The sequence below is a fragment of the Methylobacterium sp. E-041 genome (assembly GCF_022829665.1).
Taxonomy (GTDB): domain Bacteria; phylum Pseudomonadota; class Alphaproteobacteria; order Rhizobiales; family Beijerinckiaceae; genus Methylobacterium.
Window position 1 is genome coordinate 1 of the sequence record NZ_JAKSYQ010000090.1, and the last position, 43,098, is coordinate 43,098.

The 43,098-nt window shown below is 68.4% G+C and carries 47 protein-coding genes and 3 pseudogenes; 22 read left to right on the top strand and 28 right to left on the bottom strand.

Features of this window, described 5'->3' with window-relative positions; all coding sequences use genetic code 11:
- From MKK70_RS09245 to MKK70_RS09270, 6 genes and pseudogenes are all read right to left on the bottom strand, one after another.
- Positions 1 to 183: pseudogene (locus MKK70_RS09245) on the bottom strand (amidase); the annotation flags it as partial.
- Positions 184 to 197: 14 nt separating this feature from the next.
- Complete coding sequence (locus MKK70_RS09250) at positions 198 to 908, bottom strand: ATP-binding cassette domain-containing protein (RefSeq protein WP_243947126.1); 711 nt, start codon at positions 906 to 908, stop codon at positions 198 to 200.
- Positions 909 to 910: 2 nt separating this feature from the next.
- Positions 911 to 1,621 (bottom strand): ATP-binding cassette domain-containing protein, encoded by a 711-nt coding sequence (locus MKK70_RS09255; RefSeq protein WP_147858518.1) that lies wholly within the window; start codon positions 1,619 to 1,621, stop codon positions 911 to 913.
- Positions 1,618 to 2,733 carry an urea ABC transporter permease subunit UrtC gene (gene urtC, locus MKK70_RS09260; protein ID WP_147841486.1) on the bottom strand — a complete coding sequence of 372 codons (1,116 nt, stop codon included), beginning with the start codon at positions 2,731 to 2,733 and terminating at the stop codon, positions 1,618 to 1,620. The genes MKK70_RS09255 and urtC overlap by 4 nt, the downstream gene beginning before the upstream one ends.
- Positions 2,730 to 4,367, bottom strand: coding sequence for an urea ABC transporter permease subunit UrtB (urtB, locus tag MKK70_RS09265; protein WP_243947128.1), 1,638 nt, complete (start codon positions 4,365 to 4,367; stop codon positions 2,730 to 2,732). The genes urtC and urtB overlap by 4 nt, the downstream gene beginning before the upstream one ends.
- 13 nt (positions 4,368 to 4,380) lie before the next feature.
- On the bottom strand, positions 4,381 to 5,607 hold the full coding sequence (locus tag MKK70_RS09270; RefSeq protein WP_279603575.1) for a transporter substrate-binding protein: 1,227 nt from the start codon (positions 5,605 to 5,607) through the stop codon (positions 4,381 to 4,383).
- A gap of 266 nt (positions 5,608 to 5,873) precedes the next feature.
- On the opposite strand from MKK70_RS09270, the gene MKK70_RS09275 reads away from it, so the two are divergent.
- On the top strand, positions 5,874 to 6,242 hold the full coding sequence (locus MKK70_RS09275; protein WP_187275388.1) for a transposase: 369 nt from the start codon (positions 5,874 to 5,876) through the stop codon (positions 6,240 to 6,242).
- Positions 6,243 to 6,441: 199 nt separating this feature from the next.
- On the opposite strand, the gene MKK70_RS09280 is transcribed toward MKK70_RS09275, so the two are convergent.
- From MKK70_RS09280 to MKK70_RS09305, 6 genes are all read right to left on the bottom strand, one after another.
- On the bottom strand, positions 6,442 to 6,582 hold the full coding sequence (locus MKK70_RS09280; RefSeq protein ID WP_243947133.1) for a hypothetical protein: 141 nt from the start codon (positions 6,580 to 6,582) through the stop codon (positions 6,442 to 6,444).
- Between the two features lie 478 nt (positions 6,583 to 7,060).
- On the bottom strand, positions 7,061 to 7,282 hold the full coding sequence (locus tag MKK70_RS09285) for a hypothetical protein (protein WP_243947135.1): 222 nt from the start codon (positions 7,280 to 7,282) through the stop codon (positions 7,061 to 7,063).
- A 556-nt stretch (positions 7,283 to 7,838) separates the two neighbouring features.
- Complete coding sequence (locus MKK70_RS09290) at positions 7,839 to 8,078, bottom strand: hypothetical protein (RefSeq protein WP_147728921.1); 240 nt, start codon at positions 8,076 to 8,078, stop codon at positions 7,839 to 7,841.
- 51 nt (positions 8,079 to 8,129) lie between these two features.
- Complete coding sequence (locus tag MKK70_RS09295) at positions 8,130 to 8,699, bottom strand: hypothetical protein (protein WP_243947138.1); 570 nt, start codon at positions 8,697 to 8,699, stop codon at positions 8,130 to 8,132.
- 62 nt (positions 8,700 to 8,761) lie between these two features.
- Complete coding sequence (locus MKK70_RS09300) at positions 8,762 to 9,631, bottom strand: PRC-barrel domain-containing protein (RefSeq protein WP_243931984.1); 870 nt, start codon at positions 9,629 to 9,631, stop codon at positions 8,762 to 8,764.
- 130 nt (positions 9,632 to 9,761) lie between these two features.
- Positions 9,762 to 10,691, bottom strand: coding sequence for a LysR family transcriptional regulator (locus tag MKK70_RS09305; protein WP_147724817.1), 930 nt, complete (start codon positions 10,689 to 10,691; stop codon positions 9,762 to 9,764).
- A gap of 44 nt (positions 10,692 to 10,735) precedes the next feature.
- Here MKK70_RS09305 and MKK70_RS09310 point away from each other — a divergent pair, with 44 nt between their 5' ends.
- From MKK70_RS09310 to MKK70_RS09340, 7 genes are all read left to right on the top strand, one after another.
- Complete coding sequence (locus MKK70_RS09310; RefSeq protein ID WP_243947140.1) at positions 10,736 to 11,410, top strand: OsmC family protein; 675 nt, start codon at positions 10,736 to 10,738, stop codon at positions 11,408 to 11,410.
- Between the two features lie 73 nt (positions 11,411 to 11,483).
- Positions 11,484 to 12,581: a sensor histidine kinase gene (locus MKK70_RS09315; protein WP_243947142.1), complete on the top strand. Its 1,098-nt coding sequence runs from the start codon at positions 11,484 to 11,486 to the stop codon at positions 12,579 to 12,581.
- A 140-nt stretch (positions 12,582 to 12,721) separates the two neighbouring features.
- Positions 12,722 to 12,940, top strand: a complete 219-nt coding sequence (locus MKK70_RS09320; protein ID WP_243947144.1) for a hypothetical protein — start codon at positions 12,722 to 12,724, stop codon at positions 12,938 to 12,940.
- Between the two features lie 57 nt (positions 12,941 to 12,997).
- A complete protein-coding gene (locus MKK70_RS09325; RefSeq protein ID WP_243947146.1) occupies positions 12,998 to 13,735 on the top strand; it encodes a cyclic nucleotide-binding domain-containing protein in 738 nt (245 codons plus the stop codon).
- A 605-nt stretch (positions 13,736 to 14,340) separates the two neighbouring features.
- On the top strand, positions 14,341 to 14,988 hold the full coding sequence (locus MKK70_RS09330) for a BON domain-containing protein (protein WP_147724807.1): 648 nt from the start codon (positions 14,341 to 14,343) through the stop codon (positions 14,986 to 14,988).
- Between the two features lie 72 nt (positions 14,989 to 15,060).
- Positions 15,061 to 15,771 (top strand): hypothetical protein, encoded by a 711-nt coding sequence (locus MKK70_RS09335; RefSeq protein ID WP_243947148.1) that lies wholly within the window; start codon positions 15,061 to 15,063, stop codon positions 15,769 to 15,771.
- Positions 15,768 to 16,196: a GlcG/HbpS family heme-binding protein gene (locus MKK70_RS09340; protein ID WP_243931979.1), complete on the top strand. Its 429-nt coding sequence runs from the start codon at positions 15,768 to 15,770 to the stop codon at positions 16,194 to 16,196. The genes MKK70_RS09335 and MKK70_RS09340 overlap by 4 nt, the downstream gene beginning before the upstream one ends.
- On the opposite strand, the gene MKK70_RS09345 is transcribed toward MKK70_RS09340, so the two are convergent.
- The 3 genes and pseudogenes from MKK70_RS09345 to MKK70_RS09355 form a co-directional block, all read right to left on the bottom strand.
- On the bottom strand, positions 16,143 to 16,658 hold the full coding sequence (locus tag MKK70_RS09345) for a hypothetical protein (RefSeq protein ID WP_409566037.1): 516 nt from the start codon (positions 16,656 to 16,658) through the stop codon (positions 16,143 to 16,145). The genes MKK70_RS09340 and MKK70_RS09345 overlap by 54 nt on opposite strands.
- A 26-nt stretch (positions 16,659 to 16,684) precedes the next feature.
- Complete coding sequence (locus tag MKK70_RS09350) at positions 16,685 to 17,671, bottom strand: 2-hydroxyacid dehydrogenase (protein WP_243947151.1); 987 nt, start codon at positions 17,669 to 17,671, stop codon at positions 16,685 to 16,687.
- Between the two features lie 56 nt (positions 17,672 to 17,727).
- A pseudogene (locus MKK70_RS09355) lies at positions 17,728 to 19,098 on the bottom strand (MFS transporter).
- 331 nt (positions 19,099 to 19,429) lie between these two features.
- Here MKK70_RS09355 and MKK70_RS09360 point away from each other — a divergent pair.
- Positions 19,430 to 19,864, top strand: a complete 435-nt coding sequence (locus tag MKK70_RS09360) for a hypothetical protein (RefSeq protein ID WP_243947153.1) — start codon at positions 19,430 to 19,432, stop codon at positions 19,862 to 19,864.
- 201 nt (positions 19,865 to 20,065) lie between these two features.
- Here MKK70_RS09360 and MKK70_RS09365 read toward each other — a convergent pair whose 3' ends face one another.
- Together MKK70_RS09365 and MKK70_RS09370 are read right to left on the bottom strand one after the other, a co-directional pair.
- A complete protein-coding gene (locus MKK70_RS09365) occupies positions 20,066 to 20,479 on the bottom strand; it encodes a hypothetical protein (RefSeq protein ID WP_243947155.1) in 414 nt (137 codons plus the stop codon).
- Positions 20,480 to 20,613: 134 nt separating this feature from the next.
- The gene (locus MKK70_RS09370; RefSeq protein WP_243947157.1) at positions 20,614 to 21,432 is read right to left on the bottom strand and encodes a universal stress protein; all 819 of its coding nucleotides are present in this window, start codon (positions 21,430 to 21,432) and stop codon (positions 20,614 to 20,616) included.
- 441 nt (positions 21,433 to 21,873) lie between these two features.
- Between MKK70_RS09370 and MKK70_RS09375 the strand changes: the two genes are divergently transcribed.
- Positions 21,874 to 22,482 carry a DUF1003 domain-containing protein gene (locus MKK70_RS09375; RefSeq protein WP_243947159.1) on the top strand — a complete coding sequence of 203 codons (609 nt, stop codon included), beginning with the start codon at positions 21,874 to 21,876 and terminating at the stop codon, positions 22,480 to 22,482.
- A gap of 58 nt (positions 22,483 to 22,540) precedes the next feature.
- Here MKK70_RS09375 and MKK70_RS09380 read toward each other — a convergent pair whose 3' ends face one another.
- Complete coding sequence (locus MKK70_RS09380) at positions 22,541 to 22,864, bottom strand: c-type cytochrome (RefSeq protein WP_187274699.1); 324 nt, start codon at positions 22,862 to 22,864, stop codon at positions 22,541 to 22,543.
- Positions 22,865 to 23,004: 140 nt separating this feature from the next.
- On the bottom strand, positions 23,005 to 23,349 hold the full coding sequence (locus MKK70_RS09385; RefSeq protein WP_243947161.1) for a hypothetical protein: 345 nt from the start codon (positions 23,347 to 23,349) through the stop codon (positions 23,005 to 23,007).
- Positions 23,350 to 23,488: 139 nt separating this feature from the next.
- Between MKK70_RS09385 and MKK70_RS09390 the strand changes: the two genes are divergently transcribed.
- From MKK70_RS09390 to MKK70_RS09405, 4 genes and pseudogenes are all read left to right on the top strand, one after another.
- On the top strand, positions 23,489 to 24,139 hold the full coding sequence (locus MKK70_RS09390) for a BON domain-containing protein (RefSeq protein ID WP_147724787.1): 651 nt from the start codon (positions 23,489 to 23,491) through the stop codon (positions 24,137 to 24,139).
- 70 nt (positions 24,140 to 24,209) lie between these two features.
- Positions 24,210 to 24,581 (top strand): hypothetical protein, encoded by a 372-nt coding sequence (locus MKK70_RS09395; protein ID WP_243947163.1) that lies wholly within the window; start codon positions 24,210 to 24,212, stop codon positions 24,579 to 24,581.
- A gap of 14 nt (positions 24,582 to 24,595) precedes the next feature.
- Entirely contained in the window at positions 24,596 to 24,835 is a 240-nt protein-coding gene (locus MKK70_RS09400; RefSeq protein ID WP_243931968.1) for a DUF2934 domain-containing protein, read from the top strand.
- A gap of 59 nt (positions 24,836 to 24,894) precedes the next feature.
- Positions 24,895 to 25,032: pseudogene (locus tag MKK70_RS09405) on the top strand (VIT family protein); the annotation flags it as partial.
- Between the two features lie 181 nt (positions 25,033 to 25,213).
- Here the strand turns inward: MKK70_RS09405 and MKK70_RS09410 are convergent.
- The 3 genes from MKK70_RS09410 to MKK70_RS09420 all read right to left on the bottom strand — a co-directional run bounded on the left by MKK70_RS09410 (position 25,214) and on the right by MKK70_RS09420 (position 29,887).
- On the bottom strand, positions 25,214 to 25,546 hold the full coding sequence (locus MKK70_RS09410) for a flagellin (RefSeq protein WP_243947172.1): 333 nt from the start codon (positions 25,544 to 25,546) through the stop codon (positions 25,214 to 25,216).
- 584 nt (positions 25,547 to 26,130) lie between these two features.
- Complete coding sequence (locus tag MKK70_RS09415) at positions 26,131 to 28,059, bottom strand: PAS domain-containing sensor histidine kinase (RefSeq protein ID WP_243947203.1); 1,929 nt, start codon at positions 28,057 to 28,059, stop codon at positions 26,131 to 26,133.
- Between the two features lie 556 nt (positions 28,060 to 28,615).
- The gene (locus tag MKK70_RS09420; RefSeq protein WP_243947174.1) at positions 28,616 to 29,887 is read right to left on the bottom strand and encodes a hydantoinase/carbamoylase family amidase; all 1,272 of its coding nucleotides are present in this window, start codon (positions 29,885 to 29,887) and stop codon (positions 28,616 to 28,618) included.
- A gap of 294 nt (positions 29,888 to 30,181) precedes the next feature.
- Here MKK70_RS09420 and MKK70_RS09425 point away from each other — a divergent pair, with 294 nt between their 5' ends.
- The 4 genes from MKK70_RS09425 to MKK70_RS09440 all read left to right on the top strand — a co-directional run bounded on the left by MKK70_RS09425 (position 30,182) and on the right by MKK70_RS09440 (position 33,477).
- Positions 30,182 to 30,913: a response regulator gene (locus MKK70_RS09425; protein ID WP_243947176.1), complete on the top strand. Its 732-nt coding sequence runs from the start codon at positions 30,182 to 30,184 to the stop codon at positions 30,911 to 30,913.
- Positions 30,910 to 32,286 (top strand): ATP-binding protein, encoded by a 1,377-nt coding sequence (locus tag MKK70_RS09430; RefSeq protein ID WP_243947178.1) that lies wholly within the window; start codon positions 30,910 to 30,912, stop codon positions 32,284 to 32,286. The genes MKK70_RS09425 and MKK70_RS09430 overlap by 4 nt, the downstream gene beginning before the upstream one ends.
- A gap of 150 nt (positions 32,287 to 32,436) precedes the next feature.
- Entirely contained in the window at positions 32,437 to 32,700 is a 264-nt protein-coding gene (locus MKK70_RS09435) for a GCG_CRPN prefix-to-repeats domain-containing protein (RefSeq protein ID WP_243947204.1), read from the top strand.
- Positions 32,701 to 32,808: 108 nt separating this feature from the next.
- Positions 32,809 to 33,477, top strand: a complete 669-nt coding sequence (locus MKK70_RS09440) for a DsbA family protein (protein WP_243947181.1) — start codon at positions 32,809 to 32,811, stop codon at positions 33,475 to 33,477.
- 33 nt (positions 33,478 to 33,510) lie between these two features.
- On the opposite strand, the gene MKK70_RS09445 is transcribed toward MKK70_RS09440, so the two are convergent.
- Positions 33,511 to 34,554, bottom strand: a complete 1,044-nt coding sequence (locus MKK70_RS09445) for an aldo/keto reductase (protein WP_243947183.1) — start codon at positions 34,552 to 34,554, stop codon at positions 33,511 to 33,513.
- An 83-nt stretch (positions 34,555 to 34,637) separates the two neighbouring features.
- Between MKK70_RS09445 and MKK70_RS09450 the strand changes: the two genes are divergently transcribed.
- From MKK70_RS09450 to MKK70_RS09460, 3 genes are read left to right on the top strand one after another with little or no spacing between them, the layout of a single operon-like run.
- Positions 34,638 to 35,333, top strand: coding sequence for a TetR/AcrR family transcriptional regulator (locus MKK70_RS09450; protein ID WP_243947185.1), 696 nt, complete (start codon positions 34,638 to 34,640; stop codon positions 35,331 to 35,333).
- Positions 35,330 to 35,743, top strand: coding sequence for a DUF1761 domain-containing protein (locus MKK70_RS09455; protein ID WP_243947187.1), 414 nt, complete (start codon positions 35,330 to 35,332; stop codon positions 35,741 to 35,743). Before MKK70_RS09450 ends, MKK70_RS09455 begins: the two co-directional genes overlap by 4 nt.
- A gap of 19 nt (positions 35,744 to 35,762) precedes the next feature.
- Positions 35,763 to 36,350 carry a YdeI/OmpD-associated family protein gene (locus MKK70_RS09460; RefSeq protein ID WP_243947189.1) on the top strand — a complete coding sequence of 196 codons (588 nt, stop codon included), beginning with the start codon at positions 35,763 to 35,765 and terminating at the stop codon, positions 36,348 to 36,350.
- 105 nt (positions 36,351 to 36,455) lie between these two features.
- Here the strand turns inward: MKK70_RS09460 and MKK70_RS09465 are convergent, their stop codons facing one another.
- From MKK70_RS09465 to MKK70_RS09485, 5 genes are all read right to left on the bottom strand, one after another.
- Positions 36,456 to 37,646, bottom strand: coding sequence for an FAD-dependent monooxygenase (locus tag MKK70_RS09465; RefSeq protein ID WP_243947191.1), 1,191 nt, complete (start codon positions 37,644 to 37,646; stop codon positions 36,456 to 36,458).
- Positions 37,647 to 37,707: 61 nt separating this feature from the next.
- Positions 37,708 to 38,502, bottom strand: a complete 795-nt coding sequence (locus MKK70_RS09470; protein WP_243947193.1) for an SDR family oxidoreductase — start codon at positions 38,500 to 38,502, stop codon at positions 37,708 to 37,710.
- A gap of 104 nt (positions 38,503 to 38,606) precedes the next feature.
- On the bottom strand, positions 38,607 to 39,194 hold the full coding sequence (locus MKK70_RS09475) for an MBL fold metallo-hydrolase (protein ID WP_243947195.1): 588 nt from the start codon (positions 39,192 to 39,194) through the stop codon (positions 38,607 to 38,609).
- Positions 39,187 to 40,851 carry an FAD-dependent monooxygenase gene (locus MKK70_RS09480; RefSeq protein WP_243947198.1) on the bottom strand — a complete coding sequence of 555 codons (1,665 nt, stop codon included), beginning with the start codon at positions 40,849 to 40,851 and terminating at the stop codon, positions 39,187 to 39,189. Before MKK70_RS09480 ends, MKK70_RS09475 begins: the two co-directional genes overlap by 8 nt.
- An 11-nt stretch (positions 40,852 to 40,862) precedes the next feature.
- A complete protein-coding gene (locus MKK70_RS09485) occupies positions 40,863 to 41,345 on the bottom strand; it encodes a MarR family winged helix-turn-helix transcriptional regulator (RefSeq protein WP_243934366.1) in 483 nt (160 codons plus the stop codon).
- A 174-nt stretch (positions 41,346 to 41,519) separates the two neighbouring features.
- Here MKK70_RS09485 and MKK70_RS09490 point away from each other — a divergent pair, with 174 nt between their 5' ends.
- Positions 41,520 to 42,569: an alpha/beta hydrolase family protein gene (locus MKK70_RS09490; RefSeq protein WP_409568258.1), complete on the top strand. Its 1,050-nt coding sequence runs from the start codon at positions 41,520 to 41,522 to the stop codon at positions 42,567 to 42,569.
- The last annotated feature ends 529 nt before the right edge of the window (positions 42,570 to 43,098 follow it).

Consider the following 43,098-nt stretch of genomic DNA (forward strand, 5'->3'; position numbering starts at 1 on the left):
CGCGAGGTGCTCGGCCGAGACCCGCGCGGGATCGGGATGCAGCGACTCGCGTCCGCCGGCGGGGAAGGAATGGAGGGTGACCGTGTCCCCGGACGCGATCTCGAGCACCGGCGGCAGCGCGGCGTCGAAGTAGCCGAGCACTATCTTGTCGGGGGTGGCCGGGATCTCGTGATGCGTCGGCATGTGCGCTCCTGATGTCAGACGGCGATGTGGCGGGTGAGGTCGGCGTGGCTGATCGCGCCGCGCTCGCTCCGCTCGACGATGCCCCCGCGCGAGAGGACCACGACGGAGTCGGCGAGGCGGATCGCGAAATCGAGATACTGCTCGACGAGCAGCACGGTGATCCGACCTTTGAGGCCGGCGATCACTGCCTCGATCGCCGAGACGATTGAGGGCTGGATGCCCTCGGTCGGCTCGTCGAGGAGCAGCAGCCGCGGGCGCGTCGCCAGCGCGCGGGCGATGGCGAGTTGCTGCTGCTGCCCGCCCGAGAGGTTGCCCCCGGGCCGGTGCCAAAGCTCGCGCAACGCAGGAAACAGCGCCGCTGCCTCGTCCACCGCCCCGGTGCGCTCCAGCCCGTGAGCGCGGGCGGCGACGCGCAGGTTCTCTGCGACGGTCAGATCCGAAAAGATCTCGCGGCCCTGCGGCACCGTCGCAAGCCCGCCCCGCGCGCGCCGATCGGTCGGCCAGGATGCGATCTCGTCTTCGTCGAAGGCGATCCGCCCGCGGCTCGCCGGGATCAGCCCGGCCAGACACCGCAGCAGCGTGGTCTTGCCCGCGCCGTTGCGGCCGAGCACTGCGAGGCAGCTGCCCGGTTCGATCGTGAGCGCGACGCCGCGCAGCACCTGCGCGCTGCCGTAATGCTGGTCGAGCCCCTCGACCGTGAGCCGCATCGGCGGTGCTTCGGGCATGCTCATCGGCCTAGAAACACCTCGATCACGCGGGCATCTGCCCGAGCGCCGCGCATCCCGCCCTCGTAGAGGGTGCGGCCCTCGTGCAGCACCGTCACCCGGTCCGCGATGGCCTCGACGAAGGCCATGTCGTGCTCGATCACCACGATGGCCCGGTCGGGCCTTCGCAGCGCGCGGATCAGCGCGGCGGTGCGCTCGGTCTCCGCGTCGGAGAGCCCCGCCACCGGCTCGTCGAGCAGGATGATCCTGGGGTTCGAACCCAGCACCATGCCGATTTCCAGCCACTGCTTCTCGCCGTGAGCAAGTGCCCCGGCGAGTGCGTGCGCGCGGGGTTCGAGGCCGATCTCGCCGAGCACCGCCCCGATGCGCGCGGCGCGCTCCGATGCCGGGAGCCCAGCGCCGCAGCCGATGTCGAGGTTTTCGTACACCGTCAGCGCCGGGAAGACGCTCGGCTTCTGGAACTTGCGCCGCACGCCTGCCTTGGCGATCCCAGCCTCGGAGCACTTGGCTAGGTCCAGGCTGTCGCCGAGCATCACCCGGCCGCGGAGGGGCTTGGTGATTCCGGAGATCACGTCGAGGAGCGTGGTCTTGCCGGCCCCGTTCGGGCCGATGACGGCGCGGACCTCGCCGGCATCGACGGCGAGCGATAGCGCGGTCAGCGCCCGGAAGCGGCCGAAGACTACATCGAGCTTGTCGACCAGAAGGGCGCTCACCGGCCCCCTCCGTTGCGCAGCCATGTCGGCTTGGTGCGGAGGGAGGCGAAGTCGAGCAGGCCGTTCGGCAATGCCAGCACCACCACGAGCACCAGCCCCGACAGGATGAAGGGCCACGCCTCCGGCATCGCCGCACTGAGCCAGAACTTGAGCGCGTTGACTGCAACCGCGCCGATCACCGCACCGCCGAGACGGCCCATCCCGCCGATCGCCACCCAGACCGCGATCTCGATCGACAGGTCGGGGGCGAGCACCCGCGGGTTGATGATGCCGACCTGCGGCACGTAGAGCACGCCGGCCAGCGCCGCGATCATCGCCGAGAGGCACCAGATCCCGAGCTTCAGCCGTGTCGTGCCGTAGCCGAGGGTGCGCAGCCGGGTCTCGTCGTCGCGGCACGCCAGCATGCGTCGCCCGATCCGCCCCGCCACCAGCGCGCGGGTGCCGACGAGAACCGCCGCCAGCGCGCCGAGCGAGGCTAGGGCGAGGCCCGTCGTCACGGCCGCCGAGCCCATCGGATATCCGAACAGCAGCGGGAAGCCGGTCATGCCGTTGTTGCCGCCAAGCCCGGTATCGTTGCGGAACATCAGCAACATGGCGACGTAGACGAGCGCCTGGCTGATGATCGAGAAGTAGACGCCGTTCACCCGCGAGCGGAACGAGGCGAAGCCGAAGACGAAGGCGACGGCCCCCGACAGCGCCATCGCCAGGAACAGGGCGTAGGGCGCGTTGGTGAGCCCGGCCCAGTAGGCCGGCAGCGTCTTCCAGCCCATGAACTGCACGAAGTCCGGCGCGACCCCCGTCGCGGAGAACGCGTGCGACAACAGGTGCATGGCGCAGACGTAGCCGCCGATGGCGAAGAACAGCCCGTGACCGAGGCTGAGGATTCCGAGGTAGCCCCAGATGAGGTCGAGCGACACGGCGAGGATCGCGAAGACGGCGAGTTGCCCGATCGTGTTGACGACGTAGGGGGCGGGCTTCAGTCCGACGAGCACCAGGCAAGCAGCCAGGATTAGCAGCAGGATGCCGACGAGGAGCGGTTCGTGAAGCCACGCGGCCGGCCGACGCGGACGTGCATTGACCGGGGACGGCAGGCTCTCGGCTGCCCCGCTCATCGCCGACGCCTCGCAACGAATAGGCCTTCGGGGCGTCGTTGGAGGAACACGATGACGCCGATGAGCACGATCACCTTGGCCGCGACCGCCCCGTAGAACGGCTCGATCAGCACGTTGGCCCCGCCGATGCCGAGCGCCGCCACCACCGTCCCGACCACGGTGCCGACGCCGCCCAGGACCACCACCATGAAGCTGTCGACGATGAAGGTCGCGCCCATGCCCGGATTGACGCTGTAGATCGGGCATAGGGCCACTCCCGCGAGCCCAGCGAGCCCTGAGCCGAAACCGAAGGCGAGGCGGTCGACCCGTCGGGTCCTAATGCCGAGCGCGCCGGCCATGTCGCGGTTCTGCGTCACCGCGCGGATGTCGAGGCCGAGCGGCGTGCGCTTGAGGATCAGCAGCGTCGCGGCGAGCGTCACCGCGGCGAAGGCGATGGCGAAGAGCCGGTTCCAGGTGACGATGAAGTCGGCGTAGAGCGGGACACCGCCGCTGACGTAGGACGGCATGCCGAACTGTAGGTTCTGCGAGCCGAAGACGACGCGCACAAGATTGATCAGGAACAGGCTCACCGCCCATGTGGCGAGCAGGCTCATCAGCGGCCTTCGGTAGAGGTGGCGTAGGATCAAGGCCTCGACGACGATGCCGACGCCGGCCGATGCCAGGAACGCGACGGGAATCGCCGCGACGAGGTAGAGGTCGATCAGACCCGGCGCGACCATCCGAAAGGCCTCCTGCACGCCGTAGGCGGCATAGGCGCCGACCATGATGAGCTCGCCCTGGGCGAGGTTGATCACCCCCATCAGCCCGAAGATGATCGCGAGGCCGACCGCTGCCATAAACAGGATGCTGGCAAAGCTCAGGGCGTTGTAGGAGAGCGCGAGTCCGTCGCCGATGGTGACCGCGCGTTCGACCCGCGCGATCCCCGCATCGAGCGCGGCTTTGAACGCCGGATCCGCGGCATAGGCCGGATCGGTCCGCAAACTCGCGAGCCGGGAGCGTGCGGCGCTCGACGGGGCGTCGGCGATGGCGCCGATGGCCGCCCGGCGGCGCGCGGGCTCGGGGGCGTTCAGCGCGGCGGCCTGCATTGCCTGAACGATCGCGGCGCGTAGAACCGCATCCGTCTCGGCGGCGCGGGCGCGCTCCAGGATGGTGTCGGCCTCGGGCACCGCTGCGGCCCGTCGCTCCAGGGTGGCGAGTCCGGCCGAACGCTGGGCGGTGCTGGCGCCGGTGAGCAGCGCGACGACCCCAGCGCCTGTCTCGACGAGCCCGCGTTGGCGCAGGCCGAGGACCGGCGAGCGTGCGCCGGCGGCCGACTGCGTCGCGCCGGTCGCGGCATCGCGGCCTTCGCTGCCCCCTGGGCGATCGAGCAGGACCGACGTATCCCCGACGCAAGCGAGCCGTCGGTCGAGCAGCGCCCGCAGGATGGAGCCGGAGAACGCGAGGTCGTCGGCGCTGGCGGTGGCGGCGGATCGGACAACATCTTCCGCGCCGCGAGCGAGGCCGGCTCCGTCGCTGCAGACGGCCCTGGCGAGGGCCGAGCGGTCGATGGGGTCCGCAGCGGCCTGCGCCATGGAAGCGGACACCATCAGGATCAAGGCGAGGGCGACCCGCACCCCGCGAACGAGAAACGACACCGGTTGCGGCAACTCAGCCATACGGGCTGAACGGCACAGGCTTGGGGGCATCCGGCGACTGCCACAAGACGTCGAAGCCGCGCTTCTCGTTGACCGAGCCGATGAAGATCCCGCGCGAGACGTAGTTGTTCTCGCCTGTCATGGTCAGCGTGTAACCGGACGGTCCCTCGTAGCTGAGCCCCGCAAAGGCCTTGCGCACCTCGGGCACCGCGAAGCTCTTCGCCTTCGCGGCCGCCAGCGCCCAAAGCTGGACGCTGTCGTAGGCCGACACCATCGGATCGATCACCGTGTCGGCGCTGAAGGGCACGTTCTTGGCCTTCACATAGGCCGCCCAATCCGAAAGGAACGCCGCGTTGCGTTCACCCTTGGCGGCCTGAAGGTATGCCCAGCAATTGAGATGCCCGACCAGCTTGGTCGTATCCAGGCCCTCCAGATCCGCCTCGACCATGTCGAGGCCGAGGATCGGCACGTCGGTGGCGAGAATGCCTTGGTTGGCGAACTCGCGTAGGAAGTCCGGGATCGAGGAGCCGACGACAGTGAGGACGACGATCGGCTGGCCGCCGGGCTGGGCGGCGAACGTGCGGATCTGGTTCACCAGCGTCTGAAAGTTCGAGAAGCCGAGCGGCACGTACTCCTCGCGCCACGCGCTCTCGGCGATGCCCTTGGACGCCCAGTATCCCTTTAGGATCTTGTTGATGGTCCGCGGCCAGACGTAGTCCGAGCCGATCATGAAAAAGCGCTTGGCGGACACGCCCTCGGACCCCATCAGGTAATCCACGGCCGGCAGCACGGAACTCGCCGGCGGCGAGTTCACGTAGACGACGTTCTTGGAGTTCTCCTCGCCCTCGAAATGGAGCGGATAGAACAGCAGGCCGTCGTTCTGCTCCACCACCGGCAGCACGGATTTGCGCGACACCGAGGTCCAGCAGCCGAACAGGGCGGCGACCTTCTCCTGTTGCAGCATCTGCCGGCCGATCTGCGCGTAGAGCGGCCAATCGGAGGCCGGATCCGAGGTGACGACCTCGACTTGGCGCCCGTTGACGCCGCCCTTGGCGTTCAGCTGGTCTGCGGCCATGCGGACGACATAGTTGAGCCGCCCCTCGATGTTGGCCATCGTTCCAGACGATGAGAACAGGCAGCCGAGCTTGACCGTCTCTACCGCCCAAGCTGGGCGAATCAGGGCTGGGGCGGCGAGAGCCGCGGCGGTTCCGATCAAGCCCCGTCTCGTGAATTCTGCCATCGGACCCATGCCCCTGCCTCGCTGTCGGATTGTCCGGGCGCGGGGCTGTGCGCGGAAGACCAAAGTGACTGCAGGCATGGCGGCGGCGTGCGCAAATGGCCGGCATGGCGCCCGCCCTGTGGGCGCGGTCGTGCCCAAACGTCAAAATTGCCGTTTGGGCGTCGGTCCGGCTCTTGCAGAGATCCGGCATTCCAAGGCGTCGAGCGCGCCGCGAGGACTGCTCTTGCATCGCGGCGACCGGACGGCTCCGAACAGGGAAGCTGCGCATGCGTCGATCCCGGCATACCGACCAGGAAGTGGCGTTCCTCCTGAAGGAGGCCGCAGCCGGGACCGCCATCGCGGAGATCTGCTCCGCCGCGCACGTCTCGATCGGTACGTTCTACCGCTGGCGCCGACGGCTCGGCGGCCTGCCGCCGGAGGGTGTCGAGCGGCTGGGGCAAGTCGAGCGCGAGAACGCGAGGCTTCGCGACGAGGTCCTGCGCCTGCGCAGCGCCTTGCGCACCGCCTCCACTCACGCGTCCGATGCCCGTCGTGCGCCCGGCGCGAAGCCGGACAATCGTATACCAGCGCCCGTGCATCATCGCGGCGGTGGCGCCTCCGTCGGTCGCTATGCCTTCGTCCGTGGAGCGAATTGACGAACCACCGCGGCGACGCCGGTCGACGGTCACGTCCGGAGGCTGTCGGAATGTGAAGGGCGCCACCACGTGATCCTGACGCGAGATGATCCAGGCGCCGTTGAGCGACGTCATGAACGGGCTTACAGCACCGCTCGGGTGAAGCCGTCGGCGCTGAATTGATCGAGCGGTCCGACGGCACTAGGCCGGGACCCGGCATTCAGGCGTTTGGGCGCTTTGGCATCAGACCGGCGGCGGCAGCGATGTAGGCGATCACGTTCACGACGACGGCGACGAAGAAGGCATCGATCAGCACAGAGCCACGGGCGGCGAGGATCCCTCCGATCGAGCTCGTGGCCACGAGCCCCCGCACGGGCGACGGCGGTGTTGAACCCCTAGGCCAAGCTACTGTAGCGTTCGTCGCCGGACCCGGCCGCCGCGCTCGTGAGCGGTGCCACGGCATAGGCCATGCCGAGTGCCGCGACGAAGGTGCCGGGCAGAACCGTCGACCCGTGGACGTTGTGTCCGCCGATACGCAGAAGCAGAGGGAACCCGACCGCGACGGCCAAGGGACCTGCAATCAGGCGGGGTCTGGACGCGATCCGGCCCGCGAGGCCGCTGAGAACCAGCGAGCCGATGGCGATAACGAGTGGTAGCGGCAGGAGCGCCACCCCGGCGACCGTCGAACCCGAATGTCCGAGAGCGGAGACGGTGCGGACCGGGCGGTCTTCGTCCGGCTTCCGCGTGTGAGGCGCCGCATCGATCCGCCGCGATGCTGGAGCGTCATGACGTCGGAGCGTCGTGATGCCGTGGCCCTTCGGATCGAGGCGCGACGGTTCTCAGCTCGTGTCCCGGTACGGCGGCAGGCGGCCGCTCTCGCTCAGCACCGCCTCCGTGCCCTCGATCAAGAGATCGTTGACCTCGCAGGTGCGTGCAAACGAGCGTTCCGTCGGGCGCTGTAGCAGCACGGCCGGCCGGTCGACCTTTGCGCGCCGTGTTGCCTCGCGGCGTGACGTGAGTGCGCCGCGCATCAAGATGCGCACGTCCGTGGTGCCGGGCATTTGCGGTGACCGTCTGCAAGCAGCTACAAGTGATGACGGTCAAGCTTAGGCATGACTGCTTGATTCGAGCAAATCGATTGTCAGTCGAGCGATTCGGATCCGCACCGACGTCTTGGCTTTCATCGACGATGAATCGCCATTCAGAACTGCTTAAGCATCTTGGGCTTACGAACTCGTCCGCCCTTCCCCACCATTGCCTGCTCCTGCTGCCTGCTGCTGACGGCCGAGCAGGACGCCGGAGGTTGCCTTGGTTTGGCGTATGGCGTTGCCCGAGCGTGATCCGAACCGGTTCAAGCGTCCGCCCTATGGTATGGCACTTGGACTTGCAGAACGGATGGCATGGCCAAGTCTCCGAAGCCCGGTGTGATTATTGCCAAGCTGCGGCCAGCGGATGTCCGGGCCCGTAGTCCGGCACGCCTTGCGGCTCCGACAGCGGGCTCCGATCGGCCTGAGGAGAGATGGGCCAGTGACGGGTTCGGGAAAGCAGGGTCGGGCCACTCGGGGGCATCGGGGCTTCCTCGTCGGGGTGCGTGGGATCCGAAGGTGGCCTGGGCGTTTAGCCCATGAAGTGCCAGGCGGCCTCGGACGTCGTGCGCTCGTGGGAGACGATGCCATCGGGTCGGAGCCCGACCTCGTCGATCCGGGCCTTCTCCGAGTGGTCGAGGGCGAGGTCCCGCTCCTTGGCGGCGGCGGCGTGCTCGCCGTTCGCAAGATGCCTGGCGGAATGCCGGTAATGGGCGGCGGCCCGGTCATGCTGGTGCGCGGCTTCCTCGCAGATCCGTGCCATCTTGCTCATCGCCATCGTCCTTCCCCCGAATTGGTGCCCATCAGCCGCGTGCGGCCCTCGTCAGCCGCGGACCTGGCTCTGCGCCATGTCGCGGTCCCAGGTCGTCCTGGCCGCCTCGTGGGCGGCGCGGGCGGCGTTCGCGGTGGCCGTCGCCGCGCGAACGATGGACGCACGCGCTCCGGATGCCGCCCGACGCATCGCCGCCATGTTGGAGCTGATGGAGGCCGCGACGGCATCCTGTGATTTCCGCACCGCCGCCTGCGTCGCCTCCACGGACTTCTGCGCGGAATCGGCGGCCTTGCGCATCGAGGCGTTCGCCGAGACCCCCGCCGCCCTGTTGGCCGCGGCGATCTTGGTCTCGGCCCGGTTGGCGGCCTCCGCGGCGTCGGTGACGAGCTTCCCGATCATGTCGGCGGATTGCTTCGGGGCACCCTTCACCGCCGCCTTCGAGGCCTGCATCGCGAGCCGGGCCGCCTCACGGGCCGCATCGGCGGCCTCGTTCGCCTCGCGCCCGGCCTCCCGCATCGTCGCCGCGGCATCCGTGGAAGGTGCCATCGGCGTTTGCGCCATCGCCGTCGTTATCGTCGTCAGGGCGAGGAAGGTCGCAGTCAGTACCGTCGTCGTTCTCATGTCGCGATCCATTCGTGGTGTGGGGTGTAGACGGCAGGGCGGGCCTGCCGACGGGGGCGTTCTCAATCGACCTGCGGGGTCTTGGAGGCGACGCCCCAATAGGCGTCCGCCTTCGCCGTCTGCAGGGCGAACGGCTCCGCCTTGACGAACCGGCCCTCGACGATACGCGGAGCCTGGTCCATGGCGTCCTTGGTCGTATCGAGGACGAGGATGTTCAGGTTGGGCGAGACCTTGAACCGGTCCCACGGGACCGCGACGTGGCGTTCGCCGAGGCCGAAGACGCCGCCGCGAGCGACGACGAGGTAGGCGATCCCGCCGCCCTCGGGCCCCATGACGATGTCGTCCACGCTGCCGAGCGCCACGTTGCCCGGCGTGCGCACCTCGCTCCCGAGCAGGTCGTCCGACCGGAAGGCGACGGACCGGCTCACGACCGGCCGCGCCAGCGAGAGCTCCTGCTCGCGGAAGCCCAAGGCGTTCGCGACCCGGAGGTCCCGGCCCTGAATGCCGGTCTTGTACCGGTCGTAGCTGGCCTGGATCTGGACCAGCACGTCCTCGCACGGCTGCTGCCTGCCGTGGCGCGCCAGGATGTCGGCGGCGGAGAGGAGCACCCGGACCTCGTATCCGGGACGGGCGTTTGCGTACCCCATCATCGCGGACGCGGCGCCCATCGCCATGCCGTTGTTCCCGGCCAAGCCGCCGAACCAGTATCCGCCGAGGGGATAGCCGTATCCGTAGCCCGACCCGCCGAGCCAGTAGCCGTCTTTCTCCATCCGGGCGTCGAAGGCCTTGAGGTGGTCGAGGCAGGCCTGCGCCGGCTTGGCATCCGTCTCCGCCATGGGTCCGGCCTTCGGCTCCTCGGCGGCCCGGAGCGGGGCCATCAGGGAGAGCGAAACGACCGCCCCGAGGGCGATGGATCTGGCTGGCCGTTGCATGTTCGTGTTCCGGGTTGTCGGGCGCCCAAAGACTGCTCGCCCCGTTCATCCCCCGGGTTTGCCCCTTCGGCCCCCTCGATACTTTGTTCTGGATCAAGTCCGGCCCACGTCGGTGGGTGAAGGCGCCTTGTCAGGCGCCGACGGCCCGCACGTCCTCCTCGTTCGCGCCCGGTGGCTGGAGGAGGTGGGCGAGCGCCTGGAGGCTTTCCGTGATGTGCGTGAGCACCGTCCGTATCCTCGGCGTGTCGCGATTGTCCTTGTGGACCAGCAGGAGGATGTCGGCGCTGGGCGGTTCCGTCGGCACGTCCATCCGGATCAGCCTGGGCTCGTCGTCCCCTCGGAAACGGGCGAGGCAGGCCAGCCCGCCGCCGCTGGCAGCGGCCTGCACGGCGGCCTCGTGGCTGCTCGTCTGCAGGACGACACGGGACATCGAGGCCATCTCGGTCAGCCAAGCCGACTGCGTCATCTCCTGGCTGTCCTCCATCTGCGTGATCAGGTGATGGTCCGGGCAGCCCTCGGCGAAGTTCAGGTCGCCCCGTTCCCTGATGTAATCCGACGTGGCGTAGAGGCCGAAGGCGATGCCGCCGATGCGCCGCACCACGAGGTCGTTCTGCTCGGGCTGCCGCATGCGGACCGAGATGTCCGCCTCGCGCATCGCCAGGCTGAGTTCCCTCGGGTTGGGGATCAGCTCGATCATGATGTCGGGATGCCTGGCGTGCAGGCCGGCGAAGCTCGGTGCCAGCAGGTGCGCAGCCATCGTCTCGGCGCAGGTCACCCGCACCAGCCCCCGCAGACGGCTGTCGCGGCCGGTGACATCCCGCTCAAGGGCCAAGGCCTCGGCTTCCAGACGCTCGGCCTTCTCGCGGACTTCCTTCCCGGCCAGCGTCGGCACGTAGCCGTCGGGGGTCCGGTTGAGCAGGCGCACCGCAAGGGTCGCCTCCAGCGAGTTCAGGCGCCGTCCCACGGTCGATTGCGAGACGTGGAGCACCTTGGCGGCGCTTGAAAGGCTGCCGTGCCGGACGAGCGTCAGAAAAAATCTCAGGTCGTCCCAGTCCAGCATGTGCTCCCCGCGATCCGTTTTCGCATTCCTCCTCGTCAGCTTTGGTGGCCGACTTCGTCGCGGATGAGCCTATGCTGAATGGCAGGAAATCACCACGCAGGAAATATTTTCGCCATCCGAGAATTCTCCTGGCCACTATTTCCTTCCTGGAGAATTCGATGGCACCACCACCCGTCAAACCAGGTCTTGGAGCCGCCGCCCCCATCGACAAGCGCGAACTCCAGACGGTGATCCACCAGGGCAAGGCCGACCCGACCGCCGTCCGGACCCTGCGCTGCCGCACTGTCGCGCAAGGAAGGCTGAACCAGCTCAATTACATCCGGGACCTGCCGCCGCAGCCGGTGACGGAGTACGCGCCCGAGGGCCCGCTCGGCGAGGCCGCTGCCCCGAACGGCTCCGAGGCCCTGCTCGCGGCCCTCGGCTCATGCCTTTCCATCGGTATCCACGCCAACGCCCTCGCCCAGGGCATCCGGATCCGCTCGCTGGAACTCGACGTCGAAGCCGACATCCACATGACCTCGGTCTGGGGCGGCGGCGACCGGCAACCGAGAACCATCGGCTTCGAGAGCATCCGGGTGTCGGTGAGGATGGACGCCGATGCGTCCCGAAAGGCACTGGCGGCGCTCGTCAGGCATACGGTTCTATGGTCGGCAGTGGCGAACACCCTTCACAACCCGGTCCATCTCGACATCGCGCTCGCACCCGCCGCAGCCGCCTGAAACGAGGGCGGACATGACCGTCACATCGTTCCTTTCCGCGTTGGGACAGCGCCGCGCGAGACCTCGGACAAGAGTGGAACCGCCTCCGATCCTTGGTTCGCCGCCCGCCGTGTTCCACGACCGGGACGTGCACGGGGTGGTGATCCTCGATCGGCTTGCCACGGAGGCGAAGGCGCATGCGGCCGCGTTGGCCCTGAGCGAGGAGCGCCTCCGCTTCACCCAGGAGGCCGGACGCATCGGTTCCTGGACCCTCGACCTCGCGACGATGTCGCTCGACGCATCGGAGGGATGCAAGGCGAACTTCGGACGCGATCCCTTCGCACCCTTCACCTACGAGGCCTGGATCGAGGGTGTCCACGCGGAGGACAGGGGACGCATGCAGGGAGCGGTCTCGGCGGCCATCGCCGGGGACACGCAATACGACCACGAATTCCGGATCACCTACCCGGACGGGGCGGTTCATTGGATACACGCCCGCGGGCATGCCTCCTACCGAATGGACGGGACGGCCCTGACCATCGCCGGCATCTCGCTCGACATCACCGACCGCAGGAGGGTCGAGGCGCACCGCGACCTGCTGGCGAAGGAACTGGCCCACCGGGTCAAGAACACCCTCGCGACGGTGCAGTCCATCGTCCGCCAGACCCTACGCAGGTCCGCCTCCCTGGAAGAGGCCGAGACCATCCTCGACGCCCGCATCCTGGCGTTGTCCGCCGCGCACGACGTGCTCATCCGCGACACTTGGGAGGGGGCGACCTTGGGCGAGGTCGTCGCCGTCGCGCTGCGCCCATTCGGAACAGACCAGGAGGGGCGCTTCACGTGCCGGGGGCCCAGCGTCCAGCTCGCCTCCCGGGTCGCGCTGGCCTTCGCCATGGCCCTCCATGAACTCGCCACCAACGCCGTCAAATACGGAGCCTTGTCCACGGCGGCCGGAAGCGTCCTGCTGACGTGGGACATCCTCGACGTCGACGGCTTGGAACGGCTGCGTTTCACCTGGGAGGAGGCGGGGGGACCGGCCGTCGCCCCGCCGACCAGGGCGGGCTTCGGGTCTCGTATGATCGAACGCGCCCTGGCGGTCGAGATCGGCGGGACCGCCGAGATCGATTACCGCCCGGCCGGCATCCTCTTTTCGGCCACGGCGATCCTGAGCGAGATCCTGCGGTTCGATTGAGTGGCGGACACAGATCCTTGGTCTCGGGATGCAAGCAAAACTGCATTTCCGGTCGGCGCTTTTGGTTCCGCACCCTGACGCCGCATGCACGTTATACTTAGGCGTAGACCGACCTGGATTGCCCGCTCCGAAAGGTCACAATGTTCAGGGCCGACGCCTTTTCCGTTCTAGCCAAGTCGGTCACGACCTTGCGTGACGGAGCGGAAGACAGTCGTGCCTGGGACGACGTCACGGTCCGATTGGCCGCCGGCGTCCTGCAGCGCGCCTTCACGCTCGACGAGGGTGCCCGGAACCACTTCCTCGACCTCGCCCGGCATGCGGAGCGCGTCCGTGCGACCGAACGCTGGCGCGGTCGCTGACCCGACGTATCTCCCTGGCCGTTCGACGAAGCCTCACCGAACCGGAAGGACAGAGCCATGTCGATCCATCCACTTACGGTCATTCCCGCACCCTACCGGCCCATCCCGAATTCGCTCCTTCGCAACGGGGTCGGAAAGGCCCGCCTCATCAGCCTCTCGGCTGCCCTGCCGCTGGTGGAGCGCGACGTCCTGGAGCCGTTGAGCCGACGCGTCTCGCTCGCCCACGGAGAGACCCTGTACGGACAGGACGAGCCCGCTTGCTCAGTCTTCAACGTCACCTCGGGGGCGCTGCGCCTGTACCGCATCCTCCCGGACGGGCGCCGGCAGGTCACCGGCTTCGCGTTCCCGGGCGACTTCCTCGGGCTTTCCCTGCTCGACCGGTTCGCCGTCTCCGCGGACGCACTCGGTTCGGTCACCGCTTGCCGGTTCGAACGGCTGGCGTTCAAGGACCTGATCTGCCGACATCCCGGCCTGATGATGCACCTGCACGAGATCACCGGACAGGAACTGTCCCGGGCCAAGGACATGATGATGCTTCTCGGGCGGCGTACCGCGGAGGAGAAGATCGGTGCGTTCCTGGTGGGGCTCCAGGAACGCTACGTCCGGATCGGGCTATCCGCGGTCACTCTCGAACTGCCGATGGGACGCCTGGACATCGCCGACCACCTCGGCCTGACCATCGAGACGGTGAGCCGGACCCTGTCGCGCCTCGACCGGGACGGCTGCCTCCTGATCGTCCCCGGGGGCGTGCGCCTCCTTGACCAGGCGCGTCTCGCTCGGATGTCGGCGCACTGAGCCTGGGCCCACGGGCGAACGACCGGGAGTGAGTCGGGTGCCTGCCGTCCTCCCAATCGTCCGCGCCTCGGCAGCGATGCCGTCAGAGGTCCGGGGGGCGGACAGGCGGCCGCCTGAGGTCATACCACCGAGGCTTCAATACCGGCGCATCGGGTCTCAGATTCGTTCCGGTGGCGAGTGGATCCTGCGGGCGGATGTCGCTCGGCACCACCTCCTCGGATCGCGGCATGTTCGGGCCGTTGGACAGGGCGCGGGTTTCCTCTGCGTGCGCCGCCTGGACCGTCGTCCCGACGAGAAGCGCCCCGAAGGCGGCGTACGCGATCCTGATCGATCCTGTCGTCGTCCGTCCTTTCCGGGGCGAGTGTCTTGGCCACCCCGACGTCATGGCCAGCATGCGCGTATCGGCACCGTCGGACTTTGCGCTGGATCAAGGACCCCATGGGACCGGCGACTAGGGTCCGTCCCATGGGCACCGACGGAACCGTCCTGCTACCGGCCCTCCCCAGCGGCGGTTCCCAAGCCGACGGGCCGCGCGCCCTTCCGCCCCGGCCTCGCCAGGCATCGCCGGAGACGGTCCGCATCCTCCACGATCCAGGAAACAGATCATGACCATGGACAAGACGCTTCAGACGAACGTCCTCGCCGAGCTCAGCTGGGAGCCGAGCGTGACCGCCGCCCATATCGGCGTGACCGCCAAGGACGGTGTCGTGACCCTGACCGGCCACGTGCAGAACTACATGGAGAAGCACGCCGCCGAGAAGGCCGCCGGACGCGTCAAGGGCGTCCGCGCCGTCGCCGAGGAGATCGAGGTCCGCCTTCCGTTCGAGGCCAGGAAAAGCGACGACCAGATCGCCGCCGCCCTCGTGCAGCGGCTCGATTGGAACGTCTCCGTTCCGGACGAGGCGGTGAAGGTGAAGGTCGAGAAGGGTTGGGTCACGCTCACCGGCAGGGTCGAGTGGCAGTACCAGAAGGCGGCCGCGGAGCATGACATCCGCGGGATGCTCGGCGTGGTCGGCATTACGAACCTGATCACGATCAACCCGCATCCGAACGCGACCGACATCAGCGCGGACATCACCAAGGCGCTTCATCGGAGCTGGTACGACCCGAAGACCATCAGCGTCACCGCCCACGGCGGTGTCGTCCACCTCGGCGGCACGGTCCACACTTGGTACGACCGACAGTTGGCCGGATGGACGGCCTGGGGCGCGCCCGGCGCGACGACGGTCGACAACGACATCCGCGTCGTCTGAGCGAACTGCGACCCCCACCGTCACCGCACCGGGCAGGTCGCCCGGTGCGGAGTCCGTCAGGAACCCCATCCGATGATCAATGCCCGGATACACGGTCACGACCGGACCCTCCTCGGCCGGATCTTCCACCACCCCGCCAGCAACAACCTGGCATGGCGCGAGGTGGTGGCCTTCGTGGGGCGGATCGGCAGCACCGAGAAGAAGCGCGACGACACGTGGGGCTTCACCCTGGCCGGCCGGACCGCGACCTTCCTCCGTCCGCGGGACAAGGACATGGAACCGCGCGAGGTCGAGCGCCTGCGCCACCTGATGCAGGATGCCGGGCTGTCGCCCTACTCCACCGAGATCCTTGAGGCCTCGCCAACCCCGGTGAAGAGCGATGCCCTCATCGTCGTCGACCACCACGAGGCGCGGATCTATCGCCTCGATCCCGAGACCGCGGGCGGCGAGACCGAGACGACGCTACGGCCCTACCACCCGAAGGGCTACATCCACCATCTCTCCCAAAAGGAGGCCAACCATCGCGGCCAGCGCGCGCCCGAGGACCTCGGCTACTACGACCGCATCGCCGAGGCCGTCGCACGAGCGCCACGCGTGGCCATCGTCGGCCACGGGACCGGCAAGGCCAGCGCGATGGCCGTCCTCTCGGAGCGCCTGCGAGAGCATCACCACGAGATACAGGGACGCGTGGTGGCGACTGCGACCATCGACCTTTCGGCGGCGACGGACAGCCAGCTGCTGGCGCTCGGGCGCGGGATGCTGACCCGGGACGACCGGTCATGAATGCCCGCGTTTCCATGGTCGACGACCGCGACCTGACGCTGGAGGAGGCGACCGCAATCGTCCGGCGCGCCGTCACCGAGGCCTGCCGGCTCGGGATCACCGTGAGCGTCGCGGTCTGTGGCCCACAGGGCCGTCTCGTCGCCTTCTCGAAAATGGACGGCGCTGGCTGCATGAGCGCCCGCGGGGCCATCGGGAAGGCCGTGGCCTCGGCCATCTCCGGCGAGCCGAGCGAGATCATGCCGCCGCCCGGGGATGATCTCTATTGTTCCGTCGTCGAAGGCGAGGGAACCGCGGCGTTCCACGAGCGCGGCGGCATTCCCCTTCGGCGGGATGGCACCCTCATCGGTGCCATAGGCGTCTACGGCGAGGCATCACGGGAACAGGATCGCGCCTGCGCGACCGTCGGGGCGGCCACCTACGGGTGACGCCGGCCCCGGCCATGGCACCCTCGACGACGCAGGCGGGCGACCATGCTCGTCGGAACCCGCTCCCGATCCACCGTCATGACCGACGAGCGTTGCGACCCCGAAGGTCCGCATCGTATCGTCTTCGCTGATCGAGACATACTCGCCCTCCACGAAACGGTGGCTGCCCAGCCGGTAGCCAGGCTCGTCGTCATCCGTCGTCCTGTCGTCGTGGTCGATCAGCCACGTGCCCCCACCGAAGCCACCCTGCCGGTGGATCAGGCGCCCGTCGCGGTACGGCTCCCCGAGCCAGAACCGGCGGACGCGGCAAAAGTCCCGCATCTTGCGCCAGAGCACCGGATCGAGCTCTCCCCCGGCGTCGAGGGGCGCGTCGATCTCGTAGCCGCGGTCGACGCTTCCACTGGGAAAATCCGGTCCGCGGGCGAATGTCAGGGTGACGTGGGGCAGCGTGGTGTTCTCCATCGGTGAGGGTACGCGCCCCCGCGGGGTCAGAGGACCTCGTGGACCGGTCGTCCCGTCCGTTCGAACGCGTCGATGTTGGCGACGGTCGTCTCGGCGATGGCCGTCATCGCCTCGACCGTGAAGAAGCCCTGATGCCCGGTGACGAGCACGTTCGAGAACATCAGCAGGCGCTCGAAGACGTCGTCCCGGATCACCGCGTCGGACTTGTCCTCGAAGAAAAGCTCTTCCTCCTCCTCGTAGACGTCGAGGCCGAGGTGTCCGATCCAACCCTCGTTCAGGCCGGCAACGACGGCCTTGGTATCGATGATGGCGCCGCGGCTGGTGTTGATCAGCATCACGCCGCGCTTCATCACGCCGATGGCGGCCGCATCGATGAGATGGTGCGTCTCCGGCGTCAGGGGGCAGTGCAGGGAGATGATGTCCGAGGTGGCGAGCAGGTCCTGGAGCGGGCGGTAGACGACGCCCATGGCCTCGCAGGCCGGGCTCGGCTCGACGTCGTATCCCAGGACCTTGCAGCCGAAGCCCAGCATGATCCTGGCGACGCCGAGGCCGATCCGGCCGGTCCCGACGATTCCCACGGTTCGGCCATGCAGGTTGAACCCGAGCAGGCCGTCGAGGGCGAAGTTGCCGTCCCTGACCCGGGCGTAGGCACGATGGATGTGCCGGTCGAGCGACAGCATCAGCGCCACGGCGTGCTCGGAAACGGCCTCGGGCGAGTAGGCCGGGACCCGGGCGACGCGGATGCCGTGATGCTTGGCGGCGGCGAGGTCGACGTTGTTGAACCCTGCGGACCGCAGGACGACGAGGCGCACACCGAGTTGCGCGAACACATTGAGGGCGGCGGTGTCGACCGCGTCGTTGACGAACGCACAGACGACCTGGGCCTTGCCGGCGAGGACCGCCGTGGTCCGGTCGAGCCGCGCATCGATGTAGGTCAGGGCGTGGCGGCCCGCGACCGCCGCGTCGAGGAAGCGCCGGTCGTACGGCTTGGTGCTGAAGACCGCGACATCCATGTGGTCATCCTTGGGCGTGAGGGCGGTCGAGGAGAAGGCATTTGAATCGAAGCCGCTCAGGCGGGCGCCAGGACTGAGACGAAAGGCTTCGTGCCGTCCTGCGCGAGGGGTCCCTGCTCGGCCGTGCCGGTCTCCCGGAGGAACAGAGCGAGGACCAAGGCCAGGACGACGCCGCCCACCAGGGGCAGGAAGGCGGTCTGGAAGTCAGCCAGGGTCAGGGGGACGCCCTGCCGCGGTAGCATCAGGTGCGAGATGAACGGCGACATGATCCCCGTCGTCACGAAGACGAGGAAGTTCATCACCCCGGCCGCGGTGCCCTTCACCTCCGACGGGTTTGTCTCCTTCATCATCGAGAAGGGGATCATCGCCGCCCCGGACGCGATGCCGAGGATGAGGGCCACGGAGTAGCGCGGCAGCGTGCCCACCGGGACGTAGATGGCCGTCAGGCCCGCGGCGAGCATCAGCAGGGCGCCGCCCAGCAGCATCGGCTTACGCCGGCCGAGCCTGTCCGAGACGTATCCGAGGAGCGGACACCCGAGGACCCAGCCGATGGGCACCATGGCCGCGTCCGACGCGGCGTCCGCCATCGACAGGTTCTCGCCGGCATGGAGGAAAGACGTGGCCCAGACCAGGGCACCGATGGTGGTGGGCAGGAACAGAAGGCCCCCGACGATGCCGGCGAGCCAGCTCTGCGGATTACCGAAGATAACCTTGAACGGATGGAGCAGGGCGGAGACCGAGAACTCGGCATGGTGGCTCGGGCTGTCGCCGGTCTCGCGCGGCATCACGAACCAAGTCGCGAGGGCCAAGACAAAGCCCATCGCGGCGAAGGTGACTCAGACATGCTGCCAGGGGACGTTGAAGCCGCCGGCCGGGTCGATGGCCATGTGGACGGGCTTTGATCCGAACGCCGCGCCGGCCATGCCCAGGCATTGCGTGAGGCCGATGAACAGCGCCAGCATGCGCGTCGGCAGGTACCGGGCCGCCACGTAGGACGAACCGACGAAGGCGAAGATCGCCCCGGTCGCCTGAAGCACGAAGCCGATCATGCCGGCCGCCTCGCTGCCCTGCGCGAACACGAGACATCCGAGGCCGACGACGGCGATGCCGTACGGGATGGTCCGGTGGGCGCCGTACCGGTCCAGCAGGACGCCTGCGACCAGGGCCATCACCGCGTAGGCGACGTAATAGGCCGAGATCATCGTCCCGATGTGATTGGCACCCCAGGCCGAGGCGAGTTCCGCCTGCATCACCCCGGGCGCAGACCGCACCGCGTACTGGAAGAAGTAGAAGACCGCGCAGAGCACCCAGGAAAGGAGGAACAGGAGCTTGAGCTCGGCCGGCGGTGAAGGATCGGATCGTCCACCTGCAGGCAGCGCCACCGAGAGGTCTTTTGGATCGCCTTTGGCGATTGCCGCGTCCACCATTTCGAGATCTCTCCGGCATTCGCGGCTGGCCGCGGTTTCGTGATGCCCGCCCGGAAAGCACGTTCTTCCGTGGTCGTTCGCGACACCGAGAGCCCCTGGTGAGGGGACGCGTCCTTCGAGCGAACGAGGGGACACGAAGACCCTAGATCGGGGCTCGGGACGAAGCCTTGCGCTGGATCAAGGATACCGCCCGCGTTCCCGCCGTAGGCTCGTTCCCTGCTGGCACCTCGATGGGCGGACCTCGCTCGCGACCGTGATCGGCCCACGAGGAACGGGTGACATGGGCGGGAGAACTCGAAGGTTCCCGGAGGATGGGAGCGACGTCGGGGCCATGCTCGACGGCATCTCGGCGGTGCTGGGGGCGCTCGTGGTCCTCACTCCGTTCCTGTTCTTGGAGACCGGGAACTCCCCCGCCGCACTGAACGCCTTCGCATGCGGGTTTGCCGTCATGGGCTTGGCCTTCCTCGACGGGCCCGAACCAGAGCCCTGGACGCGGTGGGCATCCAGTGTGCTGGGTGCCTGGGTCGCCGTCTCGCCCTGGATGCTTCAACGGGCTCTCCTACCAATGGGCGCCGTCAGTCGACCGCCCATGGCCGAGCCCGCGATCTCGATGCCGTTCGTCCTCGGTGTTGGTATCGCGGTCGTCGCCGCCCTCGACATCGTCCGGACCACCTCGAAAAACCGTCGGTCGCTCACGAAAGGACGATCGACAGCGCATGCCCTGAGGGAAATCGGACGTCAGGTACCGGCATTCCTCTCGCGATGAAGGGGCTTTCCCTGCGAGCCGCGACGCGCCTCCGCCCGAACCGAGCCGGATACGTCTTCGGGTCAGCCTGTTCGGTCGAGAGGTCCCGTTCGAGGCGTACCGCGACCTCGCGGATGACACCCGCGATCCGGTCCCGAGTATCCTCCGGCTCCCGTCGGATCGCCACGGCGAGATGGCCCAGGGTGCGGCGCTTATTATTGATCAGGCCAGCTTCGGGACGCCGCCGGAAAGCCGCCGGGCCCGCGGCTCGTATCCCCCCGACGGATGGATCTCGTCTTGCAGGGGACCGACCTGGCCCCGAGAGAACGGACCGAGGCCTTCCGGCGCGGCGCGGCCTTCGTGAACATGATGTCCCGGTGTCGAGACGGCATGCGTCGCTTTCGGAGCCAGCTGCGACCCGGTGCCGGTGCCGTCCTCCGCAGCCATCTCGCCGGCGAGACGCTCGACCACGTCGAGGGCAGCCCCGATCCCGTCGGCCTGCAGGCAGACCTCGTCCTCGTCGATCCGGCAGGCGTCGTCCCCGGTCCACCACCGCCCGTCGTCGATCAGGCGGAGCACCTCGACGAGACGGTCACGCTGCTTGGTCAGGGCCTCGACGGCGCGGGGACAGGTCATCTCGAATTCCTTCTCGCCGTGGTCGAACGCGGGGCGTCGACCGTGCAGGCGCGGGGATCACCGTAGATGCCGGGCCGGCGTCGTCCTTGCGGTGGATCAACGACCTCGCCGGACGTCGATCCACCGGATGGCGTTCAGTGAGACATCAGGCAACAGACAGGGCTGTGGTCGAGGAGGGTGCGCGTCACGCCGCCGAAGAACCATTCCCGCAGGCGACTGTACCCGAAGGCTCCGCTGACGATCAGGTCCGCCCCGAACATCTCGGCGGCGTCGAGCAGGGTCTCGGCCGTCCCGCCAGCCTTCGGGGCCTTGAGAACCCCCACGGCCTTGACGCCGTGCAGGCCGAGATAGGCGACGACGTCCTCCAACTCGGTCCGGTCGGTGCCCTCCGCGACCTGGACGACCTGGACCTGTTCGGCGAGCGTCAGGAACGGCATCGCATCGGAGATCGCCCTGCGGCCCTGCGGGGTGTCCTTCCAGGCCACCACCACGCGGGTCGCCGACAGTCGCTCCACGCCGTGCGGCACGACGAGGATCGGCCGGCCCACCGTCATCAGTGCGTCACCGGGTCCGACGGCGGCTGCGTGATGCGGCAGATCGTTCTTCCCCTGACGCCCGACCACGACGAGATCGGCCGCCCGCGACTGCTCCGCGAGGAACGTGAGCGTTTCCCTGAGCTCGGAACGCCACTCGATCCGCTCCGCCGGCCGGGCCGCAAGACGAAAAGTCTCTTCCGCCCGGTGCAACTCACCGAAGGCTTTCTGGCGGAGGTCCTCGATCCCGTATCCGGTCGGCACGGACGTCTCCCCGAACCCCCGCGGGTAGTCCGGTGCCCAGGCCGCGACGCCGATAAGGCGTGCATCGAGCCGTCGCGCGAGATGCGCGGCCACACCGATCCGCCGAGCCGTCCGCTCCCCGGGATCCACGGCGACGATGATGCTGGCATACGACATGGTGGACCTCCGGTGACGAGGGGAGGAACATGCCCGTTGGCCGGGCATCCATCGTTGATCCAGCGCAAACCCGTTCCGGGCGGCGAAAGGCCAGGCATCGTCGTCCGTCGACGATGGCCCGGTACGATTTCCGGCCCCGCCCTTGCGTTGGGTCAAAGCCGGCACCTCGGCGGACGGGCATCGTCCGGTTTCCCGCAGCCGAGCGAGCAGTCCCGTCCATGACATTCGCGAGCGTCATGGTGTCCGTCGATCTCGCAGGCGACCCGGAAGCCCTGCTCGACCTGGCGTCCGAGGGCGCGACCGACCTGATCGTCATGGGAGCCTACGGTCATGGGCGCTTGCGGGAGGCCGTCCTCGTGGCGTCACCTTGGATGTCCTGCGCCGTTGCCCCGTCTGCAGCTTCCTGGGCCACTGATGACCGAGCACGCCCCGACGAGCGGCATGATCCCTCCCGCGAATGCCGATGACGGCGGTAAGCCGCCGGTCGACGGTGCGGTCACCCAGCAGGCCCGACAGTTGATGGAAGCCGGATTGGAAGGGCTTTCCGAACGCGAGCGGCGGGTGATCCTTCATGTCGCCAAGCGGCGGTACGTGTCCCGGGACGTGAACCGCGTCCTCGTCGAGCACCAGACCTTCGGCGAGCGCCTCGCGGACCGCGTCGCCCAGTTGGGTGGCTCGTGGGGCTTCATCCTGGTCTTCACGGGAATGCTCGACGCGTGGGTCGTCGTGAACACCGTCGTCCTGGCCCGCGCCGGCGCCTTCGACCCCTACCCCTACATCTTCCTGAACCCGATCCTCTTGATGGTCGCCGCTCTTCAGGCGCCGGTGATCCTCATGTCGCAGAACCGCCAGGCGGCGCGGGATCGCATGGCGGCCGGTCTCGACTACGAGATCAACCTGAAGGCCAAGGTCGAGATCATGGCCTCGCACGACAAGCTCGACCACATCCGGATGGCGCGTCTCGAGGGCATGCTGGCCGACCAGTCGACCCGGATCGAGGCCTTCGCCAAGGTGGTCGGTGCCGGCGCCGAGAAGGCGACGCGTCCCTGACGGGTTTTCGATGTCCGCTTCCTAGGGATGCAGGTTGGAAGCCTCCATGGCAGGACGGTCATTGCTCCAGGGACTTCAGGTAGGCCAACACGTCCGTGATCTGGTCGGGCTCGAGCTCGAACTGGGGCATGGTCGGATGCCCCGTGGTGATACCCTCCGCCAGGGCCTCGCCGAGGTCCTCGACCGGATACTTCGTATGGAGTTCCCGGAATGCGGGTGCGACGGCCAGGGGGCTTTCCCCGATCCGGCCGACGGCATGGCAGGTGGCGCAGTTCGCGCCGACGAAGGTCTTGCCACGTTGGACCTGTCCATCCGTGGCCGCCGCCGCGACCTGTAGGAGGCCGGTCATGAGCAGCGCGGATACGGGAAGGCGAATGGACATGGGATGGCTCCGGGTTCGGCTGATGCCATGACGCGCCTCGCGCCGGACGCATCCGAGAAGCGAGGCCGGCAGGCCCCCATCGACGCGGAAGGTCCAGGCGGCGGGTCGGCTCGACGGTAGGGCGGCGACCGGGACGTCGCTCAGGATACGAGCCACATCAGGCAGACGGCGGTTGCCGATCCGAGGACGGCGACCCCCAGCATCCGCAGGCTCTCCGTCAATGGATCGAGCGATGCCGCAGTCGGCGTCGCTCGCGTGACGGCGACATTGGTCAACGATGCGACGTACGTGCTCATGACCGATGGACCCCTGATTTCCGGTCGCGCCCTGTTACGGCCGACCACGACCCAGGGATGGCCGCGTTGTCGGGCCCGGTCTTTGATCGAGATCAACCCCGGTGTTCCCGGTGGACCCGTGCTCGCCGCCCGAGCCGCTCGTTCGGTCATGAACAATTCCGGTGATGCCTGATCCTTGCGCTGGATCAAGGACTGCTCCGGTTCCGCCACCTAGCGTTCACCGGATGCCGGGACACGTTTCGACGTCGTCGCCGGACAGCCTCACATGGGTCGGGGTCGCCGAGCCCTTCCGCGCATCGGCGATCCCGGCAGCCCCAAGGAGACCGTCATGTCCCACGACACCAGCCTGCAACACCGCGTCACGGCCGAACTCATCTGGGATCCGGCGGTGACCTCCTCGGAAATCGGCGTCACGGCCAGGGACGGCGTGGTCGCCCTGTCCGGTCAGGTGGGGACCTACGACGAGAAGATCGCCGCCGAGGCCGCCGCATGCCGCGTCAGGGGCGTCAGGGCCCTCGTGCAGGAGATCGAGGTCGTGGTGCCCTACGCCCGCAAGCGGTCCGACGAGGACATCGCCGCGACCGCCATCGCCCGTCTCGCCTGGAACGTCGCCGTCCCTCCGGATCGCGTCATGGTGAAGGTCTCGAAGGGGACCGTCATCCTGACCGGCGACGTCGACCATCGCTTCCAGTCCGAGGTCGCCGAGCGCGAGCTTCGGCAATTGTCCGGTGTCGTCGCCGTGAACAACCGGATCGTGGTCAAGCCCCAGGTCGACGTCGAGGCCGTCAGCGACAGCATCAGCGAGGCGCTGGATCGCTCTTGGCTGTTCGACCCGAAGACCGTGACCGTCAAGGCGGATGGCGGGACCGTCTACCTCGGCGGGACCGTGCGCACCATGCAGGAGCGCAGGGAGGCGATGGGAGCCGCGTGGGCCTCCCCTGGCACCACCGCGGTCGAGAACCGCATCAGCGTCGTCTGAGCGACGCGAAGCCCCTGCCGGTCCTCGTGGGCCCGGCAGGGATTCCGACCTCCGAAACAGGAAATCGACCATGACGAAGCCCCATAACGAGCATCGCCAGTCCACGGACGACGAGGATACCGGCACCGATGGAGGCCGCCGCATCGAGGGTGCCGCCGACGAGATCTTCTGGCGCGCGAGCGACGCCGTTGAAGACGTCGCCGAGCGGGCGACCCATCTGGCACGGGATACCCTCGACCGCGGACGGGCTGGCATCCGCAGGGCCGAACGGTCGAGCCGCGGCGGACATCCGGGACGGGGGGAGCGCGGCCTGACATCGCCCTTGGCAACCGCCCTGGCCGTCGGCGCCATGGGCTACGCCATCGCGACCCTGATCCAGGGAGCGATGAGTAAGCGTCATGCCGCCTTGCACAGGGCATCGCCGGAGACGCCTCCGGCATAGGCGTGGCGGCGCCCATGACCATCGATCCCGACCATCGCGAGGACCAGAGCATGCCCACCGATACGACGCAGACCGAAGGCGACATCCGTCTCAGAGCCTTTGAGCTCTGGAACATGCGTGGCCGCCCTCATGGCTACGAGGTCGAGTTCTGGCTCCAGGCCGAACGCGAGCTTGAGGGCGAGAAGACCGGTAAGCCGGTGCTCCCCGACGGGGACTTCGTGAAGAGTGGATCGGGGTCCGATTGCTGTTGCTGACCCCCGTCCCTCGAACTCCCGGACAGAGGCGAGCGTCCCCTCGAGAGACCCTGAAGCCGATGCGCGCAATCCATATGGAAAAGCATCTCGTCAACCGCATCGGCTGGCTGCGTGTCGCCGTGCTCGGTGCCGATGTCGGGCTCGTCTCCACGGCGGGCCTTATTGTCGGCGTGGCCGCTTCCTCAGCTGCCTCGGGCGTGCGAGCACACGGTCGAGCCTCCGGACGTCGCGTGGAGTCCTACGACGGTGATGGCGACGTCATAACCCACGAGATCGTCGGTATCGGCGCACCGGCGTATGTTGCGCCCCCCCGACCGCCTGGGCGCCTTCCCACGTGGCAGCCGGCGCGACGGCACGGCCGCGCCGGCCAGTCCCGCCTCAGCGCAGGAGCTGGAGGATGCCCTGGTTGGCGGCGTTGGCCAGCGACAGCGCCGAGATCGCCAGGGACTGCCGCGTCGACAGCGCCTGCGAGCGCGCGGCCTCCTCGTTCATGTCCGCATCCGTGAGGTTTGCAGCACCTGTGTCGAGCACCTCGACCATCTGCTTGGTGAAGTCCTGCCGCGTCTGAACCACCGAGAGGTTCGAGCCGAGCGTCGAGCTCAGCGATTTCAGGCTGGTCAGCGCGTTGGTCAGCGCGTCCGACGCCTTGGCGAGGTCGGCGTTGTTCTGCACGCCGAAGTTCGCCCCGCCCTGGGCGGCGGCCGAATCCACGAAGCTGCCGAGCCCGAGGCCGGCCGCCGACAGGGCGGTGCCCTGGACGCTGAGCTTGGACCGAGCCGAACCAGTCTTCTCGTTGAAGGCGATGGTCAGGTTGTCGCCGGCCAGCAGGTTGGTGCCGTTGAAGCCGGCATCCCTGGCCGCCTGGTCGACCTGCGTGCCGAGGTTGTTGAACTGGTCGATCAGGGCCGAGCGCTGGGCCGAGGTGCCGCCGGACGTGGTGAACGCCGCCCCCCCGTGAGCTTCCCGGTCTCCGTCGCGTCGGCGGTGAACTTACCGGCCGTGGTCAGGCCGGCGGCCAGGGTGATCGCGTCCGAGCCGGTGCCGACGACGTCGAGCTGGCCGCTGCCGTCGACGGAGGCGGTGGCTCGGCTTCACTGCTGCTGCTCCACCGATCAATCCTGACGCGAACTCTTGACCCTTTGGCGACCTTCGGAAGGTCCGCTTCCAGGCTGTTGAGGTAGAGGCCAACGTCCGGGGTAGGTGGTTCTCTGCCCGTCCGCTTTCGGACGACAGGTGCATCGAAGCGGACATAGCGGGGTCTTGAACACACCGACCAAGCCGGAAGCCGAGCCTGCTTAGACCGAACCCCTCCCATGAAGGCCGAGGAGCCGGTGCAGGATGTCGCCCAGTTGCCCTGCCGAGTACGGCTTATGCAGCAGCTCGAACCCGTGCGTGCCCTCCTGCGCCAGCACGTGGCTGTAGCCGGATGCCAGGACCACCGGCAGGTGCGGCAACCGCCGCTGCAGAGCCTTGGCAAGCTCTACGCCACCCATGCCTGGCATCACCACGTCGGTGAACACCAGGTTGAAGCCTGCGCCATTGCCGCCTAGCCAGTCCAGCGCCTCCTCGGCGTTGGCTGCCCAGGTCGGTCGGTAACCCAGGTCCTCAAGGATCTGTGTCGCGAACTGACCGACGCCGATGTTGTCCTCAACGACGAGGATGCGCTGTCCCGTGCCGAGCGGCGTCTGACCCCCGTCGGGCCCGCGGACACGGTCCTGGACCTCCTCTTGCTCGACTTCCGGCAGGTAGAGGGTGAAGGTTGTGCCTTCCCCGACGGTGCTGGCAACGTCGATGTCGCCGCCCGACTGCTTGGCGAAGCCGAATACCTGCGACAGGCCGAGCCCCGTGCCCTTGCCGACCTCCTTGGTCGTGAAGAACGGCTCGAAGATCCGGCTGAGCAGGTCCGGGGGGATGCCTGAACCCGTGTCGACGAGGGAGACCGTGGCGAAGGCTTTGCGCGAGCCGGCATGGCCGCGGATGACGGGAAGGGCCGTCCGGCATCCGAGGCGCAGGGTGAGCGTTCCCTCCCCGTCCATGGCATCGCGCGCGTTGACGGCCATGTTGATAAGCGCGGTCTCGAACTGGCTTAGATCCGCTCGGACAAAGCAGGGCGCATCGGGCACCTCCGCGACCACGTGGACGCGTGCGCCCGTCACGGTGTCGAGCATTTCCGCGATCCCGCGCATCCTCTCGCCGACGTCGAACACCTCTGGCTTGAGGGCCTGCCGGCGTGCGAAGGCGAGCAGCTGGCCGGTGAGCTTGGCCGCGCGCTCAACCGTATCGGAGACGGCGTTGAGATACCGATCCTTGCGCACTTCTGGCAGGTCCGGTCGTCGAAGGAAGTCCACGGACGAGCGGATGATGGTCAGCAGGTTGTTGAAATCGTGCGCGACCCCGCCGGTGAGCTGGCCGACGGCTTCCAGCTTCTGGGATTGGCGAAGGGCCTCCTGTGCCTGCTCCAGCTCGGCCTGCCTTTCCCGGGCCTCGGTGATGTCGCGCCCGGTCGCATAGGTCAGCGTTCCGGCCGGGGCGGCGGTCCATGAGATCCAGCGCGTCGAGCCATCCTTGTGCCGGTAGCGGTTGACGATGTGGGGCATCCCGCCCTCGGCCGCCTCGGTATAAGCACCAACCGTTTCCACGTGGTCCTCCACCAGGACGAACTCGTTGACGTGGTGCCCGACCAATTCGTGCGGCTCGTAGCCGAGAAGACGGGTCCATGCCGGGTTGACCCGCTGGAAGACGCCTTCGAAGTTGATGATCAGCATCAGGTCGGGAGCGGTGTCCCACATCAGGTCTCGCTCGTTCGTGCGCTCCTCCACGCGCTGTTCCAAGGTCGCGTTCAGGCTGCGCACCTCGCCGAGTGCCCGTTCCAGGCTCTCTTGGCTGTCCTTGAGCGCGGCGTCGGTCAGCACCCGCTGCGTGGTCTCGTCGGCGAAGATGAACAGGCCCGCGATCCTGCCGTCGGCATCGAGCACCCGCGAGTAGGAGAAGGAGAACCAGGTCTGCGCCGCCCCCCGGTCGGTATCGAGCTTCCACGGAAGGTCCTCGAAGCGATGGCTGCGCCCGGCGAAGGCGTCTTCGATGATGGGCTTGGCCTGTTCCCAGGCGTCGGCCCAGACTCTGTCGAAACGTTCGCCCGTGGCCCAGGCCACCCGGGGACCGAGCAGGCGGGAATAGGTGTCGTTGAAGAAGAAGTGCAGGTCCGGCCCCCAGGCCAGGATCATGCTCTCGGGCGAGTTCAGGACCAGCGAGAGCGCGGTCTTGAGAGATTGCGGCCACGTCTCGGGGGAGCCGAGAGGATGGGCCGACCAGTCGCGCCCGCTGATGAGGCGCGCGGCCTCACCGCCGCCAGCCAGGAAGGCCCTCGCGTCGCTCACCGCGTCATGCCCCGCCGACGCCGTACGAAGCGGCAGAGGCTGCGCTCGGACGTCCTCTTGCTGGGTCGGTGACACCCCTCATTGAGCGTGTCGAAGACCGTGAGGTCGTGAGTTTCGCAGTTGCCCGAAGACGTGATCGCACGCTTCGGCTCATCGGAGGACATTTCAGGGGCCATGCCCCCTTATGGCACGTGCGCCTTCAGTGGTCGCCGAGGGATTGCTCCTCGGCCGAGCTATGGTGCCGGCTTTTCACCCCGAACCGAGATCGCGATGAGGCCGACGAACGGGTGCTTACGGGAGGCGCTGACTGTGATCTGAACGACCAGCTCGGGTCGGTAGCGGCTCGTCTGCTTCCTCGGCATGTCCTAGCCGAGGAAGACCCGCATCATTCATCCTCGGACGGTCAGGACGATTTCCTATGGCCATCGAGGGTGTCTGATGGCGTCGCGTCCGAGCCGGTGGTCAGGGCGGCCAAGACGAAGGTCAGCACGTCCAGGCCGACCGCGACATCGGCAGGGTCGACGATGCCGGCCGGCCCCCACCCCACTCCACCCCGGCACCGCAGAAGCACAGATCCGACCGGTGCGAGCACAGACATGTTGGAGGCGTCGGTCGGCATGCCCTGCGGCAGCTGCACGACGGAGTGTCCCGACGCCTCGACTGCGCGCTCGAACAGGCGCACGAGCCCTGGGTCACACCGGGTGGCATCGGGGTCGATGCCTTGCTCGACGGCGATCTCCAATCGGCGACGTCCTGCGATCCTGTTGAACGCCGCCACGAGTTCTGCGGCAACCACGTGCCGCTCGGCATCGTCGGAGGACTGGACGATGACGCCGAACGTCACGGACCCCGTCACCACGGAGACCGGGACCGGCTGAGCGTCCAAGCGCCCAACAGTAACGGTGGCACGATCCCGGGACGACCCGATGCGCTCGGCTTCGAGGACGCACTCCGCCGTCCCAGCGAGCGCATCGTGCCGAAACGCCATCGGGACCGTCGCCGCATGAACAGCGGCGCCTTTCAGCGTAACCCGAAGGACTGATGACGCCGTCAGGGCCGGAACCACCCCGACCGGGGAGCCCGATTGCTCCAGCGTGGGGCCGGCCTCGGCCGCGACTTCGACATAGGCTAGCACATCTCCCACGGAACGCGTCGCGTCCGCGAGCCTCTCAGGGTCGAGGCCGTGCGCCTGCATGGCCTGGCGCAGCGTGACGCCGTAGTCGTCGTCGAAGTCCAGCGTGTGCGGATCAATCCGGCCGACCACGGCCCTGCTGCCGAGCCTGGGCACGGGGAACCGGGAGGAAGCATCGTCGGCGAAGGCCACGACCTCGACTGCGTGGTGCAGGGAAGTGCCTTGTCGGACCAGACGCTCGACGGCCGCGATGCCCATCAGAACGCCGAGCGCCCCGTCATACGGGCTGGCATCCGCGCGCGTGTCAACGTGCCCCGCGACCAGGATGGCCGGGCCTCCCGGGATCCGCCCCTCGATCCGGCCGAGAAGGTTGCCGGCGGGATCGCGCCGGGACGACAAGCCAGCCTCCCCCATCCAGGCGAGGACGAGCCCTTCGGCCTCCGCCTGTCTCGGGCTGAAGACGCGCCGTGTCAGATTCCATGGGTAGGCGCTGATCCGGGCGAGGCGTTCGATCCGCTCGACGACCATCTCGGCCGTGCTCACGACGAAACCCTCCACGATATGCCGACTGTGGCGACGGCCGATGGAGATAGCATTGGGCTCTTCAATCCTGACGATGCGAGGTCGTCACCGGGCACGCCTACCCGGGGCCGAGCCGTCGGTACGGACAGGCGAGTGTCGAGAACGGGGCTGCGCGATGCGATGCGTCACTTGGCACCGATCGACCTTCGACCCCGGGCGCCTCCCCGGTGTGACGTCCCGTGAAGCCCATGTAACGTTTTGTGACAACGGCGTGTTTCGCGTTGCCCGGCCGGCCGGCGACCGTATCTTCGGCGCATGAGCGACAGCCCGATCATCGTCATCGTTGAGGATGACGCCGACATCCGCATCCAGCTCGTCGCATATCTAGAGGGCGAGGGCTTTCGCGTGGTCGGGCTCGACGGGGGAGCGGGCCTCGACCGGCACTTGGCCACCGGCCCGGCCCCGGACCTGATCGTGCTGGACTGGATGCTCCCTGGCGAGGACGGTCTCTCCATCTGCCGGAGATTGCGGGGGTCGGGCGGGCCGCCCATCGTCATGCTGACCGCCAAGGACGAGGACATCGACCGGGTCCTCGGCCTGGAGATGGGGGCCGACGACTACGTCTCGAAGCCGTTCAACCCGCGCGTCCTGCTCGCCCGAATCCGCGCCGTCCTACGCCGCACGCAGGGCCCCGCCGCCCAACCGGCCGACGCCGGCCCGGAGACGCTCGCCGTGGCCGACCTCGTCGTCGACCTTGCTGCGCGTCGGGTCACGGTCGGCGCGGCCGCCGCCGAGATTCCGCTGACAAGCGCCGAGTACGACCTGCTGCACTGCTTCGTCACCCGGCCGCAGCGGGTGCTGTCGCGCGACCAGCTCCTCGACTGGACGCGGGGCCGCACGGCCGATGCCTTCGACCGCACCATCGACGTGCAGGTGAGCCGGCTGCGGCACAAGCTCGACGCCTCCGGCAGTTCCGTCGCGCCCTTGCTGAAGACCATTCGCAACGCAGGCTACATGCTGGCCGCGCCGGTACGTCCGGCACCATGATGGCCCGGATCGGCCTGCTCGGGCGGATCATGCTCCTCCTCTTGGGATCGCTCTCGCTGATGGTCCTCGTCACCGTCGCGCTGGATGGCTGGCAGCGGCGCCAGGAAGGCCCGCGTTTCGCCACGCGGTTTCCGCGCGTCGATCAGGCCGCGAGCATCATGACCCTGCTGCGGGATGCGGAACCGGTCTTGCGGCCGGCGATCCTGAAAGCCGTCAGCGGCGAGGCGCTGAGAGCCGAGATTGCGGACTCTGCTCCCGACGAGGCTGGGTTGATCAGGGAGCCGCGCCTCGAACGACGCCTACGGCGGATGACCGGTGCCCCTGAAGGGTTGCTGCGGGCCTACACCGACACGGCCATGCTGCATCCGGGCGTCGACCCCGGGGACGTGAACGACAGGAATCAGAACGGTCCCATCGGCAAGCTTGCGACGGCGACCTATCGGCTGCCGGATGGCCGGATCCTCGTCATCTCGGCCGTCGAGAAGCACCGCTCGATCATGCCTTGGCTGGTCGGCCAGCCGCTGAGCCTGTGGGTGGCGGTCCTCGGCGCCGTCGTCGCCGCCCTCGTCCTCGTCGGTACCCGCCACGAGCTCGCCCCGCTGCGCCGCCTCACCGAGGCCGTCACCCGCTTCGATGGGCGTGCACACCAGCCGGTGGCGACGCCCAAGGGCGCTCCGGAGATCCGCCGGCTTTCGCAGGCAATCCGGGACATGCAGGACCGCATCGTCGGCCTTCTGGGCGAACGCTCGCTGCTGATCGGCGCGATCTCGCACGACCTCAAGACCTACCTGACCCGACTTCGGTTGCGGGCCGAGGGGGTGGCGGATCCGGAGCGCCGGGACCGGCTGGTCGAAGATCTCGACGCCATGACCGCGCTGATCGACACGTCCCTCGGCTTCGCCCGGGGCACTGCGGTGGAGGTGGGCCGGACGGCGGTGGACCTCGGCGACCTCGTTGCGGTCGAGGTAGCCGAACATGCCGTTCAGGATACCGACATCCAGATCGCGGACGATGACGAGCAGGATGCCGTCGTCGCTGGGGATGCGGTCGCCCTGCGGCGGGTCATCGCCAACCTGATCGGGAACGCCGTCAAGTTCAGACACTCCTCGGTTGCCGTCGCGGTGCAGCGCACCGGCGGGCTGTGCCGGGTCGTCGTCGAGGACGACGGTCCGGGTATCCCGGAGGCGGAGCGCGCAGCGGTGTTCAGTCCGTTCTACCGGATCGAGCGGTCCCGGAACCGCGAAACCGGCGGCACCGGCCTCGGCCTTGCCATCGCCCAGCAGATCGCCGAGGCCCATGGCGGCACTGTGATGGCAGACGCGAGCCCGCTCGGTGGCGCCCGTCTCGTGCTGACCCTGCCCGCCATCGGCTGACGGCAGCCCCATGCGGGCCTCGTTACAAGACGTTACGCCAACGCATCCGTTCGTCACATCCGAGAGGCAAGCCGGGCCGATCCTGCTCTCATCGGTCGTACCGCCGGCTCAGGCATCGCGGCCCGCATGGGAACCAAGAAGGATTCGATGATGCTCAAGATCTTCGCCCCCGCCGCCATCCTGGCCATCCTCTCGGTCCCGGCCACGGCGCTGCCGCTGGTTCAGGACGCCGTCTCGACCGGATCGGACGGCCCGCGGATCATCCAGGTCTACGGCGGTTGCGGCCCCTACGGCCATCGCGGTCCCTACGGGGGCTGCCGCACCGGTGGGCAATGGGGCGGCTACGTCCGCGGCCGCTCCTGCCCGGCGGGTTTCCACATCGGACCCTATGGCCGCCGCTGCTGGCCGAACTGAGAATTCCATCCATGTCCGGGCGGGCGTCCGGCCCCAGGCCGGATGCCTGCATGATGGTGACGCCGGCGAACCGGCGGGCGCCGTCGCAGCGCACCGAGGAGGCTTTCCATGACATCCGTTGCACAGACCGCGCCGGTCCGGCTCACGCGACGCGGGGCCCTCGCAGGGTTCGCCGTCGGCCTGGCCTCTTCGGCATCCCCCCGCACCGCGTCGGCCGCCTCCGTCGCGGACGCCTCCCTGGCCGGTCCGCTCGGCGACGTCTGGGTCGGTTCGCCCCAGGCGAAGGTGACCTTGGTGGAGTACGCTGCCGTGACCTGCCCGCACTGCGCGAGGTTCCACGCGGAGACATGGCCCGCCCTCAAGGCGCGCTGGATCGACGCCGGGCAGGTACGCTTCACCCTGCGTGGCTATCCCTTGACCCCCCTCGACACCGCCGGCTTCATGCTGGCCCGGGCCGATGGCGGCCGGAACTACTATGCGGTCACGGACCTGCTGTTCGAACGCCAGCCGGCATGGGCCTTCGTGCCGGAGCCGCTTGATGCCATGCGAGACCTCATGCGGCAGGCCGGGTTCAGCGCCGAGCGTTTCCATTCCACGCTGAGCGACCAGGGCCTCTACGATGGCGTCAGGATCGTTCACGAGCGTGCGACCTCGGCCCTCGGAGTCCGAAGCACGCCGACGGTATACGTCGGCGAGGAACGCCAGGAAGGGACGCTGACCGCCGACGCCCTCGGCGAGGTCATAGCCCGCGCCCTGGAAGGCCGCACGGGACGCTGATCCGTACCGCCGAAGAGGAGCCCGACTGTCCGGTTAGGCCACCGGCACCTTGCCGGTGCGCAGCAGTCCCGCCCGTGCTGCACTGGACTGCGCCAGCATCCAGCCGGGGTATTCCGGTGCCAGGGACCCCGCCTCGCCCAGGATGGCCAACTCCGACGGGTTGAGTGTGACGTCGAGGTTGGCGAGGTTGGCGTTCAGCTGATCCACGCCCTTGACGCCGACGATGATGCTGGCGACGCCCGGCTGCTGCCTGAGCCAGGCGAGCGCGATGGCCTCGTGCGTCGTGCCGTGCGCCTCCGCGATCCCGTCCATCGCCGCGAGCACCGCGGTTCCGCACGCGTCGTCGACCGGCGGAAACGGTACGGTCGCGCGACGTCCGACGTTCGCTCCGTTTCGGTACTTGCCGGTCAAGTATCCGCCCGCGAGCGGGCTGAACGCGACGAGGCCGAGCCCGTGCGCCTCCAGCATCGGCACCACCTCGCGCTCGATGTCGCGCCCGACGAGCGAATGGTAGCCCTGGTAGGACTGGAAGCGGCTGGTTCCGATGCGGTCTGATATGCCGAGCGCCATTGCAACCTGCCAGGCCGCCCAGTTCGAGACGCCGAGATACCGCACCAATCCCTTCCGAACGAGATCGTCCAGGGCGCGCAGGGTCTCCTCGACCGGCGTCGCGGGGTCCCAGCCGTGCATCTGGTAGAGGTCGATGTGGTCGACGCCGAGCCGCCTCAGGCTGGCGTGCACCGCCTCCATGATGTGGGCCCGGGAACCCCCGCCGTCGTTGGGACCGGTCCCCGCGGCGTGCTCGAACTTGGTCGCGATCACGACGTCCTTGCGGGCGATGCCGAGCGACCTCAGCGACCGGCCCACGATCTCCTCCGCCTGCCCGTCGGCATACACGTTGGCGGTGTCGACGAAGTTGATGCCCGCATCGACCGCGCGACGAAGGATGGCGTCGACGGTCTCCTGGCCGACACCGCTGGCGGCGGCGTAGCGGCCGCCGGCCTGGCCGAAGGTCATCGTGCCCAGGCATAGCTCCGAGACGAACAGGCCTGTGCGGCCGAGGGGGTTGTAGCGCATGGGGAGCTCCTTCTTCCGTTGCCCCCACCTACAAGCCGATATCGAGACTTGCAAGTTCCGAAACCAGATAGTATCGAAATGTTATGACGAGCGAAGTCCCCCAGGATCCCATCGATGTTGAAGCGGGCACCGGCGCCGCCGCACGAGCGAGCATCACGGTCGGCCGGAAACGCGACGCCTCACGGGACGCCGCCATCCTCGACGCGGCGATCTCGATCCTCGCGGAGGTGGGCTATGACGGGATGACCATGGACATGGTGGCGGTCCGGGCGAAGGCGGGGAAGGCCACCGTCTACCGCCGCTGGGCGACGAAGGCGGACATGGTGCTGGAGGCGGTCGCCCGCATGAAGCGCGAGCAGGTCGACCTCGACAACCTGCCCGACACTGGCAACCTGCGCGACGACCTGCTCGCCCTCTTCCGCCCGCAGCCGATGGAGGAGACGGAGCGCAAGCTGCGGGCGATGGCCGGCATGGCCGCCCTGCTCACGCAGCATCCCGCCCTGGCCGACACGGCGCACGACGCCCTCGTCGCCCCCTGGGTGGAGGCGAACCGCGCCTTGATGCGGCGGGCCCTGGACCGCGGCGAGATCCCGCGGGACGCGGACGTCGAGATGGTCGCGCAGGTCATGCCATCCATGGGCGCCTACCGGGCGCTGGTCCGGCGTCGGCCGTTCGACCGGGCCTTCCTGGTCACGATGATCGACGGGCTGGTGCTGCCCGCCCTCGGACTTCCCCGCAAGTCGCCCGATCCAACCCCCACCACCGGAGCTCCGACGTGACGTCCCTGACCCCGATGAACCTGCTCGGCATCCTCGCGGCCGGCCTGTCCGTGATGATGCTGGGCTGGCTCTGGTTCGACCTCATCTTCGGACGGACCTACGCGGTCGTCCTGGGACGGGACCATCTCCCGCCCGCGAAGCCCGCCCCACTGTACTTCGTCGGCCCGTCGATCTGCATGCTCGTCACCACGGTGTCGCTCGCCGTCCTGATGAGGTGGCTCGCCGTGCCGACCCTTCCGCAGGCGGCAGGCCTGGGTGCCCTGGTCGGCATCGGGCTGCTCGGGTCGACGGCCGTGAACATGGGGATCAATCCAAACATCCCGCGTCCGCTACCCTACGGTTTCCTGAGCGCAAGCTACTTCCTCGCATCGAGCATCCTGATCTACGTCATCCTGTTCCTCGTGGGTTGACCAGGCCGTGGTCGACGGGATGGACGCGGACGACCCCGTGGCCAGGGAAACGAAGGCCGGCCTGCCCATCCTGGCGTTCACCGATGCCCCGTCGTTCGCCGCTTGGCTCATGGGGCAGGACGAAACCGCGACGGGCGCCTGGCTGAGGTTCGCGAAGAAGGGATCCGGCGCCACGACCCTCTCGCAACGGGAGGCCATCGACTGCGCCCTCTGCGAGGGCTGGATCGACGGGCAGGCGGCGCCCTGGGACGAGCGTTTCTTCCTGGTGCGCTTCACGCCCCGCCGCCCCCGCAGCAACTGGTCCGAGGTCAACCGGGCCAGGGTGCTCGATCTGATCGCCGACGGGCGGATCCGGCCGCGCGGCCTCATGGAGGTGGATGCCGCCCGGGCCGATGGCCGTTGGGACCACGCCTACCCGTCCTCCCGCAACGCGACCGTCCCGGACGACCTCCGAGGCGCGCTCGAAGGGTGCCCTGCCGCCGCAGCACGGTTCGACGGCCTGCAGCGGGCGGAGCGGTACGCCATGCTCCTCGCCCTCGCGACCGCTCGGAGGCCCGAGACCCGCCGGCGGAGGATCGCGTCCTTCCTCGCCGCGGCGCAGGCATAGACCGGATGTTCCATCCCGTCCTCAGCCTGCCCTGAACCGGCTTCCTGCTCGTATTCATCCGCCGGCGGTGGTCGCCCCTCACTGAGCGACCCCGGCTGCGGGCCGTCACGCCGAGTCGTATCGCGGCAGCTCGGGCTCGGCACGGGGACCAGCGAAACGCTTCCTCGTCAAGGCGCGAACTACGGGTCGGCTGGCCAGGTGAAGGACGGCATGGAGGAGGCGGATGCCGGCCCTGCTATGCGGGTTCATCACCCGCGAAAAGACCTTCGGAATCCGATGCGCCCGCTCGACCATCGGGCGCATCGCCCCCTCGTAGGCGGCAAAGGCCCTACCGACGTCGTCACTGCGGGACATCTCACCGGCCAGGATGTAGGCCCCCGTCACGGCCAGGGTCGTGCCGATGCCCGCGAGCGGCGTCGCGCACCACGCCGCATCGCCGAGCAGGACGACCCGACCGTTCGACCAACGCCTCATCCGAACCTGGCGGAGTGTGTCGAGGTGGAAGTCGGCGCTGCCGTCCATCGCGGCCAGCACGCGGGGTGCCTCCCAACCAGCATCCGCGAACCGGGCGTGGAGCCACGCCTTCTGTCGGTCGACGTTCCAGTCCTGTTCGCCGCCCGGAGGCTTCTGAAGCATTAGCATCGCCCGGGTGGTGCCGTATCGGTCCGGGCGCAGGGACACGCCGCGCCCACCGGGCGCATTGTACCAGCGCCACATCCGGTCGTCGGACGCCGTCCTGGGGATCGTCAGGTAAGCGATGGTCAGGTCCATCCAACGAGGCGCATCCTCTCCAGGAAAGACGCGCTCGCGGGTCGATGATTCCGCCCCCTCGGCGACGACAACTGCATCGTAACGCTCCGTACGGCCGCTTGCGAAAACGACGGTCACGGCATCCACGTCCTGCTCCACGCGCTCAACGGCGTCGCCGAAGCGGAACGTCGCGTGTTCCCGAGCGGGCCCGTGTAGCAGGCATGCGAGGTCTCCGCGCAGGATCTCCATCTCTGCGGTCGATCCCTCGCGGTCGTCCTTCGAAACCCTGGACACTGCCGCGACCCGGCCGCGACCGTCGATCCAGGCCGTTCCCTCTTCGCCGGTGCCCTGATCCAGCGCGGCCCGCTCCAACCCCATCCGACGCAGCACCTCGCGACCGACACCGCGCACGTCGACGTTCTGCCCGCCCTTGCGGAACGCGGGAGCCCGCTCGACCACCGTGACGTCGAAGCCGTGACGGCCCAGCCACCACGCGGCGGCGTTCCCGGCGATGCTGGCGCCGGTGATCAGGATGCGACGGGCCATGGTGCGTTCCTCCCTCTGGTTCCCCGTCTGCGGCGAACGGAGATTCCTCAATGCCCGTTGCTCATGGGTCAAAAGGGACCTTGTCCGCCTGCTTGTTGAGGGCGCGGAAGATGAAACCGGGTGCGATGCGCGACAGGGCGTAGAGGGCCTTGGTCTGCCCGGGCCGAATCTCGTCCCGTCCGGTGCGAAGGCCCTCCATGAGATCGGCGGCGACCTTATCTGGACCGATCTTCGGACCGTCGTAGCGTGCGGTCAGCTCGGTTGCGACCGCCGGCGGCAACAGGTCGATGACCTTCAAGCGGCTCAGGCGCGTCTGCCAGCGCAACGAACGCGTGAACGCGTGCAGCCCGGCCTTGGCCGTGCTGTAGGCAGGCGTGTTCCCGAACGGTGCGTAGACGAGCCCCGTCGTCACGTTGACGATGGCGGCCTCGGGACGCTCCAGCAACCGCGGCAGCAACGCAGTGGCAAGGTGGATGGGAGCCTGCAGGTCGAGGGCGAGCTCACGGTCGATCCGGACCTGTGCGTCCGGGGTGGTGAGCGCGAAATACTGCATCGTCCCGGCGTTGTTGACGAGGATGTCGAGCGGCGTCGCACCGGTTGAGACATGCTCGATCAGCCGCTCGCGATCGTCCGCGACCGTGAGGTCCGCCACGAAGGTCGTCACCCGGGGCGTGAGCCTCCCGACGGATTCCAATTCCGCCCGGTCCCGGCCGACGACGAGGACGCTCGCCCCCGCCGCGCTCAATGCGCGGGTTATCTCTAGCCCGATGCCGACGGCCCCGCCGGTCACGAGCGCGTGCTTGCCATCTATCTTCATGATGTCACCTTTGTCGAAGTTGGAATGCCGTTCCGCCACCGATGGCGGAACCGTTCGTCCGCGTTCGCCACGAGGGGCCGGCCGTGTCCGAAGCAGGCCGTCGCGAAGTCGAGTTCGGCGAGCCGACGCAGGCTTGCGAGGCCCTACGTACGGTCCTCGTAGCCGAGGGGGTGGCGCAGGCCGAGAAGGTTGGCGCAGGCGTCCGCGACGAACAGCACGCCGCGGGAACGCCAGTGAAGTGCGACCTGGCCGGCGCAATGGCCGGGGGCATGGACGACGCTCAGGCCCCCGGCGATGGGCAGGACATCCCCGTCCCCGACGGGAACGTCGATCCGCACCGGATCGACGTCGGGCTTCGACAGCGACAGAAGCACGAAGAGGACCCGCATCAGCGGGTCGGGGGCCGGCTCCAGGGGGCGGTTCTCGATACGTCCCTCGGCGATCGGCACGTCGAGGCGGTGCATGTATGTCCGCGCACCCGTGGCCGTCACCAGGGCGGCGGCCGAGCCGACATGGTCGGGATGGGCGTGGGTGAGAACGATGTGCCTGAGGTCGGTCGGACGGCGTCCGAGGCCCTCGACGGCTGACAGGATGGCCCCGGACTGACCGGGGAAGCCGGTGTCGATCAGGGCGAGCTCGCGTCCGTCCTCGATCAGGTAGACGTTGACCCCTCCAAGGTCGAGCCGGTGCAGGCCGGCCGTGACCTTGGAGACCTTGGCTTGCCTACGCATCGCCACCGACCGTCCTGCAATAGGCGGCGAGACGCTCGGGACGGGTCGCGTCGCACCGGAAGGCGATGTGCCCGTCCGGACGAACCAGGACCAGCGTCGGCTTGCCATCCAGCCCGTAGGCGCGGTGGGCGACACCGTCGAGGTCGCGCAGGAAAGGCTCCCCGTCGATCCCACCCGCGTCGTGGCCGGGTTCCGCGAGCACCCGCAGCGGCCTGACCCATGGCCAGGGCGACGCCAGCGCGGCGGCCCGTGCGAGACCGGGGTGCGCCTCCGTCTCGCGCCCGTCGAACATCAGCAGCCGCCAGCCCCAGCTCATACCGTCCGGGTTGTAGATCCAATCGAAGAGTTGGGTGTCGGCTCCGTCCGAGGACACGAGGCGGGCGTCGGGCGCCCGCGCGCCGGCCGGGACGGCCTTGCCGACCAGCGGCAGCGTGCCCGGGCCGTGGTCCTCGCTCAGGGGACTGTCAGGGTAGGCGACGCTGAGCTGCGTCAGGTCCATTCCTCCGAACACCCGCTCGGCCAAGTTCGGCACCAGGCTGGCGACCGCCCCGACCGCCACGTCCGCAAGATGGCTCCGATACATCAGCTGCTTGAAGCCACGCACCTGCTCGTCGCCGAGTTCCGCATGCGCGCCCTGACGTTCCGGTCCGTAGCTGTCGAGGACCGCGGGCCCAGCCGTGCCGGCGAGCGTCATCGCCAGCCGCCAGCCGAGGCCGACGGCGTCGACCATGCCCGCGTTCATGCCTTGCCCGCCGATGGGCAGCGTAGTGTGGCCGGCATCGCCGGCGAGATAGACCCGTCCGACCCCGTAGCCGGGGGCGACGCCGTGCTCGAACTTGCCGTGGCTGGCCCAGACCATGCCGGACATCTCGAAGGTCGGGTCGCCCAGGACCTCGCGGGCGCGGGCGACCATCTCGTCCAGCGTCGGGTCGCGGTCGGGAACTAGCTTCTCATCCTCGATGAAGAACAGCCGGTGGACGCCTTCCCAGACCGGCATCACGCCGGCGAGGCCGCCGGGGTAGAGGAAGAACCAGGCTTGGTCGAAGGTCGTGGAGCGCTGCCAACTGAGGCGCGCATCGACCTGCCGCGTCGCCCGGTCCGGCATCGGCTCGGTCTCGAAGTCGAGTCCGACCGCCTTGCGCACCGTTCCCTTCACGCCGTCGGCCCCGACGAGGTAGCGGCAGCGAAGGCGCTCGGAGCGACGGTCGTCGCCCGTCCGTTCGACCGTGACCGAGACGCCGTCGTCATCGGCGGCGATGTCCCGGATCTCACACCCGCGCTCGACCGGGATGCCGCGGGTGTCGAGCACCGCCGTGAGCTCTTCCTCGATCACGCCCTGGCTGTTGAACAGGCACGCCTCGAACGGGCTGCCCGAACCCCGGAGGTCGACGCGCGCCAAGGGCTTGCCGTCGAGCAGGATCTGGTGGTCGAGCGACGGGTAGGACTTCGCCGCGATGACGTCGAGGACGCCTATCGACTGAAGCAGCTCCTGAACGCGCGCGACGATGTCGTGGCCTTTCGAGTCCTGTGACGGACCCGGCTTGCGCTCGAAGATGCGGAAGCGGACACCGTGGTGCGCCAGGGCGCAGGCCAGCGTCAGACCGACGGGACCAGCCCCGGCGATGGCGACGTCGGTATCGTATCGGGATTGCGACATCGCCCCGGCCATCATGCTTCCTCCGCCGTTTCGTCGTCGATCCGCGCGTCGTGGATTTGCGCGAGGAGCGCCTGCAGCAGATCCGCCGCGGCGGTGATGCGTTCGGCATCGTGGTCGCGCACCAAGCCCTCGCCCCAGGCCACCTGACGCTCCATCGCCGCGCCGAAGGCGTGCTCTCCCGCGGCTGTGGGCACGACAAGGTGGGCCCGTTGATGGTGCGGGTTGGGGGCAAGCCGCACGAAGCCCGCAGCCTCCAACTCCCTGACCGTTGTGCGCACGGTCTGCCGGGTCAGGCCCATGTTGCGCGCGATGGAGGCGACCGTGAGGGGCACCGGCGCGGCGGCGGCCGCGCCCAGCACCTGCCAGCGGGCGCTCGTCAGCCCGAGGTCAGACACGAGACGGTCACCCTTGGCGATGAGCGCGCCGTTCAAGCGGAAGATGCTGATGACGAGCCTTTGGAACGGGTCGTCGGGCAGGGGCTGGAGACCAATCATGGCAATTATCTAACAAGTTGACAGAAAGCTGTCAAATATGTTCGACGAGGCGGTGCGGCGGGCGCTTATCGGTCGACCGGCGTCCTGATCCAGACACCGTGGTGCGACACCTTCCGCGCTGCCGGGACCGGACGGACCGCAGCGCAATGACAACCATCAAAGGGTCGAGCCGTCTTGAGCGATGAAAGAATGACCAAGCCCAGCCTCGACCGTCGGCGGTTCGGCGCCCTGCTTGCCGGCACCCTCGCGGCGAGCGCCGTCCCGGGCGCCGTCGCCCCGGCGCGGGCGAAGGCGGAGGACGTCCGCAACGCCGATTTCGACTGGGTCGATGTGGTCCGGGACCGGTCCGTACCAGCACGCCTGTACTGGCCGGCGTCGGGATTGCCGGCGCGTCCGGTGCCCCTGATCGTGTTCTCGCACGGTCTCGGCCAGTCACGCACGGGATACAGCTATCTTGGGCGGCACTGGGCCGCCAATGGCTATGCGAGCCTTCACGTGCAGCACGTTGGAAGCGACCGCACCGTCTGGACGGGAAACCCGTTCGAAATCCTCGACCGGCTGAACGATGCGGCGAACGAACGGGAGGCCATCGCGCGGGCTGCGGACTTGAGCTTCGCGCTCGACCGCATCCTGGATACCGGCCAGAGCGCTTTCGCTGGCTCCATCGACCGTGGACGCATCGCCGCCGCCGGGCATTCCTACGGGGCGAACACGACCCTGCTGATTGCAGGCGCGCGCGTCGTCCGCGATGGTCGGCCCCTCGACCGCCGGGACGCCCGGTTCAAGGCCGGGGTCGTGATCTCGGCGCCGCCCTTCTACGGAGAACGCGACCTTCGGTCCGTTCTCGCCTCCGTCACCATCCCGACCTTCCACGTGACGGCGACCGAGGACGAGATCCAGCTTCCCGGGCGGTACTCGCCCGTGCAGGACCGCCTCGACGTGTTCGAGGCGGTAGAGTCGCCTAGGAAGGCACTGGCCGTCTTCCGGGGCGGGTCGCACAGCATCTTCACCGACCGTCCCCTGACCGGCGGTGCCACGCTCAACCCGCAGGTGAAACAGGCGACCGCGGAAGGTACCCTGACCTTCCTCGACTTGGCACTCGGCGGCGAAGAGGCATCTCTGGTGGCCTGGAGCGAGAGCTGGCGGTCGATCCTCGCCGTCGCCCCGTCGCCATTCGCCATACCGCCTGCGCTGCATCGGCAACCCGCAAGACGGGTTATCTGATACGGCCGAGAAAGAGAGGCCGGCGCCTGTCAGGGTTTCTGAGGTAAGGGGCCTTCGTCACCCGCTACGGTGGACGAGGGCCGGCAAGTTCCGGACGGGCGCCATCCCGCATTCACCGCCACGTTCGCTTATGTCTCGGTGCCTCTCATGCTTGCGGCGGCGGCGGGTTTAGGCCTGACGGGGATGCATCTCGCCGCTCATAGCCAGATCAAGCGTCCTGGTGGAGATACGCGCTGATCTAACTGCGCCCGGTCTCCCGAGCCGTGGGTGTCCTGTGTGGATGGCTCCCGCATTGCAAGCGGCGAATTGAGCTTCTGACGCGTTGGTCGGGTGCAGTCTTGTGTCCGGCCTGTTGATGCAGTCGTTCATGTGACTGCTGGCCCTGATAGTATCCGCGAGCTGGGTCCCACTCTGCTTTGCGGGCTATGATGCTCTGGACATTCAGCGGGGTGTCCCGGCTCCCGGTCTGACCGGTTCGCCATCAACTCTCATCGTCCTCGCAACTCGGAAAAGTGCTCCCCTTCCTGCT

Excerpts from the sequence above, each read along its gene's own strand:
- MKK70_RS09485 (WP_243934366.1), bottom strand. The coding sequence starts at position 41,345 with ATGATTGGTCTCCAGCCCCTGCCCGACGACCCGTTCCAAAGGCTCGTC.
- MKK70_RS09450 (WP_243947185.1), top strand. The coding sequence starts at position 34,638 with ATGACGAGCGAAGTCCCCCAGGATCCCATCGATGTTGAAGCGGGCACC.
- MKK70_RS09330 (WP_147724807.1), top strand. The coding sequence starts at position 14,341 with ATGACCATGGACAAGACGCTTCAGACGAACGTCCTCGCCGAGCTCAGC.
- MKK70_RS09370 (WP_243947157.1), bottom strand. The coding sequence starts at position 21,432 with ATGTCGTATGCCAGCATCATCGTCGCCGTGGATCCCGGGGAGCGGACG.
- MKK70_RS09480 (WP_243947198.1), bottom strand. The coding sequence starts at position 40,851 with ATGTCGCAATCCCGATACGATACCGACGTCGCCATCGCCGGGGCTGGT.
- MKK70_RS09360 (WP_243947153.1), top strand. The coding sequence starts at position 19,430 with ATGCTCGACGGCATCTCGGCGGTGCTGGGGGCGCTCGTGGTCCTCACT.
- MKK70_RS09395 (WP_243947163.1), top strand. The coding sequence starts at position 24,210 with ATGACGAAGCCCCATAACGAGCATCGCCAGTCCACGGACGACGAGGAT.
- MKK70_RS09445 (WP_243947183.1), bottom strand. The coding sequence starts at position 34,554 with ATGCGCTACAACCCCCTCGGCCGCACAGGCCTGTTCGTCTCGGAGCTA.
- MKK70_RS09375 (WP_243947159.1), top strand. The coding sequence starts at position 21,874 with ATGATCCCTCCCGCGAATGCCGATGACGGCGGTAAGCCGCCGGTCGAC.
- MKK70_RS09400 (WP_243931968.1), top strand. The coding sequence starts at position 24,596 with ATGACCATCGATCCCGACCATCGCGAGGACCAGAGCATGCCCACCGAT.
- MKK70_RS09440 (WP_243947181.1), top strand. The coding sequence starts at position 32,809 with ATGACATCCGTTGCACAGACCGCGCCGGTCCGGCTCACGCGACGCGGG.
- MKK70_RS09270 (WP_279603575.1), bottom strand. The coding sequence starts at position 5,607 with ATGGCAGAATTCACGAGACGGGGCTTGATCGGAACCGCCGCGGCTCTC.
- MKK70_RS09435 (WP_243947204.1), top strand. The coding sequence starts at position 32,437 with ATGCTCAAGATCTTCGCCCCCGCCGCCATCCTGGCCATCCTCTCGGTC.
- urtC (WP_147841486.1), bottom strand. The coding sequence starts at position 2,733 with ATGAGCGGGGCAGCCGAGAGCCTGCCGTCCCCGGTCAATGCACGTCCG.
- MKK70_RS09390 (WP_147724787.1), top strand. The coding sequence starts at position 23,489 with ATGTCCCACGACACCAGCCTGCAACACCGCGTCACGGCCGAACTCATC.
- MKK70_RS09365 (WP_243947155.1), bottom strand. The coding sequence starts at position 20,479 with ATGACCTGTCCCCGCGCCGTCGAGGCCCTGACCAAGCAGCGTGACCGT.
- MKK70_RS09325 (WP_243947146.1), top strand. The coding sequence starts at position 12,998 with ATGTCGATCCATCCACTTACGGTCATTCCCGCACCCTACCGGCCCATC.
- MKK70_RS09250 (WP_243947126.1), bottom strand. The coding sequence starts at position 908 with ATGCCCGAAGCACCGCCGATGCGGCTCACGGTCGAGGGGCTCGACCAG.
- MKK70_RS09305 (WP_147724817.1), bottom strand. The coding sequence starts at position 10,691 with ATGCTGGACTGGGACGACCTGAGATTTTTTCTGACGCTCGTCCGGCAC.
- MKK70_RS09430 (WP_243947178.1), top strand. The coding sequence starts at position 30,910 with ATGATGGCCCGGATCGGCCTGCTCGGGCGGATCATGCTCCTCCTCTTG.
- MKK70_RS09275 (WP_187275388.1), top strand. The coding sequence starts at position 5,874 with ATGCGTCGATCCCGGCATACCGACCAGGAAGTGGCGTTCCTCCTGAAG.
- MKK70_RS09320 (WP_243947144.1), top strand. The coding sequence starts at position 12,722 with ATGTTCAGGGCCGACGCCTTTTCCGTTCTAGCCAAGTCGGTCACGACC.
- MKK70_RS09460 (WP_243947189.1), top strand. The coding sequence starts at position 35,763 with ATGGACGCGGACGACCCCGTGGCCAGGGAAACGAAGGCCGGCCTGCCC.
- MKK70_RS09295 (WP_243947138.1), bottom strand. The coding sequence starts at position 8,699 with ATGAGAACGACGACGGTACTGACTGCGACCTTCCTCGCCCTGACGACG.
- MKK70_RS09300 (WP_243931984.1), bottom strand. The coding sequence starts at position 9,631 with ATGCAACGGCCAGCCAGATCCATCGCCCTCGGGGCGGTCGTTTCGCTC.
- MKK70_RS09350 (WP_243947151.1), bottom strand. The coding sequence starts at position 17,671 with ATGGATGTCGCGGTCTTCAGCACCAAGCCGTACGACCGGCGCTTCCTC.
- MKK70_RS09380 (WP_187274699.1), bottom strand. The coding sequence starts at position 22,864 with ATGTCCATTCGCCTTCCCGTATCCGCGCTGCTCATGACCGGCCTCCTA.
- MKK70_RS09465 (WP_243947191.1), bottom strand. The coding sequence starts at position 37,646 with ATGGCCCGTCGCATCCTGATCACCGGCGCCAGCATCGCCGGGAACGCC.
- MKK70_RS09415 (WP_243947203.1), bottom strand. The coding sequence starts at position 28,059 with ATGATCCTGGCCTGGGGGCCGGACCTGCACTTCTTCTTCAACGACACC.
- MKK70_RS09425 (WP_243947176.1), top strand. The coding sequence starts at position 30,182 with ATGAGCGACAGCCCGATCATCGTCATCGTTGAGGATGACGCCGACATC.
- MKK70_RS09335 (WP_243947148.1), top strand. The coding sequence starts at position 15,061 with ATGATCAATGCCCGGATACACGGTCACGACCGGACCCTCCTCGGCCGG.
- MKK70_RS09475 (WP_243947195.1), bottom strand. The coding sequence starts at position 39,194 with ATGCGTAGGCAAGCCAAGGTCTCCAAGGTCACGGCCGGCCTGCACCGG.
- MKK70_RS09340 (WP_243931979.1), top strand. The coding sequence starts at position 15,768 with ATGAATGCCCGCGTTTCCATGGTCGACGACCGCGACCTGACGCTGGAG.
- MKK70_RS09345 (WP_409566037.1), bottom strand. The coding sequence starts at position 16,658 with ATGGAGAACACCACGCTGCCCCACGTCACCCTGACATTCGCCCGCGGA.
- MKK70_RS09290 (WP_147728921.1), bottom strand. The coding sequence starts at position 8,078 with ATGAGCAAGATGGCACGGATCTGCGAGGAAGCCGCGCACCAGCATGAC.
- MKK70_RS09285 (WP_243947135.1), bottom strand. The coding sequence starts at position 7,282 with ATGCCCGGCACCACGGACGTGCGCATCTTGATGCGCGGCGCACTCACG.